The organism is Paractinoplanes deccanensis (genome assembly GCF_016862115.1).
Lineage (GTDB): Bacteria > Actinomycetota > Actinomycetes > Mycobacteriales > Micromonosporaceae > Actinoplanes > Actinoplanes deccanensis.
Genome location: NZ_BOMI01000094.1, coordinates 1 through 49,294 on the forward strand (window position 1 = coordinate 1; position 49,294 = coordinate 49,294).

Annotated in this window: 44 protein-coding genes and 2 pseudogenes; 14 read left to right on the forward strand and 32 right to left on the reverse strand. The window is 70.5% G+C overall.

The features are described from left to right. Positions 1-102: 102 nt before the first annotated feature. Both Ade02nite_RS24195 and Ade02nite_RS24200 read right to left on the reverse strand, forming a co-directional pair. Positions 103-696, reverse strand: a complete 594-nt coding sequence (locus Ade02nite_RS24195; protein ID WP_203768175.1) for a LysE family transporter — start codon at positions 694-696, stop codon at positions 103-105. 378 nt (positions 697-1,074) lie between these two features. After that, complete coding sequence (locus Ade02nite_RS24200) at positions 1,075-1,803, reverse strand: MBL fold metallo-hydrolase (RefSeq protein WP_203768178.1); 729 nt, start codon at positions 1,801-1,803, stop codon at positions 1,075-1,077. A 71-nt stretch (positions 1,804-1,874) separates the two neighbouring features. Here Ade02nite_RS24200 and Ade02nite_RS24205 point away from each other — a divergent pair, with 71 nt between their 5' ends. The 3 genes from Ade02nite_RS24205 to Ade02nite_RS24215 all read left to right on the forward strand — a co-directional run bounded on the left by Ade02nite_RS24205 (position 1,875) and on the right by Ade02nite_RS24215 (position 4,895). Then, entirely contained in the window at positions 1,875-2,858 is a 984-nt protein-coding gene (locus tag Ade02nite_RS24205; RefSeq protein WP_203768179.1) for a GlxA family transcriptional regulator, read from the forward strand. A 167-nt stretch (positions 2,859-3,025) separates the two neighbouring features. Then, a complete protein-coding gene (locus Ade02nite_RS24210) occupies positions 3,026-3,721 on the forward strand; it encodes a histidine phosphatase family protein (protein ID WP_203768182.1) in 696 nt (231 codons plus the stop codon). Between the two features lie 55 nt (positions 3,722-3,776). Continuing rightward, positions 3,777-4,895, forward strand: a complete 1,119-nt coding sequence (locus Ade02nite_RS24215; RefSeq protein WP_203768184.1) for a CPBP family intramembrane glutamic endopeptidase — start codon at positions 3,777-3,779, stop codon at positions 4,893-4,895. Between the two features lie 238 nt (positions 4,896-5,133). Here Ade02nite_RS24215 and Ade02nite_RS24220 read toward each other — a convergent pair whose 3' ends face one another. From Ade02nite_RS24220 to Ade02nite_RS24260, 9 genes and pseudogenes are all read right to left on the reverse strand, one after another. Next, positions 5,134-5,883, reverse strand: coding sequence for a maleylpyruvate isomerase family mycothiol-dependent enzyme (locus Ade02nite_RS24220; protein ID WP_203768186.1), 750 nt, complete (start codon positions 5,881-5,883; stop codon positions 5,134-5,136). A gap of 29 nt (positions 5,884-5,912) precedes the next feature. Further along, positions 5,913-6,236: pseudogene (locus Ade02nite_RS24225) on the reverse strand (metal-sulfur cluster assembly factor); the annotation flags it as partial. Positions 6,237-6,247: 11 nt separating this feature from the next. Then, positions 6,248-6,703, reverse strand: a complete 456-nt coding sequence (gene sufU / locus Ade02nite_RS24230; RefSeq protein WP_203768190.1) for a Fe-S cluster assembly sulfur transfer protein SufU — start codon at positions 6,701-6,703, stop codon at positions 6,248-6,250. Continuing rightward, positions 6,703-7,932 (reverse strand): aminotransferase class V-fold PLP-dependent enzyme, encoded by a 1,230-nt coding sequence (locus tag Ade02nite_RS24235; RefSeq protein ID WP_203768192.1) that lies wholly within the window; start codon positions 7,930-7,932, stop codon positions 6,703-6,705. The genes sufU and Ade02nite_RS24235 overlap by 1 nt, the downstream gene beginning before the upstream one ends. Before the next feature lie 22 nt (positions 7,933-7,954). Beyond that, entirely contained in the window at positions 7,955-8,716 is a 762-nt protein-coding gene (gene sufC, locus Ade02nite_RS24240) for a Fe-S cluster assembly ATPase SufC (protein ID WP_203768194.1), read from the reverse strand. Further along, a complete protein-coding gene (locus tag Ade02nite_RS24245; RefSeq protein WP_203768196.1) occupies positions 8,713-9,045 on the reverse strand; it encodes a non-heme iron oxygenase ferredoxin subunit in 333 nt (110 codons plus the stop codon). Before Ade02nite_RS24245 ends, sufC begins: the two co-directional genes overlap by 4 nt. Then, the gene (gene sufD, locus Ade02nite_RS24250; protein ID WP_203768198.1) at positions 9,042-10,169 is read right to left on the reverse strand and encodes a Fe-S cluster assembly protein SufD; all 1,128 of its coding nucleotides are present in this window, start codon (positions 10,167-10,169) and stop codon (positions 9,042-9,044) included. Before sufD ends, Ade02nite_RS24245 begins: the two co-directional genes overlap by 4 nt. 48 nt (positions 10,170-10,217) lie before the next feature. Next, positions 10,218-11,639, reverse strand: a complete 1,422-nt coding sequence (sufB, locus tag Ade02nite_RS24255) for a Fe-S cluster assembly protein SufB (protein ID WP_203768199.1) — start codon at positions 11,637-11,639, stop codon at positions 10,218-10,220. Next, positions 11,636-12,361 carry a helix-turn-helix transcriptional regulator gene (locus tag Ade02nite_RS24260; protein ID WP_203768201.1) on the reverse strand — a complete coding sequence of 242 codons (726 nt, stop codon included), beginning with the start codon at positions 12,359-12,361 and terminating at the stop codon, positions 11,636-11,638. Before Ade02nite_RS24260 ends, sufB begins: the two co-directional genes overlap by 4 nt. A gap of 107 nt (positions 12,362-12,468) precedes the next feature. Between Ade02nite_RS24260 and Ade02nite_RS24265 the strand changes: the two genes are divergently transcribed. After that, positions 12,469-13,488 carry a COX15/CtaA family protein gene (locus Ade02nite_RS24265; RefSeq protein WP_203768203.1) on the forward strand — a complete coding sequence of 340 codons (1,020 nt, stop codon included), beginning with the start codon at positions 12,469-12,471 and terminating at the stop codon, positions 13,486-13,488. A gap of 913 nt (positions 13,489-14,401) precedes the next feature. Here the strand turns inward: Ade02nite_RS24265 and Ade02nite_RS24270 are convergent. The 3 genes from Ade02nite_RS24270 to Ade02nite_RS24280 form a co-directional block, all read right to left on the reverse strand. Beyond that, positions 14,402-15,304: an ATP-grasp domain-containing protein gene (locus Ade02nite_RS24270; protein WP_203768205.1), complete on the reverse strand. Its 903-nt coding sequence runs from the start codon at positions 15,302-15,304 to the stop codon at positions 14,402-14,404. Positions 15,305-15,344: 40 nt separating this feature from the next. Next, complete coding sequence (locus Ade02nite_RS24275; RefSeq protein ID WP_203768207.1) at positions 15,345-15,638, reverse strand: hypothetical protein; 294 nt, start codon at positions 15,636-15,638, stop codon at positions 15,345-15,347. Positions 15,639-15,959: 321 nt separating this feature from the next. After that, positions 15,960-16,901 carry a heme o synthase gene (locus Ade02nite_RS24280; RefSeq protein ID WP_203768310.1) on the reverse strand — a complete coding sequence of 314 codons (942 nt, stop codon included), beginning with the start codon at positions 16,899-16,901 and terminating at the stop codon, positions 15,960-15,962. 260 nt (positions 16,902-17,161) lie between these two features. Between Ade02nite_RS24280 and tkt the strand changes: the two genes are divergently transcribed. The 5 genes from tkt to pgl all read left to right on the forward strand — a co-directional run bounded on the left by tkt (position 17,162) and on the right by pgl (position 23,872). Further along, a complete protein-coding gene (gene tkt / locus Ade02nite_RS24285; RefSeq protein ID WP_203768214.1) occupies positions 17,162-19,294 on the forward strand; it encodes a transketolase in 2,133 nt (710 codons plus the stop codon). A 12-nt stretch (positions 19,295-19,306) separates the two neighbouring features. Beyond that, positions 19,307-20,443 (forward strand): transaldolase, encoded by a 1,137-nt coding sequence (gene tal, locus Ade02nite_RS24290; protein ID WP_203768223.1) that lies wholly within the window; start codon positions 19,307-19,309, stop codon positions 20,441-20,443. A 90-nt stretch (positions 20,444-20,533) separates the two neighbouring features. Continuing rightward, positions 20,534-22,051, forward strand: coding sequence for a glucose-6-phosphate dehydrogenase (gene zwf, locus Ade02nite_RS24295; protein WP_203768312.1), 1,518 nt, complete (start codon positions 20,534-20,536; stop codon positions 22,049-22,051). Continuing rightward, entirely contained in the window at positions 22,048-23,064 is a 1,017-nt protein-coding gene (locus tag Ade02nite_RS24300) for a glucose-6-phosphate dehydrogenase assembly protein OpcA (protein WP_203768229.1), read from the forward strand. The genes zwf and Ade02nite_RS24300 overlap by 4 nt, the downstream gene beginning before the upstream one ends. A gap of 67 nt (positions 23,065-23,131) precedes the next feature. Continuing rightward, positions 23,132-23,872, forward strand: coding sequence for a 6-phosphogluconolactonase (pgl, locus tag Ade02nite_RS24305; protein ID WP_203768231.1), 741 nt, complete (start codon positions 23,132-23,134; stop codon positions 23,870-23,872). Here pgl and Ade02nite_RS24310 read toward each other — a convergent pair. Beyond that, a complete protein-coding gene (locus Ade02nite_RS24310; RefSeq protein WP_203768233.1) occupies positions 23,869-24,276 on the reverse strand; it encodes a VOC family protein in 408 nt (135 codons plus the stop codon). The genes pgl and Ade02nite_RS24310 overlap by 4 nt on opposite strands. 65 nt (positions 24,277-24,341) lie before the next feature. On the opposite strand from Ade02nite_RS24310, the gene Ade02nite_RS24315 reads away from it, so the two are divergent. Next, positions 24,342-24,941: a GNAT family N-acetyltransferase gene (locus Ade02nite_RS24315; RefSeq protein ID WP_239169019.1), complete on the forward strand. Its 600-nt coding sequence runs from the start codon at positions 24,342-24,344 to the stop codon at positions 24,939-24,941. A 4-nt stretch (positions 24,942-24,945) separates the two neighbouring features. On the opposite strand, the gene Ade02nite_RS24320 is transcribed toward Ade02nite_RS24315, so the two are convergent. From Ade02nite_RS24320 to rsgA, 14 genes and pseudogenes are all read right to left on the reverse strand, one after another. Further along, positions 24,946-25,287: an RNA polymerase-binding protein RbpA gene (locus tag Ade02nite_RS24320; protein ID WP_203768242.1), complete on the reverse strand. Its 342-nt coding sequence runs from the start codon at positions 25,285-25,287 to the stop codon at positions 24,946-24,948. Positions 25,288-25,405: 118 nt separating this feature from the next. Next, positions 25,406-25,663 (reverse strand): preprotein translocase subunit SecG, encoded by a 258-nt coding sequence (gene secG, locus Ade02nite_RS24325; protein WP_203768244.1) that lies wholly within the window; start codon positions 25,661-25,663, stop codon positions 25,406-25,408. A 91-nt stretch (positions 25,664-25,754) separates the two neighbouring features. Beyond that, complete coding sequence (gene tpiA, locus Ade02nite_RS24330; protein ID WP_203768314.1) at positions 25,755-26,519, reverse strand: triose-phosphate isomerase; 765 nt, start codon at positions 26,517-26,519, stop codon at positions 25,755-25,757. Between the two features lie 28 nt (positions 26,520-26,547). Then, positions 26,548-27,744, reverse strand: coding sequence for a phosphoglycerate kinase (locus Ade02nite_RS24335; protein WP_203768246.1), 1,197 nt, complete (start codon positions 27,742-27,744; stop codon positions 26,548-26,550). A gap of 6 nt (positions 27,745-27,750) precedes the next feature. Next, a complete protein-coding gene (gene gap / locus Ade02nite_RS24340; RefSeq protein ID WP_203768254.1) occupies positions 27,751-28,749 on the reverse strand; it encodes a type I glyceraldehyde-3-phosphate dehydrogenase in 999 nt (332 codons plus the stop codon). 326 nt (positions 28,750-29,075) lie between these two features. Then, positions 29,076-29,855: a hypothetical protein gene (locus Ade02nite_RS24345; protein WP_203768256.1), complete on the reverse strand. Its 780-nt coding sequence runs from the start codon at positions 29,853-29,855 to the stop codon at positions 29,076-29,078. 114 nt (positions 29,856-29,969) lie between these two features. Next, the gene (gene whiA, locus Ade02nite_RS24350) at positions 29,970-30,950 is read right to left on the reverse strand and encodes a DNA-binding protein WhiA (RefSeq protein ID WP_130511592.1); all 981 of its coding nucleotides are present in this window, start codon (positions 30,948-30,950) and stop codon (positions 29,970-29,972) included. A 55-nt stretch (positions 30,951-31,005) separates the two neighbouring features. Next, positions 31,006-31,992: a gluconeogenesis factor YvcK family protein gene (locus Ade02nite_RS24355; RefSeq protein WP_203768263.1), complete on the reverse strand. Its 987-nt coding sequence runs from the start codon at positions 31,990-31,992 to the stop codon at positions 31,006-31,008. Between the two features lie 2 nt (positions 31,993-31,994). Then, positions 31,995-32,900: an RNase adapter RapZ gene (gene rapZ / locus Ade02nite_RS24360; protein WP_203768316.1), complete on the reverse strand. Its 906-nt coding sequence runs from the start codon at positions 32,898-32,900 to the stop codon at positions 31,995-31,997. A 474-nt stretch (positions 32,901-33,374) separates the two neighbouring features. Continuing rightward, positions 33,375-35,504: pseudogene (uvrC, locus tag Ade02nite_RS24365) on the reverse strand (excinuclease ABC subunit UvrC); the annotation flags it as partial. A gap of 93 nt (positions 35,505-35,597) precedes the next feature. Further along, positions 35,598-36,122 carry a Rieske (2Fe-2S) protein gene (locus Ade02nite_RS24370; protein WP_203768273.1) on the reverse strand — a complete coding sequence of 175 codons (525 nt, stop codon included), beginning with the start codon at positions 36,120-36,122 and terminating at the stop codon, positions 35,598-35,600. A 272-nt stretch (positions 36,123-36,394) separates the two neighbouring features. After that, a complete protein-coding gene (gene uvrA, locus Ade02nite_RS24375; protein WP_203768275.1) occupies positions 36,395-39,382 on the reverse strand; it encodes an excinuclease ABC subunit UvrA in 2,988 nt (995 codons plus the stop codon). Between the two features lie 156 nt (positions 39,383-39,538). Further along, on the reverse strand, positions 39,539-41,317 hold the full coding sequence (locus Ade02nite_RS24380) for a glycosyltransferase family protein (protein ID WP_203768276.1): 1,779 nt from the start codon (positions 41,315-41,317) through the stop codon (positions 39,539-39,541). Between the two features lie 81 nt (positions 41,318-41,398). Beyond that, positions 41,399-42,436 (reverse strand): ribosome small subunit-dependent GTPase A, encoded by a 1,038-nt coding sequence (gene rsgA, locus Ade02nite_RS24385; protein ID WP_203768279.1) that lies wholly within the window; start codon positions 42,434-42,436, stop codon positions 41,399-41,401. A 249-nt stretch (positions 42,437-42,685) separates the two neighbouring features. Here rsgA and Ade02nite_RS24390 point away from each other — a divergent pair, with 249 nt between their 5' ends. Together Ade02nite_RS24390 and Ade02nite_RS24395 are read left to right on the forward strand one after the other, a co-directional pair. Then, positions 42,686-43,393 carry a maleylpyruvate isomerase family mycothiol-dependent enzyme gene (locus Ade02nite_RS24390; protein ID WP_203768281.1) on the forward strand — a complete coding sequence of 236 codons (708 nt, stop codon included), beginning with the start codon at positions 42,686-42,688 and terminating at the stop codon, positions 43,391-43,393. Position 43,394: 1 nt separating this feature from the next. Further along, positions 43,395-44,039 carry an MBL fold metallo-hydrolase gene (locus Ade02nite_RS24395; RefSeq protein WP_203768283.1) on the forward strand — a complete coding sequence of 215 codons (645 nt, stop codon included), beginning with the start codon at positions 43,395-43,397 and terminating at the stop codon, positions 44,037-44,039. A 57-nt stretch (positions 44,040-44,096) separates the two neighbouring features. On the opposite strand, the gene Ade02nite_RS24400 is transcribed toward Ade02nite_RS24395, so the two are convergent. Beyond that, positions 44,097-44,990, reverse strand: a complete 894-nt coding sequence (locus Ade02nite_RS24400; RefSeq protein ID WP_203768286.1) for an NAD(+)/NADH kinase — start codon at positions 44,988-44,990, stop codon at positions 44,097-44,099. Between the two features lie 117 nt (positions 44,991-45,107). Here Ade02nite_RS24400 and Ade02nite_RS24405 point away from each other — a divergent pair, with 117 nt between their 5' ends. Continuing rightward, on the forward strand, positions 45,108-45,731 hold the full coding sequence (locus Ade02nite_RS24405; RefSeq protein WP_203768287.1) for an ATP-dependent Clp protease proteolytic subunit: 624 nt from the start codon (positions 45,108-45,110) through the stop codon (positions 45,729-45,731). A 59-nt stretch (positions 45,732-45,790) separates the two neighbouring features. Here the strand turns inward: Ade02nite_RS24405 and Ade02nite_RS24410 are convergent, their stop codons facing one another. Further along, positions 45,791-46,216 carry an uL11 family ribosomal protein gene (locus Ade02nite_RS24410; RefSeq protein ID WP_203768289.1) on the reverse strand — a complete coding sequence of 142 codons (426 nt, stop codon included), beginning with the start codon at positions 46,214-46,216 and terminating at the stop codon, positions 45,791-45,793. Positions 46,217-46,378: 162 nt separating this feature from the next. Continuing rightward, positions 46,379-47,179, reverse strand: a complete 801-nt coding sequence (locus Ade02nite_RS24415; RefSeq protein ID WP_203768296.1) for a transglycosylase SLT domain-containing protein — start codon at positions 47,177-47,179, stop codon at positions 46,379-46,381. Positions 47,180-47,365: 186 nt separating this feature from the next. Between Ade02nite_RS24415 and typA the strand changes: the two genes are divergently transcribed. Continuing rightward, on the forward strand, positions 47,366-49,237 hold the full coding sequence (gene typA, locus Ade02nite_RS24420; protein ID WP_203768308.1) for a translational GTPase TypA: 1,872 nt from the start codon (positions 47,366-47,368) through the stop codon (positions 49,235-49,237). Positions 49,238-49,294: the final 57 nt, after the last annotated feature.

Sequence of the window (49,294 nt, forward strand, 5' to 3'; positions counted from 1 at the left end):
ACAGCTCAGCCGTCCGATGCTTGACGGCGCCCACAGCTCAGGTGGCAAGTGCTTGACGGCGCCCACAGCTCAGCCGGCTAGAAGCTTGACGGCGCCCACAGCTCAGCCGGCGAGAAGCTTGATGGCGAGCACCGCGATCACGGCGCTGGAGACCAGGGCCGTGATCACCCGGCCGCGCTCGCCGGTCAGCCACCGCCCGATTAGGGAGCCGCCGCCCGCGATCAGCAGTTGCCAGCTCGCCGACGCCAGGAAGACCCCCGTCACGAACCAGGCCCCGCCACCCTCGCCACCCTTACCGAGCACCAGCGCCGCAAAATAGATCACCGTCGCCGGGTTGAGAAGCGTCAGACCCAGCACGCCCGCGTACGCCCGCACCGGTGTGGCCGCCCGCTGCTCCCGCTCGCCCGGCGCCCGGAACGCACCCCGTGCCGTGATCGCCGCCAACACCAGCAGAACCGCCGCCGCCACCCACCGCAACGGCCCCGCGATCGGCTCGATGAGCGCCGCGACCGCCGCTCCCCCGATCACCGCGATCGCCGCGAACACCCCGTCGGCGGTGGCCGCCCCGAGCCCCGCAGCCGCACCGACGCGCAGCGAGACGCGCGCGCTCAGCCCCGCGATGAGCACCCCGATGGCCCCCATGGGCAGCGCCACCCCATAGCCGGCGACGAGCCCGGCCAGGAACGAGGCGCTCATGACCGCGGAAGCAGGACCGCCGTTCCCCGGAGCCCACGCTGCTGCTTACGCCCAGCCCGATCGGCCGGCGCGACAGAGACAGCGAGGAAGGCAATCGGCTTGGTCACGCCGCAATGATGCGCGGCCGGCCCCCGGACCGCGACCGAATTACCCGACGGCCACGCGCGGCTATCCACAGTGCGGGTTATCCACAGTGCGGGTTATCCACAGTGCCGGCTATCCACAGGGCCAGGCGCGAAATTCCGCGGTTCCGCGACAATGGCGCTGTAGGGCGGTGGCCCCCCTGGGAGGGCGGGTGCTGTGGTGGCGGGTGCTGTGGGCGGCGGCTGCTGTGGGCGGCGGCTGCTGTGGGCGGCGGCCGCTGTAGGCGGCGCCTCGCTACTTGGCCGGTTCAGGCTCGCGCAGGCGGTCCGCCAAGCCCGCCGCGGCAAAGGCAGCCCGCACCTGGTCAATGCCCTCGGTGAAGTGCGCCCAGCTGTCGATGTGGGCCGGCACCACCGTCGTGGCGCCGAGGATCTGGGCTGCCTCGGCCATCTCGGCTGCGCCGATGGTGAGGTTGTGGTCGCCGACCAGCGGGGTGCGGGCCGCGCCGCCGAAGAGGACGGCGACGTCGATGGCCGGGAAGCGGGCGGCGATCTCGCGGACCACGTCGAGGGAGGCGTTGTCGCCGCTGACGTAGACGGTCTGCTCGGCCTCCAGCACGAAGCCGGTGACCGGGCCGACCAGGTGCTCGGTGCCGTCGGGGCCGTGCTGGGCGGGGACCGCTGTGACTCGTACGGCTCCGACGGTCTTGCTCTGCCAAGGGTCCAAGCCGATGGCGGGCGGGCCGAGCCGCTGGGCGCCGGTGGGCTCGGTGAGGATCAGCGGCGCCGCCGTGGCGAACGCGCGCCCGGACCGGTCGAGGTTGTCGGGGTGCTGGTCGTGGGAGAGCAGCACGACGTCGACCTGGCCGGCGGCCTCGGCGGGCGCGGACGCGGGGGCGGTCTTGGTGAGGGTGCGGTCGCCGATCGGATAGTCGCCCGGCTCGTCGAAGGTCGGGTCGGTCATGAAGGTGAGGCCGCCGAGCCGGAACGTCACGGTGGGGCCACCGAAGCCACGGAAATCCATGGCTCTCACTCTCGCCGTCTCCCCCGGCACGCGGCAGTGGCTGGAAAGCCATTGTGCGATAAATTCAAGCCATGACCCGAGGCCGTACGACGATAGGCGTCCTCATCGGCGACGGCGCGTCGATCCTCGAGGTGGCGGTCGCGCCCCGCGTCTTCGAAATCGACCACGGCCCGCGCGGCGGCCCCACCTTCGAGCTGCTGACCGCCGGCGAGCGTCCCGGCCCGCTCGCCACCACCGGCGGCATAGCCCTGCACGCGCCGCATCCGCTCGCTGCCCTCGACCGGGCCGGTGTGGTCATCGTTCCGGGGTGGCGCCGTCCCGGCGGTCCCCCGGTCGCCGCGCCCGTCCTGGCCTCCCTGCGCCGGGCGTACGAGGAAGGCGCCACCGTCGTCGGCCTGTGCCTGGGCGCCTTCGTGCTGGCCGAGGCGGGCCTGCTGGATGGGCGCCGCGCCACCACCCACTGGGTGTGCCTGCCCGAGTTCGCCGCCCGCTTCCCGCGCGTCGACGTGGTGCACGACGCGCTCTTCGTCGACGAGGGCCCCGTCATCACCAGCGCGGGCAGCGCCGCGGGCCTCGACGCCTGCCTGCACCTGTTGCGCCGCGAGCACGGCCCGGCGGTCGCCAACGCCACCGCCCGCGCCCTCGTCGTGGCCCCGCAGCGCGCCGGCGGCCAGGCCCAGTTCGTCGAGCAGCCCGTCCCGCCGATGGCCGACGACGATCCGATCACCACGGCCATGCGGTACGCGCTGGAGCACCTCGACGACACCGGCCTCGACATCGACCGCCTCGCCGCGGCCGCGCGCCTGAGCCGCCGAAGCTTCGACCGCCGCTTCCGCGAGACCGCCGGCAGCTCCCCGCTGCAGTGGCTGCTCCACCAGCGGGTCCTGCGCGCCCAGCACGTCCTGTCCACCACCGACCTGCCGATGAACGCCGTGGCCCGGGCCAGCGGCTTCACCGACGGCGTCGCCATGCGCCCCCACTTCCGCCGCATGGTCGGCGTCCCACCCCAGTCCTACCGCGACAGCTTCCGCACGCCCGAGCCCCACACCCCCTGAGCGCGCCGCCGTCCACTCCTCCGCTCCTGACCGCCCGCACTCCCCGCGGCACCCGCAACGCCCAGAGCGGCCGACCCCATCCGCTCGACGCGCCGCCCCGCTCGGAGCTCCGGGGGCCGGTGCGGCCGTGGTCGCGGGATCGGGCGGGCGCGGATAGGGTTTCGATCATGGGTGTGGTTGCCGAACTTGTCCTTGTCCGGCACGGGCAGAGCCTGGCCAACGTCGCTTTTCCGGCCGCCGACGCGGAGGGGCTGCTGGAGGCGGAGGTGAGCGGCCGCGACGCCGAGGTGCCCCTGACCGAGTTGGGCGAGCAGCAGGCCGCCGCGCTCGGCGAGTGGCTGGGCCAGTTGCCCGAGGGCGAGCGGCCCCAGGTCGTGATCACCTCGCCGTACCTGCGGGCGCGTGAGACGTGGCGGCTGGCGGCGGAGGCGTCCGGGGTCGAGCTGCCCGCGCCCACCACCGACGACCGGCTGGTCGACCGGCTGCTCGGCGATCTGGAGATGCTCACCCGCGCCGCCGTCGCCCAGCGTTTCCCCGACGAGGCGAGGCGCCGCTCGGACGCGGGCGAATACCGCTACGCCCCGCCGAACGGCGAGTCGTTCGCCGACATCGAGGTGCGGCTCGGCGCGTTCCTGGACGACCTCAACCGCGACCACGACGGCGAACGCGTCATCGTGGTCGCCCACGACGCCGTCGTGCTGATGATGCGGGCCGTCATCGAGAAGCTCGACTGGGACGGGGTCGTCGCCGCCGAGCGCGCGGCCGGAAACGTCCGCAACGCGTCGCTCTCCCGCTTCGTCGCCGTGGACGGCCGCCTCGAGCTCGCCTATTACAACTCGGTCGACCACCTGCCGCAGGGCTGAGACCCAGCCGAACGGAGGTTGCCGCGCACCCGCACGATCGTCATGATCTTCGATCGTGCTTGCCGAACTGCTCGTCGCGCTGCTGGTCCTCGGTCTGCTGATCGACGTGGCCGACAACGTCATACGCCCGGGCCGGGCGATGGCTCAGGTGGAGGCGAAGGGCAGGGTCTGGTTCTACCGCCGCTTCCTTCTCGGCGGCTGGATGATGGTCTTCATCGCGTTCCTCGCGGTGGTCGACAGCTCGGACCTGACCTTCGGCAGCCTCGGTCTCGCCTGGTCGGGCGGCGGCGTCGGCGGCCGGACGCTGCCCGGCGCCGTGATCATCGCCTGGGTGCTCACCGCGCTGGCGCTCGGCGCCTTGGTGCGCAACGGCATCCGGGCGCGCCGGATGGTCCTGGCCGGAGCGAGCAGCCCCGCGCGCGACCGGGCCGCCGCGGCCTATCCACGCACTCCCCGGGAGCGCCGCCTGGCCGCCGCGGTGGCGGTCACCGCCGGCATCACCGAGGAGGTCGTCCACCGCGGCCTGTTCCTGGCCGCCGGCGTGCTCTTCCTCGACCTGCCACTCGCGGTCGCCGCCGCGGCCGGCATCGCCCTGTTCGCCGCCGGCCACCTCTACCAGGGTGCCCAGGGCGTCTACAGCGCCGCGTTCCTCGGCGCGGTCTTCACGGGCGTCACCCTCCTGTCGGGCAGCCTCCTCCCCGCGATCGTCCTCCACGTCGTCTTCGACCTGATCGCCTTCTTCCTCATCCCCCCACCGCCGCTCCGCCCGGAGCCATCCCAGCCTTCCCCCGAAACCCAGTCGGCCCCCGCCCCCGTAGCGACCGCCCCCGAGACCCACTCAACTGCCGCAGTAGCCCCCGAAGCCCAGCCGACGCTCACCAACGCCAAGGCCCACCTCGTGACTGCCCAGGCCGAGCCCGCCCTGGCTCAAGCGGACAGGACCGGCGCCTCCTCTATCGTGCCGAGCGCGACAGCCCAGCCCACGCCGGCCGGCCCCACCGACCCCGGCGGCCGGCACACAGGCGACGACGCGGAAGCGAAGCCGGCGCACCCCACGCTGACTGCTTCGAAAGACGCGCAACCGGAACCGTCCCCCGCGATCGTGCCGATCGTGCCGGGCCCCACGCCGCCGATCACGTTCCCGACGATCCGACGGCCGGCACCAGGCGCGTAAAGGGGCCAGGCGCCCAAAGGCGCCAGACGCGCACAGGCGCCAGACGCGCACAGGCGCCAGACGCGCACAGGCGCCAGACGCGCAAAGGCGCCAGACGCGTGCAAGATGCCAGACGCGTAAAGGCGCCAGACGCGCACAGGCGCCAGACGCGCAAAGGCGCCAGACGCGTGCAAGATGCCAGACGCGTAAAGGCAAGCCCGCACCAGACGAGTAAAGGCGCCAAGCGCGCGAAGCCCGCTCAGTCGTTGTCGACGAAGCTCTGGAGCTCCGTCAGCACCCCCCGATCACCGTCGACGCGCAGGTTGTCGAACGGCACGCGCCCGTAGAGTGCCAGCACCAGATCGCTCGCCGAGCCGTGCACCGTGGCCACCGGATCGCCGCCGGCGGCGGGGTCGAGGCGTACCCCCGCGGGGGAAAGATCGACGGTGAAGACGGGGCCGCCGATGACCGCGAAGGCGATGCGCGCCGGGCGGTGGGGCCACTCCCCCGACGAGGCGAGGCCGACCGACAGGAACTCGGCCACCCCATCGACGGCGACCGCGGCGGGCAGCGGCTCGGGCTTGCCGATCGTCTCCTGTGCGTCGAAGGCGTGCACCGCCGCCTCCTGCACCTGATGGCGCGCCACCGCGGCCGCGGTCAACGGTGTGCCGGAGGCAGCCCACCAGGCCCACACCGGTGTATCGGGCCGGGCCGCTCGCAGCGCGGAGAGCAGCAGCCGCGCCGACTCGGCGGACCATGCCACCAGGTCGCCGTGGGGCAGTTGGTCGCCGACCTCGGCGTCGCCCGGTGGGCCCGTCGGGTCGGCCATGGTGACGGCGCCCGCCCAGAAGCGGTGGACGGCGCCGAGATGTGCTGCCAGATCGGTCAATGTCCAGTCGGGACAGCCAGGCACCCGGGCGTCGCGATCCGGCGCGGCGGCCACCGCTTCGCGCAGGGCCGCCGACCGGTCGTCGATGAGGGACAGGAGCTCTTCGTAGGGTGGTGTCATACCCGGTTTCTATCAGCCGGGTACGACAATCAGACGTTGAAGCCGAGAGCCCGCAGCTGCTCGCGCCCGTCGTCCGTGATCTTGTCGGGGCCCCACGGCGGGAGCCACACCCAGTTGATCCGGAAGTCCGAGACCAGGCCGCCGCCGGGGCCGGACATCAGCGCCGTGCGGGTCTGGTCCTCGATCACGTCGGTCAGCGGGCAGGCCGCCGACGTCAGCGTCATGTCCAGCGTGGCCACGTTGTCGTCGTCCACGTGCGTGCCGTAGACCAGTCCCAGGTCGACCACGTTGATCCCCAGCTCGGGGTCGACAACGTCCTTCATCGCCTCTTCGATATCGGCGATCGATGCCTTTGAGACGTCCGTCATGCCTTCACCTCCGGGGCAGCGCCCACATCCACACCGGCGCGCGCCGCGGCGTCCTTGAACGCCATCCACGGCAGCAGCGCACATTTGACCCGAGCCGGAAACTTCGCCACTCCGGCGAAAGCCACCGCGTCCCCGAGCACGTCCTCGTCGGGTTCGACCTGTCCGCGCCCCTGCATCAGCGTCACGAACGCCTCGTGGATTCCCGCGATCTCGTCGGCGTCGCGTCCCCGCAGCAGCTCGTGCAGCACCGACGCGGACGCCTGGCTGATCGAGCAGCCCAGACCGTCGTACGAGATGTCCGAGAAGTCGGCGGAGACCCGCACGGTGATCTCGTCGCCGCACGTGGGGTTGACGTGGTGCGCCTCCCCGTCGAACGGGTCGCGCAGGCCGCGCCCGTGCGGGTGCTTGTAGTGATCCAGGATGATCTCCTGGTAGAGCCCGTCCAGCATCATCAGGCGAACACCTTCCGCACCTGGTCGAGGCCGCGGGCGAGCGCGTCTATCTCGTCCGTGGTCGTGTAGAGGTAGAACGACGCCCGCGTCATCGCCGGCACGCCGAAGCGGGCGCAGACCGGCTTGGCGCAGTGATGACCGACCCGCACCTCCACGCCGAGCGCGTCGAGGACCTGGCCCACGTCGTGCGGGTGCACGCCGTCGACGTCGAACGAGAGCGTGCCGCCGCGGCCTTCGGGGGTGGTCGGGCCGAACAGGCGCACACCGGGCACGTCCGCCAGGACCTTGAGGGCGTACGAGGTGATGTCCTGCTCGTGGCGGTGCACCGCGTCCATGCCGAGCGCGTTGAGGTAGTCCACGGCCGCGCCCAGCCCGATGGCCTCGGCGATCGGCGGGGTGCCGGCCTCGAAGCGGGCGGGCGGCGGAGCGTACGTGGTGCGCGCCATCGTCACGGTCTCGATCATCGAGCCGCCGGCGAGGAACGGCGGCATCTCGGCGAGCAGCTCGTAGCGGCCCCAGAGCACGCCGATGCCGGTCGGCCCGAGCATCTTGTGGCCGGTGAAAGCGATGAAGTCGGCGCCGAGCGTGCGCACGTCGACCGGCAGGTGCGGCACCGACTGCGAGCAGTCCAGCATCACGAGCGCGCCGAACGAGCGGGCCCGCTCGGCGATCGCGGCCACGTCGTTGATCGTGCCCAGCGTGTTCGACATGTGCACCAGCGACACGATCTTCGTGCGCTCGTTGATCAGCGACTCGAGCGCGGACTCGTCGAGCCGGCCGTCGTCGGTCACGCCGAACCAGCGGAGCGTGGCACCCGTACGCTCGCAGAGCAGTTGCCAGGGAACGATGTTGGAGTGATGCTCCATCTCGGAGATCACCACCTCGTCGCCCGGCTTCAGGCTCAGGTGCCGGCCGAGCGAGTGCGCGACCAGGTTGATCGCCTCGGTGGAGTTCTTCGTGAAGACGATCTCGTCGGGGTTCGTCGCGCCGACGAAGGCCGCGATCTTGCCGCGGGCCTCCTCGTACGCCGACGTGGCCTCGGTGCCGAGCGTGTGCACCGAGCGGGACACGTTGCCGTTGTGCCGCTCGTTGTGCTCGCGCATGACCTCCAGCACCTGACGAGGTTTCTGCGAGGTGTTGGCGCTGTCCAGATAGACCAGCGGGTGGCCGTTGACCTCCCGCGAGAGGATCGGGAAGTCGGCTCGGACCCGGGCCACGTCGAACGTCATCGTTCTCTCCAGGGTAAAAAGATCAGACGCGGGTGCCGACGTAGCGCTCGTATCCCTCGGCTTCCAGCTGCTCGGCCAGCTCGGGGCCGCCCTCCTGGACGATCTTGCCGGCGACGAAGACGTGCACGAAGTCCGGCTTGATGTAGCGCAGGATGCGGGTGTAGTGGGTGATCAGCAGCAGGCCGGTGTCGCCGGTCTCGCGCACCCGGTTGACGCCCTCGCTCACGATGCGCAGCGCGTCGATGTCGAGGCCGGAGTCGGTCTCGTCGAGGATCGCCATCTTGGGCTTGAGCAGCTCGAGCTGCATGATCTCGTGCCGCTTCTTCTCACCGCCGGAGAAGCCCTCGTTGACGTTGCGCTGGGCGAACGACGGGTCCATCTGGAGCTTCTCCATGGCGCCACGCAGCTCGCCGGCCCACGTCCGCAGCTTCGGCGCCTCGCCGTCGATGGCGGTCTTGGCGGTACGCAGGAAGTTGGCGACCGAGACGCCGGGCACCTCGACCGGGTACTGCATCGCCAGGAACAGACCCGCCCGAGCGCGCTCGTCGACGGTCATGTCCAGCACGTTCTCGCCGTCGAGGTGCACCGTGCCGCCGGTGATCTCGTACTTCGGGTGGCCCGCGATGGAGTAGGCCAGCGTCGACTTGCCCGAACCGTTCGGACCCATGATGGCGTGGGTCTCGCCCGACTTCACGGTGAGGTCGACCCCGGCCAGAATCGGCTTCAGCTCGCCCTCGGGCAGCTTGACCGACACCTGCAGGTCGCGGATCTCCAGGGTGCTCACGGGTTTACTCCATTGCTCGGGATAGTCGATACATAGATGTCGCCGTCGCGGATCTCGACGGGGAAGGTCGCCACCGGCTCGAAGGCGGGCGGCCCGCTGGGCTCGCCGGTGCGCAGGTCGAACCGGGAGCCGTGCAGCCAGCACTCGAGCGTGCAGCCCTCGATCTCGCCCTCCGACAGGGCCACCGAGGCGTGGCTGCACTCATCCCGTACGGCATAGAAGTTGTCGTCGTCGGCGTGCACGACCGCGATCTCGGTGCCGTCGAGCTCCACCGAGATCACTTCGCCCTTGCCGATGTCGGCGGCCGGGCCGACCAGTTCGAAGCTCACGCCCCGACCTCGGCCAGACGGCTCTCGATCACGTCGCCCAGGCGCTCGCGGAGCTCCTCGGACGGGATCTTGTTGATCAGCTCGGCGAAGAAGCCGCGGACCACGAGCTTGCGCGCCTCGTTCTCCGGAATGCCGCGGGCCATCAGGTAGAACAGCTGCTCCTCGTCGAAGCGGCCGGTCGCGCTCGCGTGGCCGGCGCCGACGATCTCACCCGTCTCGATCTCGAGGTTGGGCACGGAGTGGGCGATGGCCCCGTCGGTGAGGATCAGGTTCCGGTTGATCTCGTACGTGTCGGTGCCGGTCGCCGCCGCGCGGATCAGCACGTCGCCGACCCAGACGGTCTGCGCCGAGGCGCCCTGAAGCGCGCCGCGGTAGCCCACGTAGCTGCGGCAGTCCGGAACGGCGTGGTCGACCAGCTGCCGGTGCTCGAAGTGCTGGCCGGCGTCGGAGAAGTAGAGGCCCCACAGCTCGGCGTCGCCGCCGCGGCCCGCGTACTCCACGCTGGTGAACTGCCGGACCAGGTCGCCGCCGAGCGCCACCTGCACGTGCTGCACCCGGGCGTCCTTGCCGACCCGGAACTTCACGTGCTGGGCCTGCACCGTGCCGGCGTCCCACTCGGCCAGCGTGACGAAGGTCAGCTGCGCGCTGTCGCCGATCACGACCTCGATGTTGTCGGCGAGGGTGGCCGTGCCGACCTGCTCGAGGATCAGCGTGAGCTTCGAGAACGCGCCGACCTTCACGACCGTACGGGCCGCCGCCGCGTCGCCGCCCTTGCCCACGACCCGGATGACCACCGGGTCGGCGAGCTCGGTCTCCGTCGCGACGTCGATCTGCGTCACGTGGGCGGCCGAGCCGTACGCGAGGGCGCTGACCCGGTCGAACGGCGTCAGGATGGCGTCGGCCTTGTCCAGCTCACGCACGGACACGCCGACGGGCAGGTCGCCGTGCTCGAACGCGGGAGCCACACCGGTGAGCTCGGTCGCTTTGATCAGCGCGCCGAGGCGCTTGATGGGGGTGAAGCGCCACTCCTCCTCCAGGCCGTTGACGGCCGGGAAGTCGTTGACGTCGAAGGAGCGCAGCACCTGCGACTTGGTGCTCGGCGGGGCGATGGCCTCGGTAGTCATGTCTTCCTTAATCGTCTCTGCGTGCTCTCGCCGACTCTTTGACCGCCGTCAGCCGACGGCGCCCTCCATCTGCAGCTCGATCAGGCGGTTGAGCTCCAGCGCGTACTCCATCGGGAGCTCCTTGGCGATCGGCTCGATGAAGCCGCGCACGATCATCGCCATCGCCTCGTCCTCGGTGAGACCCCGGCTCATCAGGTAGAAGAGCTGGTCCTCGCTGACCTTGGAAACCGTCGCCTCGTGCCCCATCGCCACGTCGTCCTCACGGATGTCGACGTAAGGGTAGGTGTCCGAACGGGAGACGGTGTCGACAAGGAGTGCGTCGCACTTGACCGTGCTCTTGGAGCTCGACGAGCCCTCGAGGACCTGCACGAGGCCGCGGTACGAGGTGCGGCCACCGCCACGCGCGATCGACTTGGAGACGATCGTCGAGGACGTGTGCGGCGCGGCGTGCACCATCTTGGCGCCGGAGTCCTGGTGCTGGCCCTCGCCGGCCATCGCGATCGAGAGGACCTCGCCCTTGGCGTGCGCGCCGGTCATGTAGACGGCCGGGTACTTCATGGTCACCTTGGAGCCGATGTTGCCGTCGACCCACTCCATGGTCGCGCCCTCCTCGCAGGTGGCGCGCTTGGTGACCAGGTTGTAGACGTTGTTCGACCAGTTCTGGATGGTCGTGTAGCGCACCCGGGCGTTCTTCTTGACGACGATCTCGACGACCGCGGAGTGCAGGGAGTCGGACGAGTAGATCGGCGCCGTGCAGCCCTCGACGTAGTGCACGTACGAGCCCTCGTCGGCGATGATCAGCGTCCGCTCGAACTGGCCCATGTTCTCGGTGTTGATCCGGAAGTAGGCCTGCAGCGGGATGTCGACGTGCACGCCCTTCGGCACGTAGATGAAGGAGCCACCCGACCACACCGACGTGTTCAGCGCGGCGAACTTGTTGTCGCCGACCGGGATGACGGTGCCGAAGTACTCCTTGAAGAGCTCCTCGTGCTCCTTGAGGGCGGTGTCGGTGTCGAGGAAGACGACGCCCTGCTCCTCGAGGTCCTCACGGATCGCGTGGTAGACGACCTCGGACTCGTACTGCGCGGCCACGCCGGCCACGAGGCGCTGCTTCTCGGCCTCGGGGATGCCCAGCTTGTCGTACGTGGCCTTGATGTCCTCGGGCAGGTCCTCCCAGCTGGCGGCCTGCTTCTCGGTCGAGCGCACGAAGTACTTGATGTTCTGGAAGTCGATGCCGGTGAGGTCGGCGCCCCAGTTCGGCATGGGCTTGCGGTCGAACAGGCGCAGGCCCTTGAGGCGGAGGTTGAGCATCCACTCCGGCTCGTTCTTCTTCGCGGAGATGTCGCGCACCACGGCCTCGGACAGGCCACGCTGCGCCGCGGCACCGGCGACGTCCGAGTCGGCCCAGCCGTACTCGTACTTGCCGAGGGCGGCGAGGTGCTCTTCCTGGGTAGCGATCTGGTCGGTCATGTATCTGTCCTAACCGTGGTTGCGTCGGTTACTCGCGCCGGCGAGGGAATGTGCGTGGTGCACACCCCATCGCCGTGGGCAATCGTGGCGAGGCGCTGCACGTGGGTGCCGATGAGGCGGGAAATGACCTCGGTCTCGGCGTCGCACAGCTGAGGAAACTCGGCAGCCACGTGGGCCACCGGACAGGAGTGCTGGCACAGCTGGCCGCCGGACGCGATCGTGGTCGCGTTGGCAGCGTAGCCCTCGGCGGTGAGCGCCTCGGCGAGCGCCTCCGCCCTGGCGATCGGGTCGTCGCCGGCCTCGCGCAGGGCGGCCCGGCACCGCTCCTCGAGCGCGACGACCTGGGTCGCGGCGAAGGCGGAGACGGCCTCGGCGCCGTGGTGGTCGGCGATCCAGCGCAGCGCGGCCGTCGCGATGCCGTCGTAGAAGTGCGGGTTCAGATTTTCCCGGGCAGCGGTGGTGAGGGCGAACGTCTTGGCGGGCCGCCCGCGGCCGCGCGGGCGCGTGTTGCGGACCTCACGGATCTCGACGAGGCGGTCGGCGAGCATGGCGTCGAGGTGCTTGCGGATGGCGGCGGGGCTCAGCCCGAGCTCGGCGCCCAGCTCGGCAGCGGTGGCGGAACCGCGCTCCAGCAGCAGCTGAGCGACCCTGTCACGGGTGCGGCCGTCCGAAGCGCTGGCCGACGCCACCGCCCCGTTCCGGATGAGCACCTCGTTTTTCACTACGGCAACGTTACGTATTTCGTCACGAGCCCGCAAACCAACGCCCCGGTGATCTGTCACACCGACATCCAGGAGCGCGTCAAAACAAGATCAAATCCCTGCGTACGATGCCAGAGGTGAGGTTCCTTCCGCTGCGCCCTCTGGCCCTGGCGTCCCTGATCGCCAACATCGCGCTGATCGTCACCGGTGCGGCGGTCCGTCTCACCGGCTCGGGCCTCGGCTGCCCCACCTGGCCGAAGTGCACCGACGCCTCCTACACGACGACCGCCGAGATGGGCGTGCACGGCGTCATCGAGTTCGGCAACCGCATGCTCACCTTCGTGCTCGGCCTGCTCGCCGTCCTGTGCGTGCTGGCCGCGCTGCTGGAGAAGCCGCGCCGCCGCTCGACCGTGTGGCTGAGCATCGCGGTGCTGGCCGGCATCCCCGGCCAGGGCGTGGTCGGCGGCATCACGGTGCTCACCGACCTCAACCCGTGGGTGGTCGGCCTGCACTTCCTGCTCTCGATCGCGCTGATCGCGCTGGCGTACTTCCTGTGGAAGCGCACGTACGAGGGCGACGGCAAACCGGTCGACCTGGTCCCCCGCCCCCTGCGCCACCTGGCGGCGATCCTGACGGTGGCCAGCGTCGCCGTGATCGCCATGGGCGTCGTGGTGACCGGCAGCGGCCCGCACGCCGGCGACGAGGAGGCGAAGCGCAACGGCCTCGACCCCGCCGCCGTCTCCCAGGCCCACGCCGACGTGGTCTTCCTGCTGGTCGGCCTCACCATCGCCCTGATCTTCGCGCTGCGCGCGGTGTCCGCACCCCGCACGGCCGTCCGCGCGGCCGTGCTGCTGCTGGTCATCGAGCTGGCCCAGGGCCTGATCGGCTTCGTGCAGTACTTCACCCACCTGCCGGTCATCCTGGTCGGCGCCCACATGCTCGGCGCGGGCCTGGTCTGGACGGGCACCCTGTCGGTGTGGTGGTCCCTGCGCCGGCGCCCCACCCTGGAGACCGCCACCCCCACCGTCACGACGGACCCGGCCGGCGCCCCACAGGCGGAGGCCGGCTCCCCCTCGCCCGCGCCTTCCTCCACCGCCGAGCCGTCCTCGGCCGACTCGACCGGGGAGCCGGTCCCCGCCCAGCGCTGACCCGGTCGGCCCCACCGCCCGGCCCGCCCGGTCGGCCACCGCCCAATCGCCCCCACCGCCCGGCCCACCCGGTCGGCCACCGCCCAATCGCCCCCACCGCCCGGCCCACCCGGTCGACGCCGTCGCCCGATCGACGCCACCATCCGGTCGGCCCGCAACGCGGCCAGCCTGGTCGACGCCACCGCCCGATCGGCCCACCATCGCGGTGAGGGCTCCTTGCCCGCAGCGCCGCGCCTCCCGAGGCCGGCGCTGGTTTTTGTTTGCCGTCACTCACCGAACGCGCTGACCAGCATCTCTTCATTCGCCCCCTGTGGATAACGGCGTGTCGTCCACAGGCACGAAATCGCTCCGCCATTGATCGGCGCGCTCCGGCAGGCTTTCCCGCATGCCACACACGAGCCCCACGAGTTCCACAGTCCCCAGGCACACCACCCCCGCCCGCCGCGGCCGGTCTCCGACCGGGACAGGCCCGGCGCCGGCCGTTGACGGCGCTGCCGGGCGGCGGCTTCGCGCGATCGGCGCGCCCCCGAGCCGATCCGTGAGGCGCACGCTCGGCCGCCCCCAAGCGCGAAGGAGGTGGTGAATCAGCACGAACACCGTCGACAGAGCTGCGGCGGTCGTCTACTCCCGAGGCGACCGCCGACAAAGACCCGCTTCGGAGCGCTGTCTGTCCGCATCGCCACCGCGGCCGGCGCTGCGTGGAGGGCGCTTCGGATCCGTGCGCCGCTCAGCAGCCTTGTCGGCGACTCCAGCCTCCGTGCGACTTCGTCCGCAGCGCGAGCCAAGCCTCGGGACCTGCCCCGTCCCGGCGCGGCCCCTACACGGGCCGCGCGCCTACAGACGGCTGACGATGGCGTCAGCCAGACCGGTCCCGGCACCCGGGACTCCGACAGCAAGACAGCGGGCCACGCGCCTACAAGCGGCTGACGATGGCGTCGGCCAGGCGGGTCGCGGCGCCCGGGGACTCGGACAGGAAGAGGGAGGGCTCGGCGAGTTCCAGTTCGACCAGCAGAGGGTCGCCGTCGGGGCCCGGGATCAGGTCGACGCGGGCGTAGAGCAGCCGCGCGGCGCCGCCGGGGACATGGGCGAGCACCCGGCTGGCCACGTCCAGCTCGGCCTGGGAGGGGGTGCGCGGGGTGATCTGCTCGCTGCCGGGGTCGATCGTGCCCTCGTCGGGGCCGGTCAGCATGGCGCCCTTGCGGATGGAGTGGCTGAGGGTCAGCTCGCCGCCGGCGTCGGGGGTGAAGATGAGCGCGGTCTCGCCCACGGTGTCCACGGCGGCCAGGTAGGGCTGGATCATCGCGGTGCGGCCGGCCGCGAGGAGACGGGCCACGTGGGCCTCGGCCAGGTCGCGCTGGGCCGGGAGCTGGTATCGGCCGGTGTCCTGGCTGCCGGCGCTGACCGTGGGCTTCACGACCCACTCGCCCGACGCCGGTGGGGTCCAGGTCTGGCCCGGCGCGACGAAGTCGGTCGGGGTGACCGGCAGGCCCGCCTCGGCCAGCCGGCCGAGGTAGCGCTTGTCGGTGTTCCACTCGATGATGTCGGCCGGGTTGAGCAGCTGCGGCAGGGCGCGTGCCCAGGCGACGAAGGCGTCGCGGCGCGGGACGTAGTCCCACGGGGAGCGGATCACGACGAGGTCGTAGGCCGCCCAGTCGGCCGACGCGTCGTCCCAGCTGACGGCGTCGACGTGGACGCCGCGCTCGCGGAGGGAGTCGCGGAGCGGGAAGTCGTCCTCCCACAGGTCGGGGAAGAGCTCACAGGTAACGAGAGCGACCCGGGAGTTCTCCCGGGCCGCCGGACGAATAGGGGAAGTCACTTGATTGTTCTACCGGGCCGCGCACGGGCGCGACACCGCATTACCGGGCCATGCTCCGGCGCGACATCGACCGCCACAGGTCGTTGCTGGGGCGCATCTGCTCCATGAGCTCGCGCTCCCACTCGTTCTCCACCTCGACGCCGGCGCTCTCGCACGCCTTGCGGGCGACGTTGGTGTCGTCGGCGAACTGGTCGGACCACTCGCCGTCCTGGCCGACGAGGACAATGCGGGCACCACGCTTGCCGACGTACTCGATGACCGCCTTGGCACCACCGTGGCCGGCGGCGAAGGACTTGATCCCCGCGGTCAGTGTCGTATCGGAACCTTGAGCCATGACGGGCAGCGTAAGCAGTGATTCTGAGAGAGCAAGTAGTCCAGGTTGAGTTTTGTGAGGGGAATTACCTGCGGGTTTAACTTCTGGACACATAGGTATAGAGCTATTTCGTCCGTTTTGCACCCATCAACGGGTTTCCATCTATTGGGCGACTGACCGTAACCAAAAATCGGATGATTTCGGGCGCGCTGTGCGACGCAGGTGACGCTGCGGTGCCGTGCCGAGCGGTGCCGAAGGGGCCTGGAACGGCGCCGGGCGGGCGCCGGCAGCCCTCGCTGCCGTGCGCCCGCCCGTGACGAGAACGAGACCGGCTCTTAAAGATCAGACAAGGGCGTCCACAGCCACCGCGATGAAGAGGATCGTGAGGTAGGTGATCGACCAGTGGAACAGGCGCATCGGCTTGGCCGGCTCGCCGGCGCGGGACCGCTTCACCAACAGGAACGCCTCGGCGAGGAACGCCACACCCGTCGCGATGGCCGTCGCGCCGTAGATCGGCCCGAGCCCGAGCGGCCAGGCGGCGAGCGACGCCGCCACGGTCAGCACGGTGTAGAGCACGATCTCGAAGTTCACGCGAGCCTCGGAGCGCACCACGGGCAGCATCGGGACGCCGGCGCGGGCGTAGTCGTCCTTGTACTTGATGGCGAGCGCGTAGAAGTGCGGCATCTGCCAAAAGAAGACAACGGCGAAAAGCGCCCAGCCCAGCGCGCCCACGCCACCCGTGACCGCGGCCCAGCCGATGATCACCGGGGCGGAGCCGCAGATGCCGCCCCAGAAGGTGTTCGCGGGGGTGCGGCGCTTGAGCCAGAGGGTGTAAACGACGTCGTAGTAGAAGATCGCGGCCGCGGTGAGGGCCGTCGCGAGCCAGTTGGTGAAAACGGCCATCAGGGCGACGGAAATCACGGCGAGCGTCAAGCCAAAGATCAACACCGATCGCGGGGTGACGCTGTTCGCCGGCAGCGGGCGCCGCTTCGTGCGCCGCATCACCTGGTCGATGTCGCGGTCGATGTAGCAGTTCAGGGCGCTCGCGGCACCGCCGGCCATCGCCCCGCCGACCAGCACCACGGCAAGAGTGCGCAGGTCAGGCCACCCCTTGGCGGCGACGATCATCGCCGGGATCGTCGTCACCAGCAGCAACTCGACGATCTGCGGCTTGGTCAGCGCCAGGTAGGCGCGGAACAATGCGATGGGGTCGCGACGCGTCGCCTCGGCGGTGCGCTCCCGACTGCCAAGCTCCCGTCCTCCGACGGGACGCTCGGTGATCATGCTCACGGACTGCCACCTTCCGGCATCGGCACTAGCCAACTCACGACCGTTGCCGGCTGCAGCCGGCGGCACGCTCGGACAGCCTACGCTCAGCCATCTCCGCTGCTCTGGCGACCCTTGCCAGGTGCACGGCGTCACACGGGGCGTGTCCGCTCTCAGCGTATGGGCCTCGGGCGTTCCCCGGGCGAGGGTTTAACCCAAGTGGATAGGGTCAAGCTCAAAAGGGATTCCCAAAATCATGCCCGAGGAGCACAACCGACGTGGCTGCCACTGATCCTGCTCTCAATTGGTCCGACCTCGACCGCAAAGCGGTGGACACTGTCCGGGTCCTGGCCATGGATGCCGTCGAGAAATCCGGCAACGGCCATCCCGGTACCGCGATGAGCCTCGCGCCGGCCGCATACCTGCTGTTCAACCGGGTCATGCGGCATGACCCGACCGATCCGCTCTGGGCCGGCCGCGACCGCTTCGTGCTCTCCTGTGGGCACTCCAGCCTCACCCTCTACATTCAGCTCTACCTCAACGGCTTCGGCCTGGCGATCGACGACCTCGCCTCGCTGCGGCAGTGGGACTCGCTGACCCCGGGCCACCCCGAGTACGGGCACACCCCCGGCGTCGAGGTCACCACCGGCCCGCTGGGCCAGGGCATCGGCAACGCGGTCGGCATGGCGATGGCCGCCCGCCGCGAGCGCGGCCTGTTCGACCCCGAGACCCCGGCCGGTGACTCTCCGTTCGACCACAACGTGTACGTGCTGTGCTCGGACGGCGACATCGAGGAGGGCGTCAGCCACGAGTCGAGCGCCATCGCCGGCGTGCAGAAGCTCGGCAACCTCACGGTGATCTACGACGACAACGAGATCTCCATCGAGGACGACACCCGGATCGCGAAGAACGAGGACGTCGGCGCGCGCTACGCCGCGTACGGCTGGCACGTCCAGCACGTCGACTGGCGCAAGGGCGACCCGTCCCAGGGCAGCGAGTACCACGAGGACGTCGAGGCGCTCTACAAGGCGATCGTCGAGGCCAACAAGGTCACCGACAAGCCCTCCTTCATCGTGCTGCGCACCATCATCGGCTGGCCCGCGCCGAACAAGCAGAACACCGGCAAGATCCACGGCTCGGCGCTGGGCGCCGAGGAGGTCGCCGCGACCAAGGAGATCCTCGGCTTCGACCCGAACGAGACGTTCGCGGTCGCCGACGACGTGCTCGCGCACGCACGTCAGGTGGTCGAGCGCGGCAAGGCGGCGCACGCCGAGTGGGACACCAAGTTCGAGGCGTGGGCCAAGGGCAACCCCGAGGGCAAGGAGCTGTTCGACCGGCTCTCCAAGCGCGCCCTGCCCGAGGGCTGGGAGAAGGCGCTGCCCGAGTTCCCCGCCGACCCGAAGGGCCTGGCCACCCGCGCCGCCTCCGGCAAGGTGCTCAAGGCGCTCGCCCCGGTGCTGCCCGAGCTGTGGGGCGGCTCGGCCGACCTCGCCGAGAGCAACAACACCACGATGGAGGGCGAGCCGTCCTTCATCCCGTCGGAGTACGCGACCAAGGCCTTCCCGGGCAACGAGTTCGGCCGCACGCTGCACTTCGGCATCCGTGAGCACGGCATGGGCTCGATCCTCAACGGCATCACGGCGAACGGCCGCACCCGTCCGTACGGCGGCACGTTCCTGGTCTTCAGCGACTACATGCGCGGCGCCGTGCGCCTCTCCGCCCTGATGAAGCTGCCGGTCATCTACGTGTGGACGCACGACTCCATCGGCCTCGGCGAGGACGGCCCGACCCACCAGCCGATCGAGACGCTGTCCGCACTGCGCGCCATCGTCGGCCTCGACGTCGTGCGCCCCGCCGACGCCAACGAGACCGCGTACGCCTGGCGCGGCGCGCTCGAGCACACCGACCGCCCCACCGGCCTCGCGCTGTCCCGGCAGAACCTGCCGACCATCGACCGCACCAAGTACGCGTCGGCCGAGGGCACGCTCAAGGGCGGCTACATCCTGTCCGAGGCGTCCGGCGGCGAGCCCAAGGTGATCCTCATCGGCACCGGCTCCGAGGTGCAGTACTGCCTCGCCGCGCAGGAGCGGCTGGAGGCCGAGGGCACCCCGACCCGCGTGGTATCGATGCCGTGCCTCGAGTGGTTCTACGAGCAGGACACCGCGTACCAGCAGCAGGTGCTGCCGCGCGGCGTCAAGGCCCGGGTGACGGTGGAAGCCGGCATCCGGCAGAGCTGGGACCGGATCCTGGGCGAGGCGGGCGAGCCCGTGAGCATCGAGCACTACGGCGCGAGCGCCCCCGCCAAGATCCTCTTCGAGCAGTTCGGGTTCACCGCGGACAACGTGGTGGCCAAGGCCAACGCCGCCCTGGCCAAGGTCGGCGAGATCACCGGTCACAAGACCGGTAACTGAGGAGTAGTTGTTATGGCAGACAGGCTGGCAGAGCTCTCCGCCCAGGGTGTGGCGGTGTGGCTCGACGACCTCTCCCGTCCCCGGCTGACCACCGGCTCGCTGAAGAAGATGCTCACCGACGAGCACGTGGTCGGTGTGACCACCAACCCGAGCATCTTCCAGAAGGCGCTCTCGGACGCCGACGCGTACGACGAGCAGCTCAAGGACCTGGCCGCGCAGCGGGTCACCGTCGAGGAGGCCGTACGGCTGATGACGGCCCGCGACGTGCGTGACGCGTGCGACGTGGAGCGCCCGGCGTACGACGCCTCCAACGGTGTCGACGGCCGCGTGTCCATCGAGGTCGACCCGCGCAAGGCGCACGAGACCGAGAGCACGGTCGCCGAGGCCAAGACCCTGTGGTGGCTGGTCGACCGCGAGAACCTGTTCATCAAGATCCCGGCGACCCTCGCGGGCCTGCCGGCGATCACCGCCACGCTCGCCGAGGGCATCAGCGTCAACGTGACCCTGATCTTCTCGCTCGAGCGCTACCGCGCGGTCATGGACGCGTTCCTCGCCGGCATCGAGCAGGCCAAGGCGAACGGGCACGACCTGAGCAAGATCGGCTCGGTGGCGTCGTTCTTCGTCTCCCGCGTGGACACCGAGGTCGACAAGCGCCTCGACAAGATCGGCAGCGACGAGGCCAAGGCCCTCAAGGGCAAGGCCGCCATCGCGAACGCCCAGCTGGCGTACGAGGCGTACGAGGAGGTCTTCGGCGGCGACCGCTGGAAGGCCCTCGCCGCCGCCGGCGCCCAGCCGCAGCGTCCGCTGTGGGCGTCGACCTCCACCAAGAACCCGGAGTACAAGGACACCATCTACGTCGAGGAGCTGATCGCTCCCGGCACGGTGAACACGATGCCCGAGTCCGTGATCAAGGCGTTCGCCGACCACGGTGAGACCCGCGGCAACACCATCTCGGGGCAGTACGACGCGGCCCGCAAGGTCTTCGCCGACCTCAAGGCCGCCGGCGTCGACTTCGACGACGTCGTCAAGGTCCTCGAGACCGAGGGCGTCGACAAGTTCGAGCAGAGCTGGAAGGAGCTGCTCGAGGGCGTCGACAAGTCGCTGAAGGCGGCCGCCTCCGGCTCGAAGAGCCCGAGCGACGCAGCCTGATCGTGCGGGGACCCACCACAGCGGTGGGTCCCCTCACGCTGTACCTGCTAAGACACCTGCACGACACCGAAAACTGGCAGGATGGATCACGTGGGCAATCCGCTGCGTACCGCACAGGACCGCAGGCTTCCCCGGATCCCGGAGCCCTGCGCTCTGGTGATCTTCGGAGTCACCGGTGACCTGTCTAGAAAGAAGCTCATCCCGGCCGTCTACGACCTGGCCAACCGCGGTCTGCTGCCGCCCGGTTTCGTGGTCCTGGGCTTCGCCCGCCGCGACTGGGGTGACGGCGACTTCGAGTCGCTGGCGTACGAAGCGGCGAAGAAGGGCGCCCGGACCCCGTGGCGCGAGGACGTGTGGCAGCGGCTGGCGAGCCAGTTCCAGTTCGTGCCCGGCTCGTTCGACGACGACGCCGCGTTCGACCACCTCGCCGAGACCCTCGACGAGCTCCGCGAGCGCAACGGCATCCCGGGTAACGCCGCCTTCTACTTCTCCATCCCGCCGGCCGCCTTCCCCCTGGTGCTCAACCAGCTGGCGCGCACCGGCATGGCCGACAACGCGAAGTCGGGCGGCTGGCGCCGGGTCGTCGTGGAGAAGCCCTTCGGCAGCGACCTGCAGAGCGCCATCGCGCTCAACCAGCTCGTCGACGAGGTCTTCACCCCGAGCGACGTCTACCGGATCGACCACTACCTCGGCAAGGAGACGGTCCAGAACATCCTGGCCCTCCGCTTCGCGAACAGCCTGTTCGAGCCGGTGTGGAACTCCAAGTACGTCGACTCGGTGCAGATCACGATGGCCGAGGACGTCGGCATCGGCACCCGCGCCGCGTTCTACGACGCGTCCGGCGCCGCGCGCGACGTGCTCCAGAACCACCTGCTCCAGCTCCTCGCCCTGGTGGGCATGGAGGAGCCGACGAGCTTCGACCCCAACGACATCCGCGCCGAGAAGCTGAAGGTCCTCAAGGCCATCAGCATCCCGAAGGACATCTCCCAGGGCTCCGTGCGCGGCCAGTACCTCCCGGGCTGGGTCGCCGGTGAGCGCGCCGTCGGCTACCTGGAGGAGAAGAACATCCCGGCGAACTCCACGACGGAGACGTACGTGGCCGTCCGCCTGGGCATCCAGAACAGGCGCTGGGCGGGCGTGCCGTTCTACGTACGGGTCGGCAAGCGCATGCCGCGCCGGGTCACCGAGATCGCGATCATGTTCAAGCGCGCGCCGCACCTGCCGTTCGACCCGGCCGACGTCGAGATGCTCGGCAACAACCAGCTCGTCATCCGCGTCCAGCCGGACGAGGGCGTGGTGCTCAAGTTCGGCTCCAAGGTGCCGGGCACCACGATGGAGGTCCGCGACATCGCGATGGACTTCCAGTACGGCGAGGCGTTCACCGAGTCCAGCCCCGAGGCGTACGAGCGTCTCGTGCTGGACGTGCTGGTCGGCGACCGGACCCTGTTCCCGGACGCCGCCGAGATCGAGCAGAGCTGGCAGGTCATCGACCCGCTGGAGGCCGCCTGGGCGGGCACCAAGCCGGAGCCGTACCGCTCCGGTGAGTGGGGGCCGCGGGCAGCCGACGAGATGCTGGCCCGCGAGGGCCGCGCGTGGAGGCGAGCATGATCGGTCTTTGGGACACCACCGGCAACGAGGTGGTCAAGGCGCTCGCCGCCGAGCGGCGCAGCGCCGGCGGCGTCGCGTCGGGCCTCGCCCTGACGCTGGTCGCCGTCGTGGAGGAGAAGAAGGTCCGCGAGGCCGAGGCCGCCGCCACGATTGCCGCCGCCGCGCACCCGTGCCGGCTGCTCATCGTGGTCCGCTCCGATCTGGAGGGCCGCAGCCGCCTCGACGCCGAGATCGTCGTGGGTGGCCGTCTCGGTCCCGCCGAGGCCGTCGTCATGCGCATGTACGGCCGTCTCGCGCTGCACGCCGAGTCGGTGGTCATGCCGCTGCTCGCCCCGGACGTCCCGGTCGTCACCTGGTGGCACCAGGAGCCGCCGGACGTCATCGCGAACGACTTCCTCGGCGTCGTCGCCGACCGCCGGATCACCGACTGCGCGCAGGCGGCCGACCCGGTGGCGGCCCTGCGCCAGCGGGCGCTCGACTACGCGCCCGGCGACACCGACCTGACCTGGACCCGCATCACCCTGTGGCGCACCCTGGTCGCGGGCGCCTTCGACACCACCGAGGCGCGCGTCGTCGGCGCGACCATCACGGCGCCGGAGACCGACCCCACCGCCGCGCTGATGCGCGGCTGGCTCCAGTCGCGGCTCGGCATCCACCCGACGCTGCAGCACACCGACCGCTCCCCGCGGATGCACTCGGTGTCGCTCCAGTGCGAGAACGGCGACCAGGTGACGGTGACCCGCGAGGAGAACACCGCGCTGTTCAGCCGGACCGGCCAGGAGGACCGCTACATGCCGCTGCCCAAGCGGCCGGTCGGCGACGAGCTGGCCGAGGAGCTGCGCCGCCTGGACGCCGACCAGATCTACGCCGACGCGCTCGGCGCGATGGCCGGCGTGACCGGGCTCGACCACAAGCCGCCGATGCGCGTGCACGTGTGGAAGGACCCGGCGCTCGCCGCCAAGGCGGAGTCCGACGCCGGCGCCATGGCAGGCCCCGGCGGCTCGGCCGCGTAGTTTTCGACAGATCCGTGGGCCGTCCTCCGTTCTCGGGGACGGCCCACAGCCTTTGACAGGAGAGACCGTGAGCAAGACCTTGGTCGTGGTAGTGCCCGACGCCGACATCCTCGCGGCGACGGTGGCGTCCCGGCTCGTCGCCAAGATCGTGGATGCGCAGGCGGAGCGCGGCACGGCGAGCGTGGTGCTGACCGGCGGCCGCATCGCCGGCAAGGTGCTGCACACCCTGAAGGACCTGCCGGCCGCCGCGGCGATCGACTGGTCGCACGTGGACCTGTGGTGGGGCGACGAGCGGTTCCTGCCCGCCGGGGACGCCGACCGCAACGAGACCCAGGCGCGTGCCGCCCTGCTCGACGCGCTGCCGCTCGACCCGGCCCGGGTGCACGCCATGCCCGCCTCCGACGGTCCCGACGGCGACGACGCCGAGGCCGCCGCCGCGCGGTACGCGGCCGAGCTGCGGCTGGGCGGAGCCGACGTGCCACCGTTCGACGTGCTCATGCTCGGCGTCGGCGAGGACGGACACGTGGCGTCGCTCTTCCCCGAGCACCCCGTGCTGAACGAGACCGGCACGACCGCGGCGGTGCACAACAGCCCGAAGCCGCCGCCGAACCGGATCACCCTGACGATGCCGACGATCCAGAGCGCCGACGAGGTGTGGCTGATCGCCGCCGGCCCGGACAAGACCGAGTCGGTGGGCAAGGCGCTCAACGGCGACAAGCTCCTGCCGGCCGCGCACGCCACCGGCGCCTCGAAGACCTACTGGCTGCTCGACAAGGCCGCCGCCGCGAACGTGGCCGCCCGCAGCTAGGCGCGCGACGAGATCTGCTGGACGGCCCAGCTGTTGCCGTCCGGGTCGTCGAAGAAGACGAACCCGACGTTGTCCAGAGGGTGCGGTGCCGGCCGCGGGTTGGCGCCCACCACCTGGACGTCGCTCACCTCGACGCCGCGCTCGGCCAGCTCGGCGTGCGCGGCCTCGATGTCGGGCACGACCAGCTGGAGCCCCTTCAGCGAGCCGGGTGCCATGTCGGGCACCGCTCCCCTGCCGATGACGATCGAGCAGCCGCTGCCGGGCGGCGTCAGCTGCACGATGCGGACGTCCTGGTCGATCTCGGTGTCGTGGTCGACGTGGAAGCCGAGCTGCTCGGCGTAGAACTTCTTCGCCCGATCGACGTCGGCGACCGGGACCACCACCACTTCGAGGGTCCAGTTCATCGGCACATGGTGGCATCGCGGACGTGGCTCGAGCCATGGAGCTGGCAAATCATAGACTGCCCAGCGTGCAACCAAAGATCCGCGCCTACCGGCCCAGCGACCTCGACTCCGTCTACGACATCTGCGTGCGTACCGCCGACGCCGGTGGCGACGCCCGCGGGCAGAACAGCTCCGACCGGCTGGTCGGCGACATCTTCGCCGCGCCGTACGTCGTGCTGGAGCCGGAGAGGGCGTACGTGCTCGACGACGGCGAGGGCACCGCGGTCGGCTACGTGCTCGGCACGAAGGACACCGCCGACTTCGTGAAGCGCTACCGCGAGGAGTGGCTGCCGGCGACCGAGGGCCGCTACGGCGACGACCCCCGCGACCAGATGTGGCTCGGCCTGCACCGCAACCCGGAGCGCATGCTGGTGCCGGAGCTCGCCGACTACCCCGCCCACCTGCACATCGACCTGCTGCCGGAGTGGCAGGGCAAGGGCTTCGGCCGCGGCCTGATCACGGCCTTCCTCGACAACCTGCGCGAGGCCGGCGTGGCCCGGGTCCATCTGGGGATGAACCCGGCCAACGCCGGGGCGCGCGTCTTCTACGACCGGCTGGGGTTCACCGAGCTCACCGTGCCCGGCGCGGAGAACGTGACCTACCTGGGCCGCTCGACGACCGTCTGACGGCTCACTCGCCGCGGCGCTGGCGCACCTTGGCCAGCGCCTCCTCGAGGATCTTGGCGGCGTCCTCGTCGCTGCGCCGCTCCTTGACGTACGCGAGATGCGACTTGTACGGCTCCGAGCGGAGCCGCCCGGGGGGGTTCTGCCCGTCGAGGCCGGCGGGCTGGCCGCAGCGCGGGCAGTCCCACGTCTCGGGCGCGGACGCCTCGGCCGCGAAGAGAATGCGGCTGGTGTGCCCGGTGGAGCAGTGGTAGATCACCTCCCGCCGCGGGGCCGGCTCACTGCGTTCGTCGGGGCGCATCGGGGACGAGCCGATTCGGCTGCCACGGATCGCGCTGCCACTGGACACGGACGTCACTCCTGTCGAGAGGGCGAAACATACCAAAACAAACGCCGCGCGCCCGGCAGAACCGGACGCGCGGCAGATTCTACGACTATTACGCTCCGTCAGGAAGCGTGCCTGGCATTTAACTGCCAGGAAGGGCCAGACGGAGCCAAAGGCCCAGGCCGACGATGCAGGCGAACCAGACGACACCCACGAGCACGGTGTAACGGTCGAGGTTCTTCTCGGCCACCGAGGAGCCGGCGAGGCTGGAGGTGACACCGCCGCCGAACATGCTCGACATGCCGCCGCCCTTGCCGCGGTGCAGCAGGATCAGCAGGGTCAGCAGAATGCTGGTGATCACCAGCAACACGATCAACGTGTACGCGAACCACATCGGCATGGTCGGTTCGTTTCCTCTCGAAGGGCACAGCAGCGGTCCAACAATAGCGTGTGCCCGGACACCAGGGGCGCCCGGGCACACAGGGAACTTCTCAGCGGGCTACGTGCTCCCGAAACCGCGCGATGGAGGCGAACTCCTCGGCGTCGAGGCTCGCGCCGCCGACCAGCGCACCGTCCACGTCGGGCTGCGCCATGATGGCCGCGATGTTCGCCGCCTTCACCGAGCCGCCGTAGAGGATCCGCACCTCGTTGCCGATCTCGGCGCCGTACTTCTCGACGAGCCGGGCCCGCAGCGCGCCGCAGACCTCCTGCGCGTCCTCGGGCGTCGCCGTCTTGCCGGTGCCGATCGCCCAGACCGGCTCGTACGCGATGACGATCTGCTTGACCTGCTCGGGCTTGAGCCCGGCCAGGCCCGCGTCCAGCTGGTCGACGCAGTGCGGGCAGTGCGCGTTCGCCTCGCGGATGTCGAGGCCCTCACCCACGCAGAGGATCGGCGTGAGGCCGCTCGCGAAGGCCGCCTTCACCTTCGCGTTGACCAGCTCGTCGGTCTCGTCGTGGTACTCGCGGCGCTCGGAGTGACCGGCCAGCACGTACGTGCAGCCCAGCTTCTCCAGCATCGAGCCGGCGATCTCACCGGTGTACGCGCCGGACTTGTGCCGCGAGATGTCCTGCGCGCCGTACTTGATGAGCAGCTTGTCGCCGTCGACCGCGGTCTGCACGGTGCGCAGGTCGGTGAACGGCGGCAGGACCGCCACCTCGACGTCGGTGAGCTGCTGCTCGCTCAGGCTCGCGGCCAGCTTCTGCACCAGAAGGTTCGCCTCGAAGTGATTGAGGTTCATCTTCCAGTTTCCGGCCATGAGCGGCCGGCGACCTTCCGTGGTCACGTCACTTCTCCAGCGCTTCGATGCCGGGCAGGGTCTTGCCCTCCAGGTACTCCAGGGAGGCGCCGCCACCGGTCGAGATGTGCCCGAAGGCGCTCTCGTCCAGGCCGAGCGTGCGCACGGCCGCGGCCGAGTCGCCGCCGCCGACGACCGAGAAACCGTCGATCTTGGTGATGGCCTCGGCCACGCCCCGGGTGCCGGCCGCGAACGGCGCCAGCTCGAAGACGCCCATCGGGCCGTTCCAGAACACGGTCTTCGCGGACCCGACGGCCTGAGCGAAGAGCGCGACCGACTTGGGGCCGATGTCGAGACCGAGGCGGTCGGCCGGGATCTCCGACGCGTCGACGGTCACGTGGCCGGCGTCCGCCGAGAACTCGGTGGCCGCGACGACGTCGACCGGCAGCACGATCCGGCCCTGCGCCTCGGAGAGCAGGTCACGGCAGGTCGCGACCATGTCCTCCTCGAGCAGCGACTTGCCGACCTCGTGCCCCTGGGCCTTGAGGAAGGTGAAGCACATGCCGCCGCCGACGAGCAGCTTGTCGACCTTCGGCAGCAGCGCCTTGATCACGGCGAGCTTGTCGGAGACCTTCGAGCCGCCGAGAACCACCACGTACGGCTGCTCGGGGCTCTCGGTGACCTTCTTGAGCACCTCGACCTCGCGCAGCACCAGGCCGCCCGCGTAGTGCGGCAGGACCGCCGGCACGTCGTAGACCGAGGCGTGCTTGCGGTGCACGGCGCCGAACGCGTCGTCGACGTAGTAGTCGGCGAACGAGGCCAGCTGGGCCGCGAAGGCGGCGCGCTCGGCGTCGTCCTTCGAGGTCTCGCCCGCGTTGAAGCGCAGGTTCTCCAGCAGCAGCACCTGGCCGTCCTGGAGCGCCTCCACCTTGGCGGCCGCGTCGTCGCCGACGGTGTCGGCCGCGAAGGCCACCGGCGCGCCGAGCAGCTCGCCGAGGCGGGCGGCGACCGGCGCCAGCGTGTACTTCGGGTCCGGGGCGCCCTTGGGGCGGCCCAGGTGCGAGACGACGATGACGCGGGCGCCCGCGTCACGCAGCGCGACCAGCGTCGGCAGCACCGCGCGGGCGCGGCCGTCGTCGCTGATGACGCCAGGGTTGTTCTTGTCGAAGGGCACGTTCAGGTCGGCGCGCACGAGCACGCGCCGACCCGAGACACCCTCGCCGAGCAGGTCGTCGAGAGTCTTCACGTGAGATCAGGCCCCGACGAGCTTGACCAGGTCGACGAGGCGGTTCGAGTAGCCCCACTCGTTGTCGTACCAGCCGACGACCTTGACCTGGTTGCCGATGACCTTGGTGAGGCCGGCGTCGAAGATGCAGGAGGCCGGGTCGGTGACGATGTCCGAGGAGACGATCTCGTCCTCGGTGTAGGTGAGGATGCCCTTGAGCGCGCCGTCGGCGGCGGCCTTGATCGCGGCGTTGACCTCCTCGACCGAGGTGTCCTTGGACGCCTGGAAGGTGAGGTCGGTGGCCGAGCCGGTCGGGATCGGCACGCGCATCGCGAAGCCGTCGAGCTTGCCCTTGAGCTCCGGCAGCACCAGGCTGACGGCCTTGGCGGCACCGGTCGAGGTCGGCACCACGTTGAGGGCGGCGGCGCGGGCGCGGCGCAGGTCCTTGTGCGGGCCGTCCTGCAGGTTCTGGTCCTGGGTGTAGGCGTGGATCGTGGTCATGAGGCCACGCTCGATGCCGATGGTGTCGTTCAGGACCTTCGCCATCGGGGCGAGGCAGTTGGTGGTGCAGGACGCGTTCGAGATGATCGTGTGCTGCGCGCCGTCGTACAGGTTGTCGTTGACGCCCATGACGATGGTGATGTCTTCGTTCTTGGCCGGGGCCGAGATGATGACCTTCTTGGCGCCCTTGTCGACGTGCGCCTTGGCCTTGGTGGCGTCGGTGAAGAAGCCGGTCGACTCGATGACGACGTCGGCGCCCAGGTCGCCCCAGGGCAGGTTGTTCGGGTCGCGCTCGGCGAACGCCTTGAAGGTCTTGCCACCGACGGTGATCTCGTCGGAGGTCGCCTTCACCTCCTGCGGCAGACGGCCCAGGATCGAGTCGTACTTGAGCAGGTGCGCCAGCGTCGCGTTGTCGGTCAGGTCGTTCACGCCGACGATCTCGATGTCCGCGCCCGAGGCGAGAGCCGCCCGGAAGAAGTTGCGGCCGATACGGCCGAAGCCGTTGATGCCAACCCGGATGGTCACAGGTGGATCTCCTCGTTTCGGTCCGCCGGATTTTGCGACCGGCGGAGGGTCTGCGTTGCCGACCGTGAGCCGGGCCGGCAAAGGGGCGTCCGGCCGCCGCGCCAGCAGGAGGAGGCGCCGCGACTGACGGGCGGCGCACAGCGCGGTCGGCCGAGCTGCCGGCACCGTCGCCGTCGGCTAAGACACTATCCGAGCCCTCCGGAAGCCTCTCGCAGGGGGCGCGACCTAACCGTTATTAAGCTCCACCGTTAACCTGCGCTTCTTCCCATGGAAAGCGGAAACGGCGAAGGACCGCCCCGCCCGGGCGGCCCTTCGCTCGCTACCCGTCAGTTCACCGGATCGGGCCGGTCGGCTCCGGGATCCCCGGGCCGCCCCTCCAGCAGTCGAACGATCTTCGTGATGTCCTGCCTGAGGTCGGCCTGGTGCCTCAGCTGGGTGCGTCGCAGCTCCTGCAACTCGGTCCAGTGCCGGAGCTCGTTCTCCCCCAGCTTCTGCAACTCCGCATGCTGCTCGAGCTGCGTCGTCCGCATCCGCTCCACCTCGGTGGACAGGCTCTGCATCTGACCAGACAGGCTCTCCAACTGGCCGGTGTGTCGCTGCACCTCGGTGGACAGGCTCTGCATCTGACCAGACAGGCTCTCCAACTGGCCGGTGTGCCGCTGCACCTCGGCGGACAGGCCCTCCAACTGGCCGGTGTGCCGCTGCACCTCGGTGGACACGCTCTCCAACTGGCCGCCTTGCCGCTGCACCTCGGCGGAGAGCCCTTTCACCTCGCCGGAGAGCCCCTGCACCTCGCCGGAGAGCCCCGAGAGCTGGCTCGAGATCGCGTGCAACTGGGTGAACTGCTCGACCTGGGTTGCCCCCAGCTCGGCGAAGTGCTGCTCCTGCGTCTCGGCCAGCCGGCGCAGAGCGGCGGACTGCTCTAGCTGCGTCACTCGCAGCGACTCGAGCGAAGCCTTGTGCCCTTGCAGCGCCGCCCGATAGTCGGCTGCGTCATGGCTCGCACCCGCTGCCAAGATCCTCACCTCCGCAATACCCTGCCGCAGTTTTACTTGCTCTTTTTCTACTGCTGTCACCCTCTGCGCGAGGGCTTCGTTGCCTCTCATGGGCGGAGAGTCTTCCGGGTCCACGACCCTCGCGGTAAGGGTTGAAACGCTGCCGAAAATCCGGATGGCGCGAAGACGATCACTTGACAAGGAGCACCTTGTCAAGGAGCTAGGTCAGCAGGCCATCATCTCCGGCGTGACGGCGGCCTCGGTGTCGGGGATGCCCAGGTCACGGGCGCGCTTGTCGGCGAGGGCGAGCAGACGCCTTATACGGCCGGCGATCGCATCCTTGGTCAGCGGCGGGTCGGCCAGGGCGCCCAGCTCCTCCAGCGACGCCTGGCGGTGCTCCAGGCGCAGGCGGCCCGCCGAGGTGAGGTGGTTGGGGGCCTCGTCGGCGAGAATCTCCAGCGCGCGGGTGACCCGGGCGGCCGCGGCCACCGCGGCGCGGGCCGAGCGGCGCAGGTTGGCGTCGTCGAAGTTGGCCAGGCGGTTGGCCGTGGCGCGCACCTCGCGGCGGACCCGGCGCTCCTCCCACGCCAGCACGCTCGCGTGCGCGCCGATGCGGGTCAGCAGGGCCGCGATGGCGTCGCCGTCCTTGATGACGACGCGGTCGACGCCGCGCACCTCGCGCTCCTTGGCCGTGATGCCGATGCGGCGGGCGGCGCCGCGCAGCGCCAGGGCCGCCTCCGGCCCCGGGCAGGTGATCTCCAGGGCGCTGGAGCGGCCCGGCTCGGTCAGCGAGCCGTGCGCCATGAAGGCGCCGCGCCAGGCGGCCACCGCGCAGCAGACGTTCGCCGAGACCACGTGCGGCGGGAGGCCGCGCACTGGGCGCCCGCGCACGTCGAGCAGGCCGGTCTGGCGGGCCAGCGCCTCACCGTCCTTGACGATGCGGACGATGTAGTGGCTGCCCTTGCGCAGGCCGCCCGAGGCGAGCACGTGCACCTCGCTCGGGTAGCCGTACACGTCCGCGATCTCGCGCCGCAGCCGCCGCGCCACCGCGCCGGTGTCGAGCTCGGCCTCGACCACCACCCGGCCGGAAACGATGTGCAGGCCGCCGGCGAACCGCAGCAGGGCCGCCATCTCCGCCCGACGGCAGCAGGGCTTGGGCACGTCGACCCGGCTCAGCTCGTCCTTGACCGCTGCCGTCATCGCCATCGTGTTGTCACCTCATGCGCCGGATTTCTACCATTAAGAGCCGTATTGCCTGTGCTTAACGAGCGGCGCCCAATACTGGCACCAGAGCAACGCCCAACGACTCAGGATCATGCCTGGGGCTGCCGCCCGCAACGGCCACGGGTGCCAGAATCAGCCGGGCGCCCAGGGCCTCGGCGGCCAGCCGTACGGGCTCGGGCTCGCCCACCCACTTGCCGTCGGCCACCACCGCGTCGACGCGCAGCCCCGGCAGGTACCAGTGCAGGGCGGCCAGGTGGTCGGCCACCGAGAGCCCGAGCGTCTCGTTGTCGGCCGCCAGGTTGAGCGTCACCAGTCGCCGTGCGGGGCTGTTCATGATCGCCTTGGCGAGCCGGGGCACCATCAGATGCGGCAGCACGCTCGTGTACCAGCTGCCGGGTCCGAAGATGAGCCAGTCGGCCGCGCCGATCGCCTCGACCGCGGGCTCGCAGACGGGCGGGTCGGCGGGCTCGATGCGTACGGCCTCGACGTGACCGCAGGTCACCGCGACCGCGTGCTGACCGCGCACGGTGACCACCGCCCCCGGCCGATCGGGGTCGGCGCCGCGCACCTCCGCCTCGATGCCGATCGCGTGCCGGGCCATCGGCAGCACCCGCCCGCGCGCGCCGACCATCGCGGCCGCGTGGTCGAGCGCCTGCACCGGGTCGCCGAGCATCTCCATGAGCCCGAGCAGCAGCAGGTTGCCCACCGGGTGCCCGACCAGCGGATCGGGGCCCTCGCCGCCCGCCGGGATCTCGGCGAAGCGATATTGCAGGACCCGGGCGGTGCGCTGGGTGACCGGATCGTCGTCGGCCAGCGCCGCCAGCGCCTGCCGCAGGTCGCCCGGGGGCAGCAACGCGTCCCGCTCGGTCAGCAGGCGGCCGCTGGAGCCGCCGTCGTCGCCCACCGTGACGATCGCGGTGATGTCAAGATCGATCTCGTCGGACGCCCGGCGCAGGGCGCGCAGGGAGGCGCTGAGACCGTGCCCGCCGCCGAACGCGACCACCCTGAGGGGCCGGCCGGCCATGCCTACTCCCGCCCCAGGTCGCGGTGGGACGAGTGGGCCGAGAGCCGCATGTCGCGCAGCTGGGCGGTGAGCTCCTCGGTGATGGCGACGCTGCGGTGCTTGCCGCCGGTGCAGCCGACCGCGACGGTCAGGTAGCGCTTGCCCTCGCGCTCGAAGCCGGGCGCGGTCGCGGCGATCAGCGACGCGTACGTCTTCACGAAGTCGTTCGCGCCCTCCTGGTCGAGGACGTACGTGCTCACCGCGTCCTCGAGGCCGGTGTGGTCGCGCAGGGCCGGCACCCAGAACGGGTTGGGCAGGAACCGGGCGTCCATCACGTAGTCGGCGTCCGGGGGCAGCCCGTACTTGAAGCCGAAGGACAGCACGGTGATGCGCAGCCGGCGCACGTCCTCGCCGCCGAACAGCTCCTCGACCCGGCGGCGGAGCTGGTTGACGTTGAGGTGGCTGGTATCGATGATCACGTCGGCCTGCTCGCGGGCCTCGGCGAGCAGCTTGCGCTCGGCGGCGATGCCGTCGGCGAGGCGGCCGTCGCCCTGCAGCGGGTGAGAGCGGCGCACCGACTCGAACCGCCGGATCAGCACGTCGTCCTCGGCGTCGACGAAGACCACGCGCGGCGAGAAGCCGCGCTCGCGCAGGGCGTGCACCGCCCCGGTCAGGTCGGTGGAGAAGGCGCGGCTGCGCACGTCGAGCACCATGGCCGTGCGCCGGGCGGCGCCGCCGGCCTGGAGCGCCAGCTGGGCCATGTCGAGCATGAGTGCCTGGGGCAGGTTGTCGACGACGTAGAAGCCGACATTTTCCAGCGCCCGGGCCACCGTGCTGCGCCCGCCGCCGGACACCCCGGTGACGATGACCAGATCGGTCGTCACCTCGTCGGGGTCAATCACATCAGAGTCCGCCACGTACTCCGGCATCGACTCCGTCACCACGCCTCCCGCGTCCGTGCCCGCTGCGGCGGACACAACATCCTAGGCCGAAGCCGCCGGGGCCAACCGCCCGGACGGCTGTCGTCTACCCGATCCGGTGTCCCGGACCAGTCGTTACAACAATCGGCTCGCGCTCCTCGTTCCGGGTGGCCGTCAGGTCGGTGTCACGTGCGACCTGTTCGAGCCCGCGTTGACCCGGCCGCTGCGCGCCCGTGCCCGCCCCGCGCCGCCCGGCGGGATCGCCCCCGGCTCCGGCGCCTCGGCGCCTGCCGCCCCGGAATCGGCCGCGCCCGAGGAAGCGACGCCCGAAGAAGCGGCATCCGGCGACGCGGCGTCCGAAGAATCGGTGTCCGGGGAAACGGTGTCCGCGGAAGCGGCGTCCGGGGAAGCGGCGTCCGCGGAAGCGGCGTCCGGGGAAGCGGTGTCTTGCGCTGCCGCCTCACCCGTGGAGGACGGCGGGATCAAGGCCGCCAGCACCGCCTCGGCCGTGCGCCGCCCGATGCCCGGCACCTCGCAGATCTCCTCGGGGGTGGCCGCGGAGAGCCGCTTGAGCGACCCGAAGTGCCGCAGCAGCGCCTTGCGCCGCGTCTCCCCCAGCCCCGGGATGTTGTCGAGCGCCGACGCCGTCATCCGCTTGGAGCGCCGCTGCCGGTGGAACGTGATCGCGAACCGGTGCGCCTCGTCGCGGACCCGCTGGAGCAGGTAGAGCGCCTCGGACGTGCGCGGCAGGATCACCGGGAAGTCGTCGCCCGGCAGCCACACCTCCTCGAGGCGCTTCGCGAGCCCGCAGAGCGCCACGTCGGTGATGCCCAGGTCGGCGAAGACCGCCGCCACCGCCTGCACCTGCGGCTGCCCACCGTCGACGACGACCAGCTGCGGCGGATAGGCGAAGCGCCGCGGCTTGCCCGTCAGCGGATCGATGCCGGGAAGATCGTTGGTGGGCACGTCAAGGTCAGCCGGCTGGCCGAGCTCAGCCGGCCCGCCGGACTCGGCGAAGTCGGCAGCCCGGCCCGACACGGCGGTCTGACCGAGCGCGGCCGGCCGGCCGGACGTGGCAGGCCGGCCGGACGTGGCAGGCTCACCCGGCGCGGTGGACAGCCAGGACTGGCCGGGCTCGGCGGGCGGATCGAGGTCGCCCGACCCGGGGTCGGCCGACGGCTGGTCGAGCGGCCCCTCCGCCCCCGGCTGCGCTCGGAAGCGCGCGAACCGCCGCCGCATGACCTCGCTCATCGCCGACAGGTCGTCGGTGCCGCTGCCGTCGGGGTTGCCGCGGACCGCGAACCGCCGGTATTCGCTCTTGCGGGGCAGGCCGTCCTCGAAGACCACCATCGAGGCCACCACGTCGGTGCCCTGGATCTGGGACACGTCGAAGCACTCGATGCGCAGCGGCGCCGAGTCGAGCCCCAGCGCCTCGGCGATCTCGTCGAGCGCCTTGCTGCGCGTGGTCAGGTCGCCGGCGCGGCGCAGCTTGTGGCGCTGGAGCGACTCGCCCGCGTTGCGCGCGACCGTCTCGAGCAGCGCCCTCTTGTCGCCGCGCTGCGGCACCCGCATCGACACCCGGCTGCCGCGGTGCTCGGAGAGCCAGTTCTCCAGCGCGGCGGCGTCGTCGGGCAGCGCCGGCACCAGCAGCTCACGCGGGACGTCGTTCTCACCCTCGGAGCCGCCGTACATCTGGCTGCAGAAGTGGTGCACCAGGTCGCCGGTGGTGAGGTCCTCGACCTTTTCGACGACCCAGCCGCGCTGGCCGCGCACCCGCCCGTCACGCACGTGGAAGACCTGGACCGCCGCCTCGAGCGGGTCCTCGGCGAAGGCGACCACGTCGGCGTCGGTGCCGTCGCCGAGCACCACCGTCTGCTTCTCCATCGCGCGGCGCAGGGCGGCGATGTCGTCGCGCAGCCGGGCCGCCCGCTCGAACTCGAGCTCCTCGGAGGCCTGCATCATCTCGCGCTCGAGCCGCTTGACGAACGTGTCGGTGCGCCCGGCCATGAAGTCGCAGAAGTCGTCGACGATCGCGCGGTGCTCGTCGGCGCTGACCGAGCCGACGCACGGCGCCGAGCACTTGCCGATGTAGCCGAGCAGGCAGGGGCGGCCGATCTGGCCGGCGCGCTTGAAGACGCCGGACGAGCAGGTGCGCGCCGGGAACACCCGCAGCAGCAGGTCGAGCGTCTCGCGGATCGCCCACGCGTGTGAATAGGGCCCGAAGTAGCGCACGCCCTTGCGCTTGGCGCCGCGCATCACCTGCAGGCGCGGGTATTCCTCGTTGAGCGTGACGGCGAGGAACGGGTAGGACTTGTCGTCGCGGTACTTGACGTTGAAGCGCGGGTCGAACTCCTTGATCCAGCTGAACTCGAGCTGGAGAGCCTCGACCTCCGTGCCGACCGTGACCCAGTCCACACTGGCCGCCGTGGTGACCATCTGCTGCGTGCGGGCGTGCAGCGACCAGGTGTCGGCGAAGTAGGAGTTGAGCCTGTTCCGCAGGTTCTTGGCCTTGCCCACGTAGATGACGCGGCCGGCCGGGTCGCGGAAACGGTAGACGCCGGGCGACTCGGGGATCGTCCCGGGCGCCGGGCGATAGCTGGAGGGGTCTGGCACGGTCTCAACACTAGTGCGGGGGACTGACATGATTACCCGACCGGAGGTCCGGCGCCGCCGCCACGGCCCGGGCCTCCGGCCGGAAAAGCCGGGTCAGGCCGCGACGATGTTGTCGCCGTCCTTTTTGACCTTGGTCTCGGGGAGGGCCTTGGTCGCCGGCCCGGAGGTGGGCTGGCCGGTCTCGATCGAGAACTTGCTGTTGTGGCAGGGGCAGGAGATCTCGCCGGCGTCCACCTTGTTGACGTCGCAGCCGGCGTGCGTGCAGACCTTGCTGAACGCCTTGTACGTCCCGGCCACCGGCTGGGTGATCACGTACTCGCCCTTGATGATGCCGCCGCCCTCGGGCACGTCCGCGGCGAGCGCCAGCGCCGAGCCACCGGTGGCCGTGTTGCCGGTGCCGTCCGAGTCGGCACCGGCGCTGCCGGCGGGGGCGGGGTTGTCGGAGAAGTCGCTGCCGTTGCTGTTGGTGCTCGTGGTGCCCGTGCCGCAGGCGGCGAGCACGCAGGCGGCGCCCAGCCCACCCGCGCCGAGAAGGACGACACGGCGGGTCGACGCCGTACCGGGACGGTTCGGCTCGTCGGTGAGCTCGGCGTCGGTCCTGGTCTGCACGTCTGTCATGTTGTTGTCCTCCAGTGCCTGGTTCCGCATGAGTGGGTCACGCGGCGTCGCCTCTACATACGCTGTCGCGGCCGCCTCGGGTTCAGGCTATCGGCGAAATTGTCCGCCGGTCTCATCCGTCTTTGTGCCTGTTTGCCCGGTGCCGTTGTCCACCTTTGACGGGCGCGACGACGCCCGGTCGAGACTAGGGTCCCGACCGGGCGTGGTAGCTATGAGTCACCTGTGACGTTGCTGGACGCTCGCCCAGCGACGATCAGCTCACCCAGTGACGATCAGACGACCGCCTTGGCCCGCGACCGCGGGGCCCTGGTCCGCGCGCCCGCGGTCTTGGCGCCGTTGGCCTTGGCGCCGTTGGCCTTGACCCCGTTGGCCTTGGCCGCGCGGGCGGTGGCCTCGGCGGCTCCCGCGGCCTCGCCCTCGAGGCCCAGCATGTGCCGCAGGAACTGTCCCGTGTGGCTCTCGCCCACCTCGGCCAGCTCCTCGGGTGTGCCGGTGGCGAGCACCAGGCCGCCCTTGCTGCCGCCCTCGGGACCCATGTCGATCAGCCAGTCGGCCGTCTTGATCACGTCGAGGTTGTGCTCGATCGTGATCACCGTGTTGCCCTTGTCGACCAGGCCGTTGAGGACCATCAGCAGCTTGCGGATGTCCTCGAAGTGCAGGCCGGTGGTCGGCTCGTCGAGCACGTAGACCGTCTTGCCGGTGGAGCGCTTCTGGAGCTCGGAGGCGAGCTTGACGCGCTGGGCCTCACCGCCCGACAGGGTCGGCGCCGGCTGGCCGAGCCGCACGTAGCCCAGGCCGACGTCGACCAGCGTCTTGAGGTGCCGGTGGATCGCCGGGATCGGCTGGAAGAACTCCGCGGCCTCCTCGATCGGCATCTCCAGCACCTCGGAGATCGTCTTGCCCTTGTAGTGCACCTCGAGCGTCTCCCGGTTGTACCGCGCGCCCTTGCACACCTCGCAGGGGACGTAGACGTCCGGCAGGAAGTTCATCTCGATCTTGATGGTGCCGTCGCCGGAGCAGTTCTCGCAGCGGCCGCCCTTGACGTTGAACGAGAACCGGCCCGGGCCGTAGCCGCGCACCTTGGCCTCGGTCGTCTCGGCGAACAGCTTGCGGATGTTGTCGAACACGCCCGTGTAGGTCGCCGGGTTGGAGCGCGGGGTGCGCCCGATCGGCGACTGGTCGACGCCGACGACCTTGTCGACGTTTTCCAGGCCGGTGATGCGCGTGTGCCGGCCGGGCACCATGCGCGCGCCGTTGATCTGGTTGGCGAGCACCGTGTACAGGATGTCGTTGACCAGGGTCGACTTGCCCGAGCCGCTCACACCGGTGACCGCGATGAACTGCCCGAGCGGGAAGCTCACCGTCAGGTTGCGCAGGTTGTGCTCGCGGGCGCCGTGCACGACCAGCTCGCGGCCCGGCACCTGCGGGCGGCGGCCGGCCGGCGTCGGGATCGACTTGCGGCCCGACAGGTAGGCGCCGGTCGGCGAGTTCTTGTTCTTGAGCAGGCCCTCGACCGAGCCGCTGTGCACGATCTGGCCGCCGTGCTCGCCGGCGCCGGGGCCGATGTCGACGATCCAGTCGGCCGTCCGGATCGTGTCCTCGTCGTGCTCCACCACGATCAGCGTGTTGCCCAGGTCGCGCAGCCGCACCAGGGTCTCGATGAGCCGGTGGTTGTCGCGCTGGTGCAGGCCGATCGACGGCTCGTCGAGAACGTAGAGCACGCCGACCAGGCCGGAGCCGATCTGGGTGGCGAGCCGGATGCGCTGCGCCTCGCCGCCGGACAGGGTGCCGGCGCCGCGGTCGAGCGACAGGTACTCCAGGCCGACGTCGACCAGGAAGCGCAGCCGGGCGTTGATCTCCTTGAGGACCCGCTCGGCGATCATCTTTTGCCGGTCGTCGAGCTCGAGGCCGGCCAGCAGCTCGGCGCAGTCACCGATGGACAGGTTGCAGACCTCGGCGATGCTCTTGCCGGCGATGGTCACGGCCAGCACCTCGGGCTTGAGCCGCGCGCCGCCGCAGACCGGGCACGGCACGTCGCGCATGTAGCCCTCGTACTTGTCGCGGGACCAGTCGCTCTCGGTGTCGTTGTGCCGCCGCTCGATCCACTGCACCACGCCCTCGAAGCCGGTGTAGTAGGAGCGCTCACGGCCGTACTTGTTGCGGTAGCGGACGTGGACCTGGTCCTCCGAGCCGTACAGGATCGTCTTTTGCGCCCGGGAGGGCAGCTGGCGCCACGGCGTGTCGACGCTGAACTTCTCGCTGTCGGCCAGCGCCTCGAGCAGGCGCAGGAAGTATTCCTGGGTCTGGCCGCCGGACCACGGCTGGATCGCGCCCTCGCGGATGCTGCGCTCCTCGTCGGGGACGAGCAGCTCCGGGTCGACCTCCTTCTTGGTGCCGATGCCGGTGCACTCGGGGCAGGCGCCGTAGGGCGCGTTGAACGAGAAGACCCGGGGCTCGAGGTCCTCGATCGCCAGCGGGTGGTCGTTGGGGCAGGCCAGGTGCTCGGAGAACCGCCGCTCGCGCTGCGGGTCGTCCTCGGGGAGGTCGACGAAGTCGAGCAGCACGATGCCGTTGGCCAGGCCCAGCGCCGACTCGATGGAGTCGGTGAGGCGCTGCTTGCTGCTCGCCTTGACGCTCAGGCGGTCGACGACCACCTCGATGGTGTGCTTCTCCTGCTTCTTGAGCTTCGGCGGCTCGGTCAGCGGGTGGACCACGCCGTCGACCCGGGCGCGCGCGTAGCCCTTGGCCTGGAGCTCGGCGAACAGGTCGACGTATTCGCCCTTACGGCCGCGGATGACCGGCGCGAGCACCATGAACCGGGTGCCCTCGTCCATGGCGAGGACCCGATCGACGATCTGCTGCGGGGTCTGCTTGCTGATCCGCTCGCCGCAGACCGGGCAGTGCGGGATGCCCGTGCGCGCGTAGAGCAGGCGCAGGTAGTCGTAGACCTCGGTGATGGTGCCGACGGTCGAGCGCGGGTTGCGCGACGTGGACTTCTGGTCGATCGACACCGCCGGGGACAGGCCCTCGATGAAGTCGACGTCGGGCTTGTCCATCTGCCCGAGGAACTGCCTCGCGTACGACGAGAGCGACTCGACGTAGCGTCGCTGCCCCTCGGCGAAGATCGTGTCGAACGCGAGGCTGGACTTGCCGGACCCGGACAGACCGGTGAAGACGATCATCGCGTCGCGGGGCAGGTCAAGACTGACGTCGCGCAGGTTGTGTTCGCGCGCGCCTCGAATAGTCAAACGGTCGGCCACCAGCCAGCCTCTCCGTACAGGTGTTTGATTGCAGCAAGAGCCGCGGGCCACTCTAACGGCGGGGTACGACAAGTTTTCGCCGCCGACGGCCCGAGAAGGTGCAGCGCTTGCCAGATGGCGCACATTCCCGCAGTTCACCCACGGATGGGTTCACCCTCAGGAGGGAACCGCCAAATAGCGTACGTCCCAGACCTCGACGCCGCCGATGAGCTGTGGCGCGCCCAACGCGTCGGTGAGCGTCGCCTCCAGGTCGTCGCCGTTGCGGCTGTTCGGCACGAGGACGACCACGGCCGCCCGCCAGAAGATCAGGTCCTCGGTGATGCGCGCCCGGTCGGCCGCCGTGAGCTGCGGCCTGATGCCGTACTCGCGCACCTGGTAGAGCAGGTCGGAGGTGAAGCGGCGGGGCGCGTTCCACGAGCCGGTGTTGTCGGTGGGCGGGTTGACCGGGCCCATGAAGTAGCCGCGCGGCGTCGGGTAGTCGAGGTGCGACAACGTCGCCCAGCGCATGCCGGTGCGCCCGGTGGTGACCTCGGGCAGCGGGACCGTCACCAGCGTGCGGTTGCCGGTCACGTACTGCCGCCAGATGCCCTGGGTGAGAAACGGCGGCATCGGGTCGCCCTCGATGACCGGCACCGGCTTGGGGAACAGCGGCACCAGGGCGAGCACCAGGCCCACCTGGAACAGCCGCCTCCGCTTCGGCGCGAAGGCGCGCGACCGGTCGGTGGCCAGCGCCAGCAGCACGCCCGCGATCGTCGCGGGCACCATCGCGAACCGGGTCACGCTCACCAGGTCGATGACCGGCACGTGGCTGATCAGGCCGAACGGCAGCGGAACGCCGGTGCGGTGCCCGAAGACCACCAGCTCGGGGCCCATCGAGACGACCAGCAGCACGAACGCGGAGATCGCCGCCGCGCGGGCCGCGACCGAGCGCCACAGCACCACCACCGACACGATGATCATGACGAGGCCGATCGGCCCGAAGAACGTGTTGTCCTCGGTGGCGCTGACGCTCATCTCGCGGGTCAGCGCCGCGTAGCCGGCCAGCGACTGCCGCGCGAAGAAGCCCAGCGACGCCAGGTCGGTGGCGTATTTGTCCGGCTCGAACGGCTGGCCGTGGTAGTTGCCGGGCGCGAAGAACTGATACCACAGCGGATAGGCCAGCAGCGTGCCCGACAGCAGGGCCGCGACGCCGAGACCCTTGACCACCTGCGGCGCCTCACGCTTGGCGCGACTCCAGGCCATCACGCCGTACGCGACGACGAAGACGCCCAGCGCCAGCGCGGTGAACAGCAGCGCCTCCTCGTTGATGAAGACCTGGACCACGATGAGCAGGCCGAGGATCACCCCGCCGCGCACCACCCGGCCCGGCTCGCGCAGCCGCAGCACCTGAAGGACGATGAACGGCACCACGTACAGGCTGACGAAGTTCACGTGGCCGTTCGCGTGCGAGATCATCGCGGGCGCGAAGCCGCACCACAGGCCGCCGATCCACGCCGCCACCCGGCTGGTCACCAGGTGGCGGGAGAGCACGAAATACCAGGCGAAGGCCGTGCCGGCCAGGCCCAGCGTGATCAGCAGCGCGACGGAGAAGCCCACGCCGAGGAAATGCGAGACCGGGGCGAGCGGCAGGCTGAGGACCAGCACCGAGGTGTTGGCCATCATGTTCACACCGTCGGGCACGTTGAGCCGGCCGGAGTAGAACGGGCTGTCGCCGTGGAAGATCACCCGTTCGCCGTGCGCGAGCATGAAGAGGAAGACGTTGTGGTCGTCCTTGTTGCCGGCGAGCACGCGGCCGTTCGGGTCGAGCCAGAGCCGGATCATCACCAGCACCGACAGCGCCAGATAGCTCAGCGCCGCCAGCACATCCGACCGGCTCCGCCGGCGGACCGGCGCCCCGGCCGATTGCTCCTCGACCACCTCTTCCACCGTCTGCACCGGGGCATTGTTACAGCCCGTCCAACCGCCCCACCACCGCCCTTGACCGGACTGAAGGCAACCCTCCCTGACAACTCCCCTTCAGTGCCTCCGCCGCCGGTTGCCCGCGGCGCCTGCTAGGCGGGCCGTCTGACGAGCCGATTCGACCTCGATCTCGTGCCGCAACTTCCGCCAGGAAGCAAGCCGCCGCGGGGCGAGCGACCCGCCGGCCACCGCCACGGCGACCGCGCAGCCCGGCTCGGAGTCGTGGCGGCAGTCGTCGAACCGGCATCGGGCGGCGATGTCGGCGATGTCGGCGAACGCCCGGTCGAGCCCCTCGGCGGTGTCGAGCAGGCCCACCCCGCGGATGCCGGGCGTGTCCAGCACGGCGCCGCCGTTCGGCAGCAGGACCAGATTGCGGTACGCCGTCGTGTGCCGGCCCTTGCCGTCCACGTCACGGATCTGCTGCACGGGCATCACGGGCGTGCCGGCCAGCGCGTTGACGAGCGTGGACTTGCCCGCGCCCGAACGGCCCAGCAGCGCGAGCGTGCGCCCGGGGCGCGCGTGCTCGCGTACGGCATCGATGTTGTGGTGACGTCGCACGCTGATCGGCAGGACCGGCACGCCGGGGGCCAGCTCGGCGAGCTGCCGGGCGACCGCCTCGGGATCGGCGGACGTGTCGCTCTTGGTGAGCAGGAGCAGGGGCTGGGCGCCGGACTCCCAGGCCAGGGCCAGCAGGCGCTCGATGCGGGCGTCGTCCGGCTCGGGGTGGATCGGCTCGACGACCGCGACGGTGTCCATGTTCGCCGCGAGGACCTGGCCGGTGGAGTCCTTGTCGGAGGTGCGGCGGATGAGCGTGGTGCGCCGCGGCAGGACACCCTCGATCGTGACCCGGCGGTCGGGCCAGTGGCGCAGCACCACCCAGTCGCCGGCGCAGGGCAGGCGCGAGGGGTCGCCGGCCGCGGTGAGAAGGACACCGCCGGCCAGGCTGGCCCGGGTGACGCCGGTGGCGTCGAGCACCGTGCAGACGCCGCGATCGGCGCGCAGGACACGCCCGGCGGAGGCGTCGGAACGGTCGAAACGACGGTAGGCGGATGCGAAGGTCTCGTCCCAGCCGAGGCGGGACAGGTCGTGCGACATGGGAACCCTTTACGGGACGGGAGTCCTGCCTGGCCGGTGGGCGGTCAGGCGAGAGCCTCCGGGTGAAGGGACGCAAGGACGAACAGCACGCTCCCCACCTCCTCCGCGGGCTCGATCGGCGCGTCTGCACAGACGGTACGGTCGCGACTACCTCTGCGAAAGCGAATTCCGTGCCGATAGGGTTTTGCACGTGACCCAGCTGCCTTCGCCATGCCGTCCCGGCCCTCGCTTCGCCCGGTGCAGTCCGTCATGACAATGGACCCGCTCGTTCTCCTGACAGACGTGGACCGAGCCACCGAGGAACTTCTGCGCACCGCCGCCGACCTGGATCCCGCCGCGGTCGGCCGGCCGTCGCTGCTGCCCGACTGGACGGTCGGGCACGTCCTGACCCACGTCGCGCGCAACGCCGACGCGCTGACGAACCTGCTGACCTGGGCCCGCACGGGCGTGGAGACGCCGCCGTACGCCTCCGCCGAGGCGCGCGAGGCGGGCATCCAGGAGGGCGCCGGGCGCCCGCTGCGCGAGCAGCTCGACGACATCCGCGCCGCGCACGACCGCTTCGCCGACGCCGGCGCCGCGATGCCGGCCGAGGCGTGGGCGTTCTTCCTGCCGCCGATCAACCAGTCGGCGGCCGCGGTGCCGTGGGCGCGCCTGCGCGAGGTCAGCGTCCACCACGTCGACCTGGGCCTGTCCTACACGCCGGCCGACTGGTCCGACGCGTTCGCGCTGCGGCTGCTGCGCGAGATCGTCAGCGAGGCGGTCTCGGCGGGCTGGCCCGCGATGGAGCTGCGCCCGTACGGCATCGAACACGCCCTGACCATCGGCTCGGCCGACAACCCGCCGGTGATCGGCGGCCCGACCAAGTCGCTCGCCGCGTGGCTGGCCGGCCGCGCCGACGGCGCCGACCTGACCGTCTCGCCGGATGGCGAGCTCCCCGAACCAGCGAGGTGGAAGTGACATGACCTACACCGGTGACGTGACCGTCGGCGGGCCCGCCGACGTCCGCGACCTCGGCGCCCTGACCATCACCAAGGTCGCCGTCGGCCCGATGGAGAACAACGCCTACCTGCTGCGCAGCGGCGGCGAGCAGCTGCTGATCGACGCCGCGAACGAGGCGGGCACCCTGCTCGGCCTGATCGGCGACGGCGGCCTGGCCACGGTGGTCACCACCCACCGCCACGGCGACCACTGGCAGGCCCTCTCCGAGGTGATCAGCAAGACCGGCGCCGAGTCGCTGGCCCACATCGAGGACGCCGCCGAGATCCCCCTGGTCAACCGCGACCTGCGCGAGGGCGAGACCATCACGGTCGGCGACGCGGCCCTGGAGGTCATCCACCTGGTCGGCCACACGCCCGGCTCGATCGCCCTGCTCTACCAGGACCCGAACGGCACCGCCCATCTGTGGACCGGCGACAGCCTCTTCCCCGGCGGCCACGGCAAGACGGTCACCCCCGCGGACCACCTGTCGCTGATGGACGACCTGGAGAGCAAGGTCTTCTCCCGCCTGCCCGACGACACGTGGTTCTACCCCGGCCACGGCAAGGACTCCACCCTCGGCAACGAGCGCCCCCACCTCGCCGAATGGCGCGAACGAGGCTGGTGACCCACCGCCTGAGCCGGGCCCGGGCCCGGCCCAGGCCGCCACGTCCCGCGGCGAGGTCTAGGACTGCTGTTTCAGGACGCGGTCGCGGAGGTGCTCGGGGACCAGCTCGATCAGCTGGTCGGGGCGCAGCGGCAGGTCGAGCAGGCTGAGCTTGATGCGGGTGCGGCGCTCGTGGGCGGCGCGGTCGAAGCGGACCACGTTGACGGCGTTCGGGCGCAGCTGGAGGGTGATGTCGGTGCCCTCGGGGAGCTCGACGGACGAGGCGCCGTCGAGGGAGGCGCGGGCGGGTGCCGTGCCGCGCAGGGTGATGACCTCGGCGCCGCCGAGGACGATGGGGCGGCTGATGCCGGCCATCGGGGCCACCGGGGTGAGGCCGATCGCGGGCACCGACGGGGAGATGATCGGGCCGCCGGCCGCGTAGTTGTAGGCGGTAGAGCCCGTCGGGGTGCACACGACCACGGCGTCGCAGCGGAAGTAGCCGTGGCGGACGCCGTTCAGCGAGAGGTCGAGCGCCACCGACGTCCAGGGCTTGGCGGCCGTGAGGACCACGTCGTTGAAGGCGATGTCCGGGCCCGCCGCGAGGCCGCTGTGCGGTTCGAGGCTGAACTCGCCGGCGATCAGCCGTTCGAGTGCACCGGGCAGCTCGGCCGGGCTGGTCTCGATGAGGAAGCCGAGGTTGCCGTGGTTGACGCCGAGGATCGGGGTGGGGCGGCCCGCCATCAGCCGCATCGCGCCCAGCATGGTGCCGTCGCCGCCCAGGCTGAACACGAAGTCGGCCTGCTCGGCGAACTCCGGTTCGTCCAGGGCGAACAGGCCCAGCCGCGACGCGTCGGCGGGCCGGGCCACCACCCGGGCGCCGACCCGGGCCGCCACGGCGACCACCGTCGCGACGGATTCGCTGACGTCGTTGCGAGGATGCACCACCAGGCCGATGACCGCGTTGCCGCCCATCGTCCCAACGTAACCCGCCGGCCACCCCGATCGATCTGTTTGCCCTGAGCGGAAGGAGTGGCCGCCTCCCGTGCCCGCGTGGTTAGGCTGGCGGCACGCGGCAGACGGGAGGTTTCGGTGAATCTGCGGCACGATCCGATGCGGTGGGGGCAACCATCGCAAAATCCCGAGCCCTGGCCGCCACACCTTCCCCCCGCCGGCGGGCCCGGCCTGCCGGGGTGGCTGGAGGAGCGACTCTTCGACCAGCGCATCGTCATGATCCGCGGCCCGCTCACCCCCGAGGGCGCCACCGGCGTCGCGGCCGCGCTGCTCACGCTCGACGCCGCCGGCACCGCCCCGGTGCAGCTGCACGTGGCCAGCGGGGCCGGGGAGCTGGCGGCCGCCCTCTCGGTGATCGACGTGATCGACTCGATGGCCTCGCCGGTGCACGCGGTCGTCACCTCGGAGGCCGGCGGTGCCGTGGTCGCGGTCCTCGCGGCCGCGGAGAAGCGCGCCGCCTTCCGGCACGCCCGCTTCCGGCTGACCGAGCCCCGCGCGGCCGCCGTCAGCGGCACCGCCGACGAGGTGGCGCGCGCCGCCGGGCAGCATCTGCGCGAGCTCGAGGAGATCACCCTGCGGCTGGTGGAGCTGACCGGCCAGACCCGCAGCCGCATCGAGGACGACCTGTCCGCCGGCCGCGGCCTGACGGCCCAGGAGGCGCTGGAGTACGGCCTCATCGAAGAGATCATCGGCAAGTCCTGACGGTTCCGGGCACGAAAAAGCCCCCGGGGTGCACCGGGGGCTTTTTGCAGGAGCTCGCGTTACTGCGCGACCTTCACACCCATGGAGCGGGCGGTGCCGGACACGATCTGGATCGCGGCGTCGAGGTCGTTGGCGTTGAGGTCGGGGAGCTTGCGCTCGGCGATCTCCTTGACCTGGGTCGCGCTCAGCGTGCCGACGGTCTGGGTCAGCGGGTTGGACGCGCCGGACTGAATGCCCAGAGCCTTGCGGATCAGGAAGCTGGTCGGCGGCGTCTTGTAGGCCAGCGTGTGGCTGCGGTCCTCGTAGACGCTGACGATCACCGGGATGATCTCGCCACGGTTCTTGGCGGTGGCCTCGTCGTACTCCACCTTGACGGCACGCATGTTGGCCCCGGTCGGACCAAGCATCTTGCCGAGGTCGACCATCGCGGCGTTACCCGCCTCAAGCGCGAGGGTTACCTCATGAGTCTTTTTCTTGGGCGGCATTGCGTAGGGCTCCTTAGGGTGAGCTGCAAGCTCAACTCACAGCTCGCCAGCTTCATCAACACACGACAACCCCGAGACCTTACTACCGGCAGCCTAAGTAGGCAAAACAGCTCAGGGCAAACGCGGCGGGTCTCGGGTACCGCGACTAGTGTAGCTCGCCGCTCAGTACTGGTCGCACTGGCACCGCTTCATCAGCGCGCGCACGGACGCCACGTACGACGGGTTGGGCAGGGTCTTGTCGGCGGCGGCCTGCTCGATGCCGCCGGAGCCCGCGTTGTAGCCCGAGATGACCACGTTGAGCAGGCACCACGAGCTGCTCGACTTGCACTTGGCGGCGCTCAGGTTGTAGCTGCCGCCGAAGTAGTTGTCGCCGGCCCACTTCGTCAGCCAGGCCAGGTAGTTGCCGCCGGCGTAGATGTTCTGCTGGTACTGCGACGCGTCGTACGTCAGGCCGAACCGGTTGTTGATCATGCTGACCGTGTCGGGCATGACCTGCATGACCCCGGCGCCGCCGTCGCAGTTGTGGATGTTGCTCTGCCAGCCGCTCTCCTGCCACGCCACCGCCTTGATCAGCGGGTAGTTGATCCGCAGGCTCGGCGCCTCGGTGCGCCAGTAGACGCGGGACGCGGCCGACTTCAGCGCGGTCTTCACCTTGCTCTTCGAGATCGGCTTGGTCTTGTCGTAGTGCGCGCAGTCGGGCAGCTGACTCCAGAACGGCGGCTCGGTCGGCTCGGCCGACTGCGGCTTGGTGGGCTTCTTCGACGGCGCCTTGCTGGTGGTCTCCACCGGTTCGGGCGTCGGGCTCTCGGTGACCGGCTCGAACTCCGGCTCGCCGGCGTCACTCGCCGCGACGGCCGACGGCACCGCCTGCGGGGCTGCGTTGTCGTCGTCCTTGCCACCCAAGCCGCACCCGGCCGCGACCACCAGCGCTGCCAGGGCCAGCGCCCACGTTCTCCGAGCCATCGGTCCGACCTTTCCCCGTGAGATGGTTCGTTGCGGACGCTACAGATCACGGCCCGGACGCGCTGTCCCTTAAGCTCTCCCTTAAAGGCTGCCCCGCAAATCGGACAAACCTAGTGTGATGCGGAACCGGTACCGTCCATCGAACCCCGGGCCGAGACAGCAACCAACACCGGGGACAATGGGTTCATGCAGACCCGCACCGACCTACGCAACGTCGCCATCATCGCCCACGTCGACCATGGCAAGACAACCCTGGTCGACGCCATGTTGCGCCAGGGGAGCCAGTCCCACGCGCGTGGCGAGATGGCCGACCGCGTCATGGACTCCATGGACCTGGAGCGGGAAAAGGGCATCACCATTCTCGCCAAGAACACGGCGATCAGCTACCAGCCCGCCGAGGGTGACCCCGTCACCATCAACATCATCGACACCCCCGGCCACGCCGACTTCGGCGGCGAGGTCGAGCGCGGCCTCACCATGGTCGACGGCGTCGCCCTGCTCGTCGACGCGTCCGAGGGCCCGCTGCCGCAGACCCGGTTCGTGCTCCGCAAGGCGCTCGCGGCCAAGCTCCCGATCATCCTGATCATCAACAAGGTCGACCGCCCCGACGCCCGCATCAAGGAGGTCGTCGACGAGACGTACGAGCTCTTCCTCGACCTCGACGCCGACGAGCACCAGATCGAGTTCCCGATCATCTACGCCTGCGCCCGCGACGGCATCGCCTCGCTGACGCAGCCCAAGGACGGCACCGTCCCCGAGGACGCCACCGACCTCGAGGCGCTGTTCAACACGATCCTCGAGACCATCCCCGCGCCCACCTACACCGAGGGCGCCCCACTGCAGGCCCACGTCGTCAACCTCGACGCGTCCAACTTCCTCGGCCGTCTCGCGCTCTGCCGCGTGCACGAGGGCACCATCCGCAAGGGCCAGACCGTCGCCTGGTGCAAGACCGACGGCACGATCAGCAACGTGCGCATCTCCGAGCTGCTGATCACCGAGGGCCTGGAGCGCAAGCCCGCCGAGAGCGCCGGCCCCGGCGACATCATGGCCGTCGCCGGCATCGCCGACATCATGATCGGTGAGACGCTGGCCGACGCGGAGAACCCGAAGCCGCTCCCCCTGATCACCGTCGACGAGCCGGCCATCTCGATGGTCCTCGGCACCAACACGTCGCCGCTGGTCGGCAAGGTCAAGGGCAGCAAGGTCACCGCCCGCATGGTCAAGGACCGCCTCGACCGCGAGCTGATCGGCAACGTCTCGCTCCGCGTCCTGCCGACCGACCGCCCCGACGCCTGGGAGGTGCAGGGCCGCGGCGAGCTCGCCCTGGCCATCCTCGTCGAGCAGATGCGCCGCGAGTCGTACGAGCTGACCGTCGGCAAGCCGCAGGTGGTCACCAAGACCATCGACGGCAAGGTGCACGAGCCGGTCGAGCGCCTGACCATCGACGCCCCCGACGAGTACATGGGCGCCATCACCCAGCTGCTGTCGACCCGCAAGGGCCGGATGGAAGAGCTGATCAACCACGGCACCGGCTGGCTGCGCATGGAGTGGCTGGTCCCCGCCCGGGGCCTGATCGGATTCCGTACGGAGTTCCTGACCGAGACCCGCGGCACGGGCATCATGCACCACCTCTTCGAGGGGTACGAGCCCTGGTTCGGCGAGCTGCGCACGCGCAACAACGGCTCGCTGGTGGCCGACCGCGCCGGCGTGGTGACGGCGTTCGCCATGACCAACCTCCAGGAGCGCGGCCAGCTCTTCGTCGAGCCCACCACCGAGGTGTACGAAGGCATGATCGTCGGCGAGAACTCCCGCGCCGACGACATGGACGTCAACATCACCAAGGAGAAGAAGCTCACGAACATGCGCTCGTCGACCGCCGACGAGACCGAGAAGCTGATCCCGCCGCGCAAGCTCTCGCTCGAGCAGGCCCTCGAGTTCTGCCGCGAGGACGAGTGCGTCGAGGTGACCCCGTCCGCCGTCCGCATCCGCAAGGTCATCCTCGACCAGCAGACCCGCGGACGTCAGGCCGCCCGCCGCAAGCACGCCGCCCAGCAGTAAGGCGCGCGCGAGCCGCGTACAGCAAAAGGCGCCCGGGTCTCCACCCGGGCGCCTTTG

Bases quoted from the DNA above. Each gene is read 5' to 3' on its own strand.
- Ade02nite_RS24275 (WP_203768207.1), bottom strand. From the start codon at position 15,638: ATGGCTCAAGGTTCCGATACGACACTGACCGCGGGGATCAAGTCCTTC.
- rapZ (WP_203768316.1), bottom strand. From the start codon at position 32,900: ATGCCGGAGTACGTGGCGGACTCTGATGTGATTGACCCCGACGAGGTG.
- Ade02nite_RS24310 (WP_203768233.1), bottom strand. From the start codon at position 24,276: ATGAACTGGACCCTCGAAGTGGTGGTGGTCCCGGTCGCCGACGTCGAT.
- Ade02nite_RS24300 (WP_203768229.1), top strand. From the start codon at position 22,048: ATGATCGGTCTTTGGGACACCACCGGCAACGAGGTGGTCAAGGCGCTC.
- sufU (WP_203768190.1), bottom strand. From the start codon at position 6,703: ATGATGCTGGACGGGCTCTACCAGGAGATCATCCTGGATCACTACAAG.
- Ade02nite_RS24345 (WP_203768256.1), bottom strand. From the start codon at position 29,855: ATGAGAGGCAACGAAGCCCTCGCGCAGAGGGTGACAGCAGTAGAAAAA.
- Ade02nite_RS24265 (WP_203768203.1), top strand. From the start codon at position 12,469: ATGCCAGAGGTGAGGTTCCTTCCGCTGCGCCCTCTGGCCCTGGCGTCC.
- sufB (WP_203768199.1), bottom strand. From the start codon at position 11,639: ATGACCGACCAGATCGCTACCCAGGAAGAGCACCTCGCCGCCCTCGGC.
- Ade02nite_RS24210 (WP_203768182.1), top strand. From the start codon at position 3,026: ATGGGTGTGGTTGCCGAACTTGTCCTTGTCCGGCACGGGCAGAGCCTG.
- tpiA (WP_203768314.1), bottom strand. From the start codon at position 26,519: ATGGCCGGAAACTGGAAGATGAACCTCAATCACTTCGAGGCGAACCTT.
- Ade02nite_RS24355 (WP_203768263.1), bottom strand. From the start codon at position 31,992: ATGGCCGGCCGGCCCCTCAGGGTGGTCGCGTTCGGCGGCGGGCACGGT.
- tal (WP_203768223.1), top strand. From the start codon at position 19,307: ATGGCAGACAGGCTGGCAGAGCTCTCCGCCCAGGGTGTGGCGGTGTGG.
- typA (WP_203768308.1), top strand. From the start codon at position 47,366: ATGCAGACCCGCACCGACCTACGCAACGTCGCCATCATCGCCCACGTC.
- Ade02nite_RS24410 (WP_203768289.1), bottom strand. From the start codon at position 46,216: ATGCCGCCCAAGAAAAAGACTCATGAGGTAACCCTCGCGCTTGAGGCG.
- Ade02nite_RS24280 (WP_203768310.1), bottom strand. From the start codon at position 16,901: ATGATCACCGAGCGTCCCGTCGGAGGACGGGAGCTTGGCAGTCGGGAG.
- Ade02nite_RS24395 (WP_203768283.1), top strand. From the start codon at position 43,395: ATGACCTACACCGGTGACGTGACCGTCGGCGGGCCCGCCGACGTCCGC.
- sufD (WP_203768198.1), bottom strand. From the start codon at position 10,169: ATGACTACCGAGGCCATCGCCCCGCCGAGCACCAAGTCGCAGGTGCTG.
- Ade02nite_RS24415 (WP_203768296.1), bottom strand. From the start codon at position 47,179: ATGGCTCGGAGAACGTGGGCGCTGGCCCTGGCAGCGCTGGTGGTCGCG.
- Ade02nite_RS24195 (WP_203768175.1), bottom strand. From the start codon at position 696: ATGAGCGCCTCGTTCCTGGCCGGGCTCGTCGCCGGCTATGGGGTGGCG.
- Ade02nite_RS24370 (WP_203768273.1), bottom strand. From the start codon at position 36,122: ATGACAGACGTGCAGACCAGGACCGACGCCGAGCTCACCGACGAGCCG.
- Ade02nite_RS24220 (WP_203768186.1), bottom strand. From the start codon at position 5,883: ATGACACCACCCTACGAAGAGCTCCTGTCCCTCATCGACGACCGGTCG.
- rsgA (WP_203768279.1), bottom strand. From the start codon at position 42,436: ATGTCGCACGACCTGTCCCGCCTCGGCTGGGACGAGACCTTCGCATCC.
- Ade02nite_RS24390 (WP_203768281.1), top strand. From the start codon at position 42,686: ATGACAATGGACCCGCTCGTTCTCCTGACAGACGTGGACCGAGCCACC.
- Ade02nite_RS24200 (WP_203768178.1), bottom strand. From the start codon at position 1,803: ATGGATTTCCGTGGCTTCGGTGGCCCCACCGTGACGTTCCGGCTCGGC.
- Ade02nite_RS24400 (WP_203768286.1), bottom strand. From the start codon at position 44,990: ATGGGCGGCAACGCGGTCATCGGCCTGGTGGTGCATCCTCGCAACGAC.
- secG (WP_203768244.1), bottom strand. From the start codon at position 25,663: ATGCCGATGTGGTTCGCGTACACGTTGATCGTGTTGCTGGTGATCACC.
- whiA (WP_130511592.1), bottom strand. From the start codon at position 30,950: ATGGCGATGACGGCAGCGGTCAAGGACGAGCTGAGCCGGGTCGACGTG.
- Ade02nite_RS24235 (WP_203768192.1), bottom strand. From the start codon at position 7,932: ATGACGTTCGACGTGGCCCGGGTCCGAGCCGACTTCCCGATCCTCTCG.
- Ade02nite_RS24205 (WP_203768179.1), top strand. From the start codon at position 1,875: ATGACCCGAGGCCGTACGACGATAGGCGTCCTCATCGGCGACGGCGCG.